Consider the following 55,736-nt stretch of genomic DNA (forward strand, 5'->3'; position numbering starts at 1 on the left):
GCTGTGGGAACGCGACGGCCGCACTCCGGGCGAGATCGCCGCCGCCCTGCACGTCACGACGCCCACCATCGTCAAGATGGCCACCCGCATGGCCGACGCCGGGCTGCTGACCCGCCGCCGCGACGAACACGACAACCGGCTCGTCCGGCTCTGGCTGACCGACGAGGGCCGCACCCTGCAGGAGCCCGTCGAGGCGGAACGCCGCGCGCTTGAGGAGAAGGTCCTCGCCGACCTCACCGCCCCCGAACGAAAGCACCTGATGGCCGCGCTCACCAAGATCCACCGCTCCGCGTCGGCCCTGCTCGCCAAGCCCGGCCCTCCCGATTGAGTCCGATCGCACCGAGCACGCCGGACGCCGTGCCGCCCCGGCGGAGGCGCCGACCCGGTTCTCGGCGAAGCGGCTGCGTATACGCGACGTAGGTACGTACACGAGTGTCGGCCCGGAACCGTGGGGACGGTTTCGGGCCGACGGCTTTTCACGGCTGGAAGGTCACAGGGGCAGCTTCCAGCCCGCCTCGTCGAGCAGCAGGTCCGGGGTGATCACGACCTCGAGCTCCTTGGCGGTCGGCGGCGCGTCGAAGACCAGCTCCGCGCTGTCCGACTCGCCGGGGGCGAGCCTCTCCTCCCAGTCGTGCTCAAGGATGCCGTGCGTGTCGTCCGCGACTTCTTCGGCCTTCCTGCCGTCGGCCTCCGCTTCGATGGTCATAAAGGGGTCCGTGAAGTCCTCGTCACCGGTGTTCTCGACCGTGACAGTGATCTTCCACGCCTTGTTGCCCTCGGAGTGGCCGCTGATGAGGGTGTTGGGGTCGACGGTGTACGGGGCCGGCTTGGAGACGGTCACCTTGACGCCGTTGTTGTACGTCGCCGACTCGCCTGCGCCGAGGTCCGTGACGCTGTTGCTGGCGCCCGTCTCCTCCTCGATCTCCGTCTCGACCTCGTTGAACACCCACAGGGTCACGATGAGGCCGATGACCGTCAGGATGAGCGACAGGGCGCCCAGAATCGTGCCGGCGATCGCCACGCCCTTGTTGGTGGCCCGCCCCTTCTTGGCACGGCTCGTGCCGAGGATGCCGAAGATCAGGGCGAGGATACCGAGGGGCCCGGCCAGCCAGAACAGGATCATCGGGATGCCGCTGAGGACTCCGATGATGCCCAGGACCAGGGCGGTGACGCCGAAGCCGTTACGGGCCTGGGCCGGTGCGCCGTGTGCGCCGTGTGCACCGTATGCACCGTGCGCGCCGTGGGGGCCGTGGGGGCCGTGGGGGCCCTGGGGTGGCTGGTACTGCATCTGGTGAGACATACGGGAGTGGCCCCTTCCGGGCGCTGATCGACGTTCCGCTGATGTGCGGAGCCCATCACAGCAGAAGAGTGTGAATCGAGTCAACACGCTTCTATCGTTAATGAAGATTCACGCTGTGAAGAGATGTTCCGTAGCATGATGGGTATGCTGCTGACACAGCACGCAGCGGGCACGCATCGGGACAGGAGCCAGCCAGGTGCCGGACAACGCAGCAACGGACAACGCGACGGACGACGGCGGCACCGACCGGTCCACCGAGGTCACCGCCGCCGGTATCGCACGGCTGGCCGGGGTCGGCCGGGCCGCCGTCAGCAACTGGCGCCGTCGGCATGCCGACTTCCCCAAGCCGGTCGGCGGCACCGAGACCAGCCCCTCCTTCGCCCTCAGTGACATCGAGCGCTGGCTGCTTGAGCAGGGCAAGCTCGCCGAGGTGCCACTGAGCGAGCGGGTCTGGCAGCAGATCGTCGGCCATCCCTCCGGCGCCGTGGGTGCGCTCCAGCAGGCCGGCGCCGTTCTGCTCCTGGTCCGCGACCGCCCCGCGGCCTGGCGCCAGCTCCGCGGCGCTTCCGACGACGCCCATCTGACCGGCGTCCTGCCCGCGATGCTGGACTCAGCGCTGACCGCCCGGCTCGGCGACGGCCACCCCGTGGGGGCCCTGACCCGCGAGGCGCTCGCCCCCTCCGCGGCGCTGGTGCGCGCCACCGCCGAGCTCGCGGCGCTGATGGGCGCCCCCGAGGCGTACGCCTTCCTGCTGGGCCGCCATCTGGACACCAACCCCCGCCAGTACACCCTCACCCCGCCGGGCCCGGCCGCGCTGATGGCCGAACTCGCCGTGACCGACGCCCCGTTGGGCTCCGTACTCGACCCAGCCTGCGGCGCCGGCGCCCTGCTGACCGCCGCGCAGGAACGGTCAGCCGAGTCCGCCGACTCCGCCGAGTCCGCCGAGTCCGCCGACACCACCGGCCCGGACGCGGCCCCCCTCGCCCTCTACGCCCAGGAGGCCGACCCCGACCTCGCCGCACTCACCGCGCTCCACCTCGCGCTGAGTCTCCCCGAAGCGCGCGTCCACGTACGGGCCGCCGACACCCTGCGCGCCGACGCCTTCCCGGAGTTGGCCGCCGACGCCGTCCTCGTCCACCCGCCGTTCAACGAACGCAACTGGGGCCATGACGAGATGGCCTACGACCCCCGCTGGGAGTACGGCTTCCCGGCCCGCACCGAATCCGAACTGGCCTGGGTCCAGCACGCGCTGGCCCGGCTGCGCGAGGGCGGCACCGCCGTGCTGCTGATGCCGCCGGCCGCCGCCTCCCGCCGCTCCGGCCGCAGGATCCGCGCCGATCTGCTGCGCCGCGGCGCCCTGCGCGCCGTCATCGCGCTGCCCGCCGGCGCGGCCCCGCCCAACGGCGTCCCCCTCCATCTGTGGGTGCTGCGCAAGCCCGACGGCAGCGCACAGCCCGCCCCCCAGCTCCTCGTCGTGGACACCGCGGCGCCGACCGCCGTCGGCTCCTCCGGACCCCCGGGCCGCGACAGACTCGACTGGCAGGCCGCGCACACCACCGCCGTCGAGGCATGGCGCGCCTTCGACAGGGACGGCGGCGTCGAGGAAATGCCCGGCGTACGACGCTCGTTGGCCGCCATCGACCTCCTCGACGACGATGTCGACCTCGCCCCCGCCCGCCATCTCCCCCCGCCCGCCGTGGCCGGCGGTCCCGCCGTACTGTCCCAGGTGCGCGACCGCCTGACCGACACCCTCGCCCGTACGGCCCGGATCACCCCCCGCCCGACCTTCCAGGACACCGTCGCCGCCGCGCCCCCGGCCCGCTGGCCGATGACCGCCGTCGGCGAACTCGCCCGCTCCGGCGCCCTGGTGCTGCGCGCCGGGGGGCCCGGCACCGCGCTCCCCGGCGTCCCGTTCGCCGTCCTGACCGACCACGACGTCATCGCCGCCACCGGCCCCACCGGCACCCTCCCGGAGACCGCGCCCGGCACTCCCGCCGAGGAGGCGGTCCTCGTCCAGGAAGGCGATGTGGTCGTCCCCATCCTCGGCGGCGGCGCCATCGCGCGCGTCATCGACGACACCACCGCCGGCGCCGCCATGGGCCGCAACCTCACCCTGCTGCGCCCCGACCCCGCGGCGCTCGACCCATGGTTCCTGGCCGGCTTCCTCCGCGGCACCGCCAACAACCGCCAGGCCAGCAGCTACGCCTCCACCGCCACCCGCCTGGACGTCCGCCGCCTCCAGCTCCCCCGTCTCCCCCTGTCCGAACAGCGCCGCTACGGCACCCGGTTCCGCGACCTGGCGGCCTTCGAGGAGGCCCTGCGCCTCGCCTCCCGCCTCGGTGAACAACTGGTGCAAGGGCTGTACGACGGGCTCACGGAAGGGTCGGTGACGCCGGACTGAGAGGCCGGACTGAGAGGCCCGGCCGAGCACCGGCCCACGTTCCGGCCGCCCACGTTCCGGCCCAAGTTCCGGAGGGACAGCACCGCTGACGCCTCCGGGGCCGCATGGCAAGAGCCGATCGCCCGATCCATTCCGTACCCCTCAGGACGCGCGACTCCGTCTGTATATACGATCGCAGATCCCTACGCGTCACCGCCTCGCATCCGCAACCGATGCCCCTCAGTGATCCAGCAGGAGCAGCAATGTACGCGCCCGCCCCGGCACCCTCGCAGGACCGCCCACCGGCGACGGGGGTGGCGGTCCTGCTGCGCGTGCTCTTCGTGGCCGTGACGGTGGGCAGCCTGGGCCTGCTGGCCTGGGCCACGATGCTGCGGGCCGCGCTGGTGCAGCGGCGCCCGCTGGGCTGGTGGCTGTTCGGAGCCGATGTGGCCCTGCTGGTCGCCGTCTGCGTACTGGTGCTGTCCTACCCCGAGACGGACTGGCGCACGAATCTCGCGGTGGGTGCGCTGCTGCTGCAGATGATGGCCGTCGTCGCGTACTACCTGGTCATCGACATCGCCGCGGTACGGCCGACCGCCGCCGGACAGCCGCACGCGCCCGCCCCTGCCGGCTACGGCCCGCCGCCCGCCTACCCGGCAGGACCGCCTCCCGGCACGCCGCCCCCGCCCGCGTACGCCACACCGCAGGACGCCAACTCCCCCCGCCCGTACGCGAACCCATACGCCCAGGCCCCTGCCCGGCCCCAGCGCATCCACCAGGTCCGGGCCGAACTCGACGAACTCAGCGACTACCTCCGCCGGGAGGAAGACCCGTGAACGGCCGCGTCATCGCCGGACGCTACGAACTCTCCGTCCTGCTCGGCCAGGGCGGCATGGGCAAGGTCTGGATCGGCTACGACCGCCGCCTGGGCCGCCGGGTCGCCGTCAAGCTGCTGCGCCCCGACCGGGTGGCGGGCACCCCCAACGGTGAGGAGATGCGCCGGCGCTTCGTCCGCGAATGCCGGGTCACGGCGCAGGTCGACCACCCGGGACTGGTCACCGTCCACGACGCCGGGAGCGACGGTGAGGACCTCTTCCTGGTGTTGCAGTACGTCGAGGGCGCCGACCTGTCCGATCACCTGGCCGAACACGATCCGTACCCCTGGCAGTGGGCGGTCAGCGCCACAGCGCAGCTCTGCGCCGTACTGGCCGCCGTGCACGCCGTACCGATCGTCCACCGCGATCTCAAGCCCCGCAATGTCATGGTCCGCCCCGACGGCAGCCTGGTGGTCCTCGATCTCGGCATCGCCTCGGCGCTCGACACCGACACCACCCGTCTGACCCACACCGGGTCCCCCATCGGCAGCCCCGCCTACATGGCCCCCGAACAGGCCATGGGCGGCGCCGTGGGCCCCCATACCGACCTCTACACCCTCGGGGTTCTGCTCCACGAACTCCTCGGCGGCCAGGTCCCGTTCGCCGCCTCCACGGCCCTCGGCGTCCTGCACCGCCATCTGTACGACGACCCGGTCCCGGTACGCAGCCTGCGCCCCGACGTCCCCGAACCCCTCGAAGCGCTCGTCCTCCGCCTCCTGCGCAAGGACCCGGCGGCCCGCCCCGCCAACGCCCAAGAGGTCTACGAGGCGCTGATCCCCCTCCTCCCCACCTCCGAATCCGGCCCCGCCCTGCTGGCCCCCATGGACCCCACCCGCCCCTTCCGCCACCCCCACGCCCCCTGGCCGGCACGCGTCCTGGCTCTGTCCCCGCCGCCACCCACCCAGCTGCCCGCTCCACCGACGCCACTGACGCCCGCACCGCACGACACGCCCGCGTCCACCTCCTCAGCCCATTCCTCCTCCGTCCCGGACGTCGCCGCGGCGGTCGACGAGGTCAAAAGCCTCCTGGACCGGGGCTGTATCACCCAAGCCGTCGACCTCCTCGGCGACATCCTCCCGACCGCCGCCGCCCGCCACGGCCACCACTCCCCGGTGGTCCGCATCCTCCGCAAGCAGTACGCCGCCACCCTCATGGACGACGGCCAATACCGCCGCGCCCTCCCCGAACTCCGCCAACTGGCCCAGGAATTCACCAACGAAGAGAGCCCGGCAGCCGCCCGTCAGGCCCTCCAGTTCCGCTACGAGGCCGCCCAATGCCTGGAGCAACTGGGCGAGCTGGCCCAAGCCCTGGAGGAGTACCGCGCCCTCCTCCCCCACCTTGAGCGCTACCCCGACAACCCGGCGCGCCCCCTGGAAATCCGCCGCTCCATAGGCCACTTGCTCCTCGCCCAGGGCGACCGCCCCGCCGCCCAGGACTGCCTCTCCCGCCTCCTGTACGACGCGGAACGACTCCATGGCCCGCACCACGCCTTCCCGGCGGAGGTACGGCGGATGCTGCACTGGCTGGGCCAGATGCAGGGGGTGAGTGCCGGCCAGCCATCCGCCCCCGGCCCTGGACCCGCGCCGCTCGCCCTGGAGTGACCCGGAAAACCTCAGTGGGGGAGAAGCTGTTCGGCCCAGATGGTCTTGCCTTCCGACGTGTAGCGGGTTCCCCAGTTCTGGGCGAACTGGGCCACCAGGAAAAGCCCCCGTCCGCCTTCGTCGTCGGTGTGGGCCAGGCGCATGCGGGGGGAGGTGTTGCTGCCGTCGGAGACTTCGAGGATCAGGTTCACGTCGCGGATGAGGCGCAGGTCGATGGGGCCGGAGGCGTGGCGGATGGCGTTGGTCACCAGCTCGCTGACGATCAGTTCGGCGGTGAAGGCGAGATCCTCCAGGTGCCAGGTGTCGAGTTGCTCGGCGGTGAGGGACCGGGCCTGGCCGACCGCGGTGAGTTCGCAGGGCAGGTGCCAGGTCGCGACGTTCTCCTCGTTGATGGAACGTGGGCGTGCGACGAGGAAGGCGACGTCGTCACGGGGACGGTCCGGGAGCAGCAGGCGCTCCATGACGTCGCAGACTTCTTCCAGCGGGCGGTCGGGATACGCCAGCGCGAAGGCCAGCCGGGTGAAGCCGAGATCGATGTCGATGTCGGAGGAGGCGGTGATGAGGCCGTCTGTGTAAAAGGCGAGGACGCTCCCGTCCGGGATCTCAAGGTGCGTGGATTCGAAGGGCAGGCCGCCGAGTCCCAGTGGTGGGCCTGCCGGGATGTCCAGGAATTCGACGGCTTTGTCGGGGTGGGCGATGGCGGGTGGGGGATGTCCCGCGCGGGTGATCTCTGCGGTACGGGAGATGGGGTCGTACACGCAGTACACGCAGGTGGCCCCGATCACGCCGGGGATGTGGCGGTCTGCGGTCTCCGCTTCGTCGAGGTGGGCGACCAGGTCGTCGAGGCGGGCGACGAGCTCGTCGGGCGGCATGTCGAGGGCGGCGAGGGTCTGGACGGCGGTACGCAGGCGGCCCATGGTGGCTGCCGCGGTCATTCCATGGCCGACGACATCGCCGACGACCAGTCCGACGCGTGCGCCGGAAAGGGGCAGCACGTCGAACCAGTCTCCGCCGACGCCCGCGTGGGTGTCGGCCGGCAGGTAGCGGTAGGCGACTTCCACGCCGGTGGGGGTCGGCAGGTCCTTGGGGAGGAGGTGGCGCTGCAGGGACAGGGCGGCGCGGTGTTCGCGGCCGAAGCGCCGGGCGTTGTCGACGCAGACGGCCGCGTGGGAGGCGAGTTCTTCGACGAGGAGCAGGTCGTCGGCGTCGAAGGCTTCGGGGTTCTTCCAGCGCACCAGGGTGACCACCCCCATGGTGATGCCGCGGGCGCGCAGGGGCACCACCAGGTGGGAGTGGATGCCGACTTCCCTCAGCTTGTCCGAACGCGCCACATCCTGGGTCAGCCAGGGGGTCGACAGATCCACCGTGGGGTCCAGCACGGGACGGCCCGTGGCGACGCAACGGTGCTGAGGTGACCTCTCGGAGTAGGTGACCGATGTCCCCAGCGGCGCCACGGATTCCGGGAGGTCCGCCCGGATGGACTGCTGAGCGCGTCGGATCAGTTCGGCGGAACCCGCGGTCAGGACCGGATCAGGCTCGTGGCCGTGGACGACGGCGGCAGAGAGGTCGACGGCGACGAAGTCGGCGACCTGCGGCACCAGCACCTCGGCGAGTTCCTGGACGGTACGTTCGAGATCCAGCGTGCTGCCGATGCGGATACCGGCCTCACTGATCAGGGTGAGGTGCCGTCGCACCTGGTAGTAGCTGGAGACATCGAGTACCGCCTGGCCCATCCCCAGGGTGTGGCCGGCGAGGTCCTGAAGCCGGAAGGACGAGCGGGAGCGGACGTGCGGCAGATGGGAAGAAGAAGTGGCCGGCGGATCGACATGGGATACGGCGACCTGTGGCTCACCCGTCTCCAGTACCTCCTGGGCGCGGGCTTCGGTTACCGGACCGTCCTCTGCGGGAACGGTGTCGCGCAGTGCGCGGCCCAGCTGCACCCGCGCAGGGACACCCTCCAGGCGTTCCAGGGCGGGGTTGATCATGGCGAGCCTCAGTTGCGGGTCCACGACAGCGAGCCCGAAAGGAGACTGGGTGAACAGTCCGCGCAGGATCGCGTGCTCGCGTTCCCGCGCCTGGGCGGTGGCGAGGTCTGTGGCCGCGATGAGCCAGCTTGCCCGGTGATCGAGCCCCAGCGGGCAGATCTGCGCTCTGATCTGAAGGCGGCTGCCGTCGCGGGGGTGCGCCGTGAAAGTGCCCGCCCATCCTTTTCCGGCCACGTTCCGTTCGGCCATGTCCCAGCGCTTCTCCCACGGGATCGCCAGGAATTCCGTGACAGGCTGTGCGACCGCGTCCGGCGCAGCGTAGCCGAACAGCGCCTCTGCGCCACCGCTCCAGTACTCGACCAGGCCCTGTGAGTCCACCACGATCGCGGCATCGGTGATGTCGAACCGATAGCCTTCCGTCTCCCCGACAGACGCCTGCGGCCTGTCGGCTTTCGGTGATCCCACACGTCAATGGTGCATCCGTTTGACTGAGTGCACCACCAACGGCGGCGCGGGCCGGGTTGCTGTCGCTCCCTGTGCCGGGCCGGATACCTCCGGTGCACCCAGGCGCCCGCTCTTACGTGGCGGTAGCTCTCCGGGGGCGCCCGTACACCGCCAGCGTGAACAGCATCAGCGTGGGAATGCCGACGAGCGGGCCCAGCCCAGTCGCTGCTGGCGCAGCCGATCGCAGTCGGCCACGACCCGGGCGTCCTCCGACACGTCTCCGTCTCCGTATTGCAGGTCGTTCTCGACGTGGACGTCGTCGGGCAGGTCTTCCGCTTCCCGCTGCTGACGCTGCTCGCTCAGTTCGTCCGGGTCGTTGAGCGGCCCGGACAGCACCGACGCGCAGCGGACCTCGCCGTCCTCGCGATACGCCCAGCCGTCTTCGCCCATGACGTAGGACTCGCCGTCGATGTCGACCGTGTCGCCCTCGGCGACGTCGGGACCGAACGGCTCGCCGTTGCCGTCGATGCCGCTCCCGGCGTAGACCGTCTGCGAAGGAGAGCTGTACAGCAGGATCACCACGGAGACGACGCCGAGAGCCACGAGTGCCGCCGCGAGCCCGAATATCAGATTCTTCGTCCGCATGGACATGCTGATCACTGTAGCGACCGCGGCGCGGGCCGCCGCCTTCCACCCGGTGCTTCAACGGGCGGTGCTCCAACGGCCGGTGCCGGAATCCCGTGTACCGGCAACCTTCGCGCGGGCGGCGGCGACTCACGACCGGACAGCGCGAGCGGGCCATGCCCGTCCTCTCGCAGAGAGCAAGCACATCTGCCGTGCAGGTGAGGAGCGCGTGCGGATGGCAGACGTACGCCGTCGTCCTCCCTTTCCCCACCACCGGTCCGGCGGGGACTGCGGCGGCGCTCCCCCCACCGTCTCGGCTTCCGGTCAGGAGAGATGAGTCCATGTCACGAACACGTGGGTCCCGAGGAGTACGCCGGCGCTCTGCCGTTCTGGCCGTGTCGCTGGCCGGCGCGACGGCCTTCTGGCTGCTGGGCGCGGGCGGTACGGCCGGCGCCGGTCACCCGGCGGCCGGACAGCCGCAGGCCGCATCGTGGTCGAGCACGCCGGCGACAACGGCATCCTCGTCGCCGGCAACGACAACATCGTCGAGCGCACGGTGACGCGCTTCAACCGCGACACAGGTCTGCAGCTCTCCCGGTGGGTCGCCGGTGCGCCCGAGGACCAGTGGCCGTCCGGCAACCTCATCGTGAGCGCGGAGTCGCACGACAACGCCGACTCCGACGGCGAGGACGCCGACGGCTTCGCCCCCAAGCTCACCGTCGGCCCCGGGAACGTCTTCCGCCACACCGTGTCCCACAACAGCATCGACGACGGCTACGACCTGTACACCAAGTCGGACACGGGCCCCATCGGCGCGGTGACCATCGAGAACTCCCTCGCCTACGACAACGGCAAGCACGGGTTCACCTACAACCGCAACACCGGCTCGATGACCGTGTCGGAGAACGTGAGCATCGGCAACGCCGAGGGCAACTTCAACTTCGACGGCGGCTCGTCGGCGTTCCGGGACAACGTCTCGTGCGACAGCGGGGACGACGACCGGATCACCGGCGACGCCGACGGCTCGAACCAGTTCTGGTCCGAGGAGACCGGGAACGGGTCCAGGTGCTCCTCGTACACCGGCGCGCTGGACTGGTCCTTCGCCGAGGACGGCAGCCTCGTCGTGACCTTCGGCGGCAACCGGGTCACGGAGTGACCCGCCCCTCCCCACATCCCCCACACCCTCCGTCCTCACAAGGAGCCGCGGAACAATGAAGCTGAGCGCATCAACGGCCTCCCTCGCGCTGGCGATCGGCGCGCTCGTCGCCGTCCCCGCCACGACGGCGCCGGCGGCAGCCCAGGAGACGAGCCTGTACGTGGCGCCCGACGGCGACGACGCCAACCCCGGCACCGTCGGCGAGCCGCTGCGCACGATCCAGGCCGCGGTGGACCTCGCCGAGCCCGGCACCACGATCCACCTCCGGGAAGGGACCTACGCGCCGGACACCAACATCCAGCTGCTCCAGAGCGGCACCGAGTCCCAGCCCATCACCCTGCGGAACTACGAGGGCGAGCACGCCGTCCTCGACGGCGAGAACATGCCGTACACCCCGGGCGCCGTGGACAGCTCCATTCCGCGCCCCGAGCGGGGCGCGATCCACCTCGAAGGCGACTACTGGCACATCACCGGCCTGGAGATCATCAACGGCCCGTACGGCATCTTCGGCATGGACACCAGTCACAACGTCTTCAAGAACCTCGTGACGCGGGACAACTACGAAACCGGCCTGCACCTCGTCGGCGGCGACACGGACGTCGTCAGCCACAACCAGGTCATCAACCTGGACAGCTACGGCAACCGCGACCCGCGCAAGAACGGCGAGAGCGCCGACGGCCTGGCCATCAAGGAGGCCGGCGGAGAGGGCAACATCGTGCGGGGCGCGCGGCTGTGGAACAACTCCGACGACGGCTACGACGCGTACGTGTTCACCGACCCGATCCTCGTCGAGGACAGCGTGGCCTGGGGCAATGGCTTCAACCGCTGGGACCTGCCCGACTACCAGGGGGACGGCAACGGCTTCAAGCTCGGCGGCGGTGACCCGGACCCGGCGGCGGACCACGTCACCCGCAACAGCATCGCGTTCGACAACGCGGTCGACGGCTTCGAGGACAACGGCAACCCCGGCGCGCTGACGCTCGACCACTGCACGGCCTGGGACAACCCCGGCAACGGCTTCCACTTCGCCGCCTCCACCAGCACCCTGACCAACAACCTCTCCGTCGGCAACGGCAACGCCGCGGACCTCGGCGCCGGCTCCGGCGGCAGCGGCAACTCCTGGGACCTCGGCGGCGAGTGGGACCTGGAGAGCACCGACCCCGCCACCATCACCGGCCCCCGGGCGCCGGACGGCTCGATCCCGTCCTCCGACTTCCTCCGCCCCGCAAACGGAGAGGACGTTGGAGCCCGCTTCTAGAGCACGGCAGGCCGGCACCGAAGAACCGTATGCCCACCCGAACCGGACCCGGACCCGGACCTGACCCGGGTCCGGGTCCGGGTCCGGGTCCACGTTTGTGCCGGCTCCCGCGGTCGCCGTCAGCGCCAGCGCTGCCGGCCGGGGCCCGTGGGGTGGGTGCCGGTGACGCCCATGACGAGGGAGAAGAGGGTGGTCTCGGCGGCGATGAACAGCCGGTTGCGCTTGGTGCCGCCCCAGGAGATGTTGGCGACCGCGCCGGGGACGTTGAGCCTGCCGATGAGGGTGCCGTCCGGGTCGTAGCAGTGCACGCCGTCGGTCATGGCGGCGGCCCACAGCCGGCCGGCGTCGTCGAAGCGGATGTTGTCGAAGCGGCCGGGGCCGCCGGGCGGGATCTCGGCGAAGACCGCGCTGTCGGAGAGGGTGCCGTCGGCGTGGACGGTGTAGACGCGGATACGGACCGCGCGGGTGTCGGAGACGAACAGCCGCCGCTCGTCCGGGGAGAAGACCAGGCCGTTGGGGGCCTGGAGGTCGTCGGCGACGAGGCGGACCTCGCCGCTGTCCGGGTCGATGCGGTAGACGTGGCAGGCGCCGATCTCGCTGTCCGCGCGGTGGCCCTCGTAGTCGGTGGTGATGCCGAAGTCGGGGTCGGAGAAGTAGATCGAGCCGTCGGACTTCACGGTGGCGTCGTTGGGGCTGTTGAGGCGCTTGCCCTGCCAGCTGTCGGCGAGGACGGTGAGGGTGCCGTCGGGTTCGGTACGGGTGACGCGGCGGTTGCCCTGCTCGCAGGTGATCAGCCGGCCGCGGCGGTCGAGCGTGTTGCCGTTCGGGTGGCCGGCGGGGGTGCGGAAGACGCCGACGGCGCCGGTGGTCTCGTCCCAGCGCAGCAGCCGGTCGTTCGGGATGTCGCTCCAGATCAGCTGCCGCCAGGCGGGCACGTAGATCGGGCCCTCCACCCAGCGGCACCCGGCGTGGATGACCTCCAGTGCGGCGTCGCCGACCATGCAGAGGCCGGTACGGAACCGGTCGTCGAGGGGCTCGTACAGGGGGCGCTCCGACGTCATCGCCAACCATCCTTCGAATCTGAATCTCATGCGTTGACTCGTGAGTATGGCGGTGCAACGCCCTCGGCCGTGACGAGGGCCACGGCGCGGGCGAAGGCGCCGACCGCGACCCACCGCGAACGAACCGGCCGTGACGGTCCGTACCCCGGTCAGTGGGGCAGCGGCAGCGCCTGCTCGGTCCAGATGGACTTGCCCGTACGGGTGTGGCGCGTCCCCCAGCGCTGGCTGAGCGCGGAGACGAGCCGCAGACCGCGGCCCCCTTCGTCGGTCTCGGAGGTGTGGCGGATGTGCGGTGTGGTCGGGCTGCCGTCGGAGACTTCGCAGATCAGCGCGCTGCTGCGGAGCATCCGGAGCCGGACCGGCGCGGTGGCGTGCCGGACGACGTTCCCGATCAGCTCGCTGACCAGCAGCTCGGTGGTCGCGATGAGGTCTTCGTTGGCCAGGTCCCAGGCGGTGAGCTGGGCGCGGACCAGGTTGCGGGCCTGGCCCGCCGCCTTCGGTTCCGCCGCGAGGGGCCACTCGGCGATGTTCCGCGGCTCCAGCGGCTGCGGGCGGGCGAGCAGCAGGGCCGCGTCGTCGGCGAGGGCACCGTGGGCGGGCAGGAGGGCCGAGGTGACGGTGGCGCAGAGGGCGTCCAGGTCGGCGGCGTCCGCCTGCGCGGTCGGGGTGTCGCTCGCGAACCGGGAGAGCTGTTCGGCGAGGCGGTCCGTGCCCGCGCTCAGATCCCGGTCCATGTTCTCGACCAGGCCGTCGGTGTAGAGAGCGAGCAGGCAGTCGACGGGGAGTTCGGTCTCGATGGTGTCGAAGGGCGGAGTGCCCACCCCCAGCGGCGGGTTGGTGGGCGGGGAGAGGAAGGTGACGGTGCCGTCGGCGCGGACCACGGCCGGCGGCGGGTGCCCGGCGCTGGCACAGGACAGGAGCCGGGTCACCGGGTCGTAGACGCCGTACAGGCAGGTGACGAAGGTGTCGATGTCCAGCTCGCCCACGATGTCGTTGAGGTGGCCGAGGATCTCGTCGGGCGGCAGCTCCAGGTCGGACAGGGTGCGCACGGCCGTACGGAGCCCGCCCATGGTGGCGGCCTCGGCCATGCCGTGGCCCATGACGTCGCCGATCACCAGCGCCACGCGGGCCGCGGAGAGCGGGATCACGTCGTACCAGTCGCCGCCGACGTCGGCGCCCTCCCTGGCCGCCTGGTAGCGGGCCGCGGTCTGCACCGCGGCCACCTCGGGGAGCACCCGCGGCAGCAGGCTGCGCTGCAGGGTACGGGCCCGGGTCGTCGCCGCGTCGTACAGTGCGGCCCGCTCCAGCGCCTGCGCGACCAGCCCGCTGAGCGCCGTGAGGAGGGTGCGTTCGTCCTCGTCCAGGACCCGCGGCCGGTCGAAGGAGATGACCGCCACGCCGATCCCGCGCCCGGACACCGTCAGCGGCAGAAAGACCCACGCCTGCTTGCCGCTCTCGCGGACCACCTCGCCGGAGTCCGGGTAGCGCGCCAGGAACTCCTCCGGGGAGGAGAGGAAGAGGGGCGTACGGGTACGCAGGGCGTCCTGCTTCGGCGTGCTGATGCCGCCCGCCGCCGACTTCCTCTCCAGCAGCCGGGCGAAGCTCTCCCGGTGTCCCTGTGAGCCGATGACGGTGAGCCGGCCGCCGAGCAGGCCGAGCACGGTCAGCCCGCTGGCCCCCAGGGGCGCCATCACGCCGTCGGCCACCGCCGCCATCACGTCCTGGGCCGTGACCGCCTCGGCCAGCCGGCGGGTGATGCGCTGCATCCGGGCCGCGCGCTCGGTGGTGGCCCGGTCCGCGGCGGCCCGGTCGGACTCGCGCAGGTGCCGCTCGGTGATGTCGGTGATGTAGAGGGCGAGACCTTCCGGTACGGGTACGAACCGCAGGTGGTACCAGCGCTGTCCCTCCGGCCACGGCACGTCGAATCCGGTCGCCCGGCCCTCGCCCGCCGCGGCCCGGCAGCGATCCGCCAGCCCGGGCACGGCCCGTACCGCGGGCAGGTCCAGGAACAGCGCTCCGGCCAGCTCCCCCAGGGAACCGAAGAGCCGCTCGGCGGCGCGGTTGAGGAAGACGATGCGCCAGTTGGTGTCCAGGGAGACGAAGCCGTCGCTCATGTGCCGCAGCGCCCATCCGGCCGACTCGGCGGCGGCGTGCGTGTCGGTGCTGTCCCAGATGGTGCCGGTCACCTTCACCGGCTCGCCGTCCTCGTCCGTGACGGTCCGGGCGCGGGCCTCGACCCAGCGGTACATGCCGTCCCGGCGCCGTACCCGGTATTCGTTCTGGAAGCCGCCGCGCAGCCGGATGCCCTGGTCGAAGCCGGTCACCGTCTGCGGCAGGTCGTCGGGGTGGATGAGCGCGGCCCACGCCTCGATGCCGCCGCGCAGCACGTCCGGGTCGACGCCGGCCAGCACCTCCTCGATGGGACGCTCGCTGGTCAGCTCGCCGGTGCGGAGGTCCCAGGTGTAGTCGGTGGACGGCACCTCGCGGCCGTCCTGCCCGGGCCCGGTCGGCCCGGTCCGCGATCCCGGCGATTCCGTCGATTCCGTCGATTCCGTCGATTCCGGCGGTCCCGGCACGTTCCCCAGCGCGCGCAGCATCGCGGGGGACGGGTTGAGGGGACCCAGCGGCCGGAGCCTCGCCGACATCCAGGCCGCCACTTCGGTCAGGAAGGGGTGCCCCGTGGCTTCCGGTACGGCACCGGGCGCGGTCGTCCCCGGTACGGCGCCCGGTGCGAAGAGGACGGACAGCGCACCGCGCCGGCCGCCGGGGCCCGGAACGGGGACGGCCAGGTGACCGATCCCGGCCGGCAGGCCGGCGGGCCACAGGGTCCCCGGGTCGCCCCGGCCGGGCACCGGGGCGGGCGGGCCGAGGGCGGGCGCCCAGGCGACGGTGTCCTCCCGGACGGCCCGGCTGGGCGGAGCCGTGTCGCCGGCCCGGATCACCAGCCAGGGCCGGGTCATCGACGCCGGCAGGCCGCTGTCGGCGACCAGGTACAGGATGCCGCTCATGCCGCCGCCGGGGAGGTGCACCATGCCGCCCAGACCGTGCACCCCGGCCACCGCCTGCTGGAGGGCGATCCGCAGCACCTCGACGTCGCGCCGGTCCTCGTCCACGGCGGCGAGCAGCTGCATCCGCAGGCGTTGCCGCTCCGCGGGCTGATCCACGTCTCTCCCATCCATCCGATTCGGATAATCAGGATAATATTCCCCATTCTCGGCAGACTCATCCGGTCTGGACCCTCCGGCGGGTTCTGGCTACGCTTTGGGAGCGCTCCCAGGCACCTCCCGTACAAGACCCCCCATACCGCCCCCCACGCCCCTGGAGGACCCATGGCGCTCTCCGCCGCCCGCTCGCCCCGCCGTCCGCGCGCCGCCCTCGGCGGGACTCTCGCCCTGTTCCTCACCGCCTTCACGGCCTTCACAGCCAGCGCCTCGACGCCGCCGGCCCCGACCGCGACCCCGGCCCAGGCCTGTACGGCCGACGGCTTCTGCGAGGACTTCGAGTCCCAGACCGGCACCCAGCCCTCCGGCCGCTGGAGCTTCCAGGCCGACGACTGCACCGGCACGGGCACCGTCACGGTCGACTCCGCCGTCGCCCACGGCGGTACGACGTCCCTCCGGGTGAACGGCGGCGAGGGGTACTGCAACCACGCCTTCGCCGGCACCGCACTCGACGACGTACCGGCGGGCTCCGCGCTGCACGTGCGCTTCTGGGTCCGCCACACCACCGCGCTGCCCGTCCAGCACGTCACCTTCCTCGCCATGCGGGACATGGGCACGCGCGACACCGACCTGCGCATGGGCGGACAGAACGCGGCCCTGCAGTGGAACCGCGAGTCCGACGACGCCACGCTGCCCGCCCAGAGCCCGGCGGGCGTCGCGCTGAGCAAGCCGCTGCCGGTGGACACCTGGTCCTGCCTGGAGTACCGGATCGAGCCGGCCGGCCGGCTGCAGACCTGGCTCGACGGCGAGAGCGTCGAAGGGCTGATCGTCGATGACACCCCCACCCAGGACGTGGACGCGCAGTGGATGAACAGCGGTACCTGGCAGCCTTCGCCGGTCGACCTGCGGCTGGGCTGGGAGAGCTACGGCCAGGGCACCGACACCCTCTGGTACGACGACGTCGCCGTGGGCACCGACCGCATCGGCTGCGAGTGACGCCGGACCGTCCGCGTCGTGCCGGGTATGGCCGAATTGCGTAGAACGGCCGGGGCGCTGACGATGAACTCGGCGAGGCGGCGCGTCTCCGCAGCCGCGCACGTGCTGCCGTTCCTCGCGGTCCTCGCCGGTCCTCGCCGGTCCTCGCCGGTCCTCGTCATCGGAAGGGAAGTCCCGACATGCCCATATGCACGACGCGCGACGGTACCGACATCTTCTACAAGGACTGGGGCCGGGGCCGTCCCGTGGTGTTCAGCCACGGCTGGCCGCTGAACGGCGACGCCTGGCAGGACCAGCTCAAGGCGGTGGCCGACGCCGGCTACCGCGGCATCGCGCACGACCGCCGCGGGCACGGCCGCTCCACGCCCGTCTTCGACGGATACGACTTCGACACCTTCGCCGACGACCTGAACGACCTGATCACCGATCTCGACCTGCGGGACGTCACCCTCGTGGCGCACTCGATGGGCGGCGGCGAACTGGCCCGCTACATCGGCCGCCACGGCACCGGGCGGGTGCGGTCCGCGGTGCTCCTCTCGGCGATCCCGCCGCTGATGCTGCAGGGCCCGGACAACCCCGCGGGGGTGCCGCAGAAGGTCTTCGACGACATCAAGGCCGGCATCCTCAGGGAGCGCTCGCAGTTCTGGAAGGAGACGGCGGTCGGTTTCTTCTCCGCCGACCGCGGCGGCAGCAAGGCGACCCAGGGCAACATGGACGCCTTCTGGTACATGGCGATGGCCGAGACCCTTGAGGGCGGGGTGGCCTGCGTCGACGCCTTCGCCGCCACCGACTTCCACGACGACCTGGCGAGCTTCGACATCCCCACCCTCGTCGTCCACGGCGACGACGACCAGATCGTGCCGATCGACGCCACCGGCCGCAGGTCCGCCGAGCTGATCCGGGACGCCGAGCTCAAGGTCTACGAGGGCGGCAGCCACGGCCTCGCCCTCGTGCCCGGCGACAAGGAGAAGTTCACCGCCGACCTGCTGGCGTTCCTCCAGAGGTGACGCAGGAACGCCACCGGCGCCGGCGCGGGCCGGCACGGGAGCGGGCGGTCGCCCGGGGGGACGGCGCCCCGGGCGCACGCTCCGTCGCCTGACTTCGTCTTTTCGTTTCGGCTGCCCTCGGCGGCCTTCGGCTACCTGCCGGCCGCGAAGCGCATGAGGGCGCGCTCGTCGCCCTGCTTGATCTTCCCGGTCTCGTTGATCACCTGCAGCGTCCAGGTCGCGCCGTTACGGCTCGCCTTGGCCACGGCGCAGCCGTTGTCCGCGGAGAGCAGGCTCGGCCAGATGTCGGCGACCTGCTGCGTGCTGCCGCCCGACGCGTCGTACACCTTGAAGCTGATGTTCCGCGCCTTCTGGAAGCTGCTGCCCTTCTTGTACGCGACGGCGACGAACACGATGGCGGTGACCCGGTCCGGCACCTTGGAGAACTCGACGGTCACCGTCTCGTCGTCCCCGTCGCCCTTCCCCGTCTGGTTGTCGCCGCTGTGCACCAGCGCGCCGTTGCCCATCGGGTCCAGCGAGTCGAGCCCGGCCAGCCGGACCGGGTCCTCGCCCGCCATCGCGATGGCGATCAGGTCGAGGTCCGTGCCCTTCGTCTGCCGCAGCTTGCCGATGAGCCCGCCACTGCTTCCGACCGTGGGGTCCCACGAGACCCCTATCGACAGGTGGGTGACACCGGCGAGGTCCGCCGGGTCGTCATCTTTTGAGAGCGTGATCATTCCCGATCCCTTGTTGGTAAGAGTTCCTTCTGCGGTGACCCGGTGACCTCGGTGCCCGTGAACACCCGGCGACAGCCACGTCGTACCTGGAAGATACCTTCCTTCACCGACCGCCGGGAAAGGCCGGCAACCCCCGGTCCACCCCTCGTCACCCCACGCAGCCCGCAACCTCCCGCGCCGCGCAGGTGCCCAGCGAGCACCAGCGCCGACGCCCCGGGGCGTCGAGGAACAGCCAGCCGCAGTCGGGCGACGGGCACGACGTCACCGTGAAGCGCTGCGGGTCGGCCAGCAGGTCGGCGGCGCTGCGGGCCACCGCCAGCACCGGCAGGCGCAGGCCCGTCGAGGCGGGCAGCCGCCAGCGGCCCAGGCCGTCCTCGTCCCGTACGAACTCGGCCGCCCGGGCGGCGGCCTCCGCGCTACGTGCCACGTGCGCGAAGGCGCGCCGGTCGGCGGGGTCGACGAGGCAGTCGTGCACCGCGGTACGCAGCTCGCGGGCCTCCGCCAGCGCGTCCAGGGCCGCGGCCGACCGCTGTTCGGCCTGGGTAAGGAGTTGGGTGACCAGCCAGTCCTCCAGCAGGCCGAGGTGCCCGGCCCACACCGCCAGCGCCCGGTAGCCGGTCAGCCACTCCGCGCCCGTGTCGCGGGCGCCGCCCCAGCCGGCCCAGGTGTTGCAGAACTCCAGCGCGGGCTGGCCGCTGGTGTGCAGCGGCAGCCGTACGTCCCGGACCCGTACCGCGTTCGCGGGCAGCGGCGGCTCGTCCAGCGACGGGTCGGCGCCCAGCACCTTCTCGTACACGTCCCGCAGCACCGGGCCGGGTCCGACGCCCAGCTCCGCGTCCAGCGCCAGGCGGGTGGTGCGGTACAGGTCGAGGGCCTCCGCCTGCCGGCCGGCCCGGTACAGCGCCATCATCAGCGCCGCCACCAGCCGCTCGCGTAGCGGGTACCGCTCGACCAGCGGCCGCAGCTCGGCGGCCAGCGGGCCGCCGTCGGCCCGTACCCGGTCGGGGGTGTGGGGGTGGCCGTCGAGGCCGATGTGCAGCCGGTCCTCGGCACGCTGCTCCAGCGCGCCGAGCCGCAGTTCGGCCAGCTCCCCGCCGAGCCGGGCGCGCAGTTCGCCGTCGGCGAGCCCGTCGAGGAGTTCGCCGCGCCACAGGGCCAGGGCCTCCTCGGTACGGCGCAGCCGCTCGGCGGCGTCACGCAGGGCGGCGGCTTCGCGGGCCCGCCCCGCGAACTCGGCGGCGTCGGTCCGCCACCCGCCCGGCTCGACGGCGTAGCCGTCGCCGCGGGTGGCGATGCGTACGCCGTACGGCCGGAGCACGGCCCGCAGCCGGCTGACGTAGGTGTGCAGGGTGCCACGGCCGCGGTCGCCCTCCCACAGGAGATCCGCCAGCCGGTCCGCGGCCACCACCCGCCCCGCGGCGAGCAGCAGCACCGCCAGCAGCAGCCGCTCCTGGCGCCGCCGGCCGAGCGGAACGGGGGCGCCGTCGCGTACCGCCTCGAAGGGGCCGAGCAGGCGGAACTCCAACACCCCCAGCAGCCTACGCCGGTTGTGGTCAGCGGATGGTGAGACGGCGGGACCAGGCTCGCGCCCAGGCACACCGCGAGAACCGAAGGAGCCCACAGCCATGCGCCGTTACGCAGCAACAGCCACCGCCGCAGCGCTCTGTCTGACCGCCGCCGCCCTCGCCGCCCCCGCGGCGTCGGCCTCGGGCGGCGACGGGGGTGACGCGGGCTGGCGCCCGGTGACGTACCCCCCGGTGAACTACCCGGCCGGCGAACGCTGCGACTTCGCCTTCCGCACGGAACCCGTCCTCGACGAGGTCATGGTCAAGACCGTCGCCACGTACCCCGACGGCTCCCCGAAGACGGAGCTGTACAAGGGCGCACTCGTCGTCCGCATCACCAACCTGGAGACCGGCGCGTCCTACGACGCCGACGCGGGCGGCCGGTCGCTGGCGGAGTACGCACCGGACGGCGGCCATGTCTACTACGCCACCGGGCCGTTCCTCCTCGGCTTCGAGGAGGGGCAGGGGAATCTGCCGCGCGGCGAGTACGTGGTGGACGGCGTGTACACGGTGGAGTTCACCGCGGCCGGCGAGCGGACGGTGGAGTGGGTGGGCGAGGAGAAGCTGACCGACGTCTGCGACAAGATCGACTGATGGTGAATGGGAATGGATCACGGTGTGGTCGATTGCCGCGACGGCCACGGACAGCCGCGAACCTGCTACCGCAGTCCGGCTCTGGGGTCGTCGACGTTCAGAGTGATCCTGACTCCGGAAGTCGAGCGGAACGTTGCATGTGGTCCCGATGTCCGGATCTCCGTAAAGGGGTTGGAGTCGGTGAAGAAGATCGCCCACACCGCTGTGCGGTCGCTTCTCAGGCGGGCGACGAAGCCTTCGGATCCGTAGGAGCCGTCGCCGGCCCAGAGCAGGTCCCCGTCTTCCCTCTCTACCGAGGCCATTCCGTCGACCTCTGAGGTCCATTCGGGATGCGATGCGACGTAGTCGGCGAGGTCGAAGCTGTCCAGCACCCGCAGCCCGCTCGGGCTGCCGGGGTCGATGGCCACGTCGTATGACTCTCCATCCCGGAAGTGCAGGGCGTTGCGGATCGGCAGTCTGAATTCGCTCCACAGATCCTCGATGGCGCTCACCTTCCGCACCCTCCCGGTGGTAGATGCCGGGGCCGTTCACTCAACCCAACGCGTTCCGGTTCCGTCCTGAATTCATTCGCCGCTGGAATTGCTGGCCCCCATGTTCTTCCGGTTGTCGGGGTTGTCGGTGATGCCGGGTGGTGGGAGGGCTCGTCGGGGTTGGTCGCGGACTGCGCGGGTGGTCTTGGCGATGGTGCCGGCCCGGAGAGCACGCGTGGCGGCGGTCGTGGTGGTGCCCGGCTACAGACCGCGATATACGTCGCGGCGGTCGCCTACGGCGACGACCCAGATGAGGAGTTCGCCGTCGTCGATCGTGTAAACGACCCGGTAACTGCCGACGCGCAGCCGGGACATGCCCTCGTGGCCGGTCAGGGGCTTGATGTCGAAGGCCGACGTGTCGCCCTTGTCCACGGCGCGCTGAAACTCACCGAGCCGGATGAGGATCTTGCGTGCTTCGGGGAGCGGCACGGCTCGCATCTGGCGCTGCGCGGCGGGGGTGAACCTTGTGAGGTAGACGCCGTCGTTCATGCCTGGTTGGCCTCGCCCAGGATCTCAGCGGCGAGGTCTTCCAGGGTGACGGCGGGCTCTCGGCCTTCGGCCAGGGAGTCTGCGGCCAGCCGGGAGAGCCAGGCGTCCTCGACACGCTCTTCGAGCTTCTTGAGGCGCTGGTACTCGTCCAGGTCGAGTATCACGGCCTCGGCCTTGCCACGCCGGGTGATGATGGTGGGGGTGGCTTCGCGGCGGGCACGGTCAATGCTGTCGGCGAGGTGGGCCCGCACGTCGGCCATGGCTTCGACAATCGGCTCACGCATGCAACCAATGTACTACATGTACATCTGGTACGCCACTGCTTTCCGTCACCGTTCCGTCCGGCTGAGGTTCTGGGCCAGTAGCAGCAGCTCGCGCAGGCGGTCGCTGCGGGAGCCCGCGGCCGTGAGGGCGGTCAGCTCCGCGAGGGCCTTGTCGTGGTGGCCCGTTTCGAGGTCGAGTTCGAGGCGCCGCTCCAGGAGGGTCTGCCGCCACCGCGAGAGCCGCTCGCGGTGCCGCGCGGCGTACGGGCCGGGCACGTCGGCGAGCGGTTCGCCGCGGAACTCCGCGAGCGCAGCCATATACAGCTCCCGGCCGCGCTCGGCGTCGCCCTCGGCGACGGCGGCCTCGGCGGCGGATGCCAGCCTCTCTGCGAGGGCGAGGTCGGTGTCCCGGACCCGGAGTGCGTATCCTCCGGCCTCGAGGACGAGCGTGTCGGCACCGAGGAGCTTGCGCAGCCGGTAGGCATACATCTTCACGACGGACCGTCCCGTCGCCGGTTGCTCGTCGCCCCAGGCGCCGTCGAGCAACTCCTGGACGGTGGCGGAGCGGTCGCTGCTCAGCAGCAGGACGGCGAGTATGGCCCGCTGCCGGGGCCAGCTGATCTCCAACGGCTCCTCCCCGCGCCAGGCGCGGACCGGCCCGAGCACCGTGAAGCGGAGGGAGTGCGCATCCTCCGGGGCGGCTACGCCGGCCGGTTCGGCGCCCGCCTGCCGGTTCCCGGAGCGTGCCGCCACCGACTCCACCATGGCGCGCGCGTCGGCGAGCCGCCGCTCCGGCCCGAGCAGCGCGGCGGCCTCGTACTCCGCGCCGGCGAAGGCCCGTAGCGTGGCGAGCGCCTGGGGATGGCTCGCGCCGAGGGTGGCAGAGGTCTTCTGTGCAGCCAGGGCGAGAACGTCGACCGCCCGCTCCATCCGGTCCCGGTCGCGTGCGGACGCCGCCGCGCCGAACTCGGCCGAGGCGAGCGCCACCAGCGCGGACCAGGACTTCGGGTGGTCCTCGCCGTGGAGTTCAACGATCCGCCGCGCGAGGAATTCGAGCTCGGCGAGCACGTGGTCCGCTTCCCGGTCCCGCTGGTCTCTGCGGAGCGCTTCGGCGAGGACCGATACCGCCGCCAGCTCCGCGTTCAGGAGGTCTTCCTCGGGCCCCTCCGCCAACCGGAGGTGCCTCCGAGCGATGCTCGCATGCATGGCGGCCCTCATGGCTTTGCCCTCCCGCAGCCTGAGGGCCGCGAGGCTCAGAAATGCCAGGGCACTCCCCGGGGAAGTGGACCTCTGCAAGGCAGAATTTTCGTTGAGAGCCAAGACAACCGCGGGCCTCGTCGCGTCTTCCCGGTGCGGACCCTGGAGTTCCATGGCCATCCTCAGCGCCAGCTCACCGGACAGGTCCTGTCGGCCGACCGAGCCGCAGAGGCGGGTCAGGTACGCGAAGTCCCTGTCCACGCTGTCGCCACGCAGCAGGTCCGGGTCCGTCGCCAGCCGGCGCATCGCGACCTGGAGCTCGGACTCCTCGGCGTCGCCCGCCGCCACGCTTTCGGCCAGCGAGATCGCGGACTGCCAGGCGTCGTTCACTCGTCCTCGCCCCCTCCGAAGTCTCGGCTGATCGCGCGCTGGGCGACCATGAACCTGAGTTCGGCGATCTGCACAGGGTTCATATACCCCTGGTCCGACCACTGCTGCAGGCGGTCGAACCACTCCTCGGCCTTCTTGTCCGGCCCCTTCTCCTCCCGGGCACGGTCACCGCCCGCCCGCGGGCGCAACACGTCGATGAGATGCGAGACCTGGAGGTGGTCGAAGCGGGCGATCGCCTCGGCGATGGTGGCCGCGTACAGCACGTTTCCCGCCCGCTTCTCATCGGCACGGTCCGGTGCCTGCTCCAGGAGGATGCCCACGACCGCCGGGGCGTGACCCTCCGCAGGATGGTTCCCCTCCACCGGGCCCCCGGAGTACCCGGAGTAGTCACCCAGGATCTGGTCCACGGACAGCTGCAACGCCTCGATCGACGCCCCGCCCTCGCACGTGAAGCCGTCTGCCCGATGGTGCACCGTCCCGCTCAGCCTGGCTTCGTCGGGAGACGGGCGGTACGGGCCGCGCCAGTGCCAGCCGGGCAGGGCGTGGCTGGCGTTGGGGATGCGCGGGGAGAGCTGGTGGTGGGCGGCGACCTCGATGAGGGCCAGGTCGGCGTCCTTGTCCTGTCTGCACAGGTCGCCGTCGAGGCGCTCGCCGTCTTCGAGGACGATCTCCAACCCGCCGTCGTCCGGCACGAGTTCCCGTAAGCAGTGCAACGCGGTCAGAACGTAGCGCCGGGTGAGCAGAAACCCCCCGCCCAGCCGCCGCTGCGCCTGGTACAGATCCACCCAGTACCCGGCGCCCGTCACGGTGTCTCCGTGACCCGTTCGATGGTCAGGGTCACCTGGAAGGAGGCTTCGGCCGACGCCTTGGAGACCACCACGCCGGCCTCCGCCGCCAGCGTCAGTCCGAAGCTGACCTCCATGGTCGACACCCGCCACCCGTCCCGGGCGGGCACCTCGGCGAGCGACCGCTGCGCGATCGCGGACGCCTCGACGATCGCCGCCTCGATCTCGGCGCCGCGGTCCGCCAGCGGTGCGGTGGTCCGGTCCCTCCTGCCGATCTGACGACCGCCGCCCCCGGCGTCGAGGTCCATCGTCTCCACTCTGACCAGGGAGGTAGAGGCCGCCACCGTTTCCCCTATCTGCACGCGCCGTTGAGAGCCGAACCCAAGCATGGCACCCCCACCCCCCGACGCGCCCCCTGCACGTGGCAGCAGCTGCCGTCCGTATCGTTCGGGCGACTCCACCGCCGCTACGAACACAAAGCAGACCACTTCCTCGCCTTGACCCGCATCGCCTGCGCCCTCATCTGCTACCGCATTGTGGTATCCACCTGCCCCGCAGGGGCGGGGGGCAAGCCTTGCTCTGCTGCCCAGGCGCGCAGTGCGGTTTCGGCTTGCTCGCGGGACTGAGGTCCGTGGTCGATGTGGAGTTGCTGGAGGTGGCGTATGGCCGCCCCTATCGTCCGACCTTGAGGTACGCCGAGCAGGGTGATGATTTCCTTGCCGTTGAGAGGCACCGGGATACCGGGCAGCCGCTCATAGATGGCTCGCTCGGCTGCGGCACGCTCCTCGAACTCTCGCTTGGCCTGCTCTCTCGCGTGCCAGTCGTCGTAGTCGGCCGCGTCGAGGGCTTTGAGAGCGGCCCAGCGCCAGTCCTCCTCGTCCCGTCCTTGGCCGAGGCCCACTTCCACGAACAGATCGCGGTAGTCCGTCGCGCCTTGGCCGGCCAACGCCACACCGAGCCGGGCGAGCGCCGCATTGATCGGCCATTCCTCCCGCGGGCCGCTGAATTCCGAGGTATGCACCGGCCCCCATTCCCGGACACCAGCCCGCCACACGGCGGCGGTCTGATCCCCGTCCCCGCCCCAGAAGTCCGCCTTCACATGGGCCACTGGTCCACTCTGTGAGAGGTCACCAAGTATTCGCGGCAGGTCACCGCGGAGCGCGGTGGAAAGTGGCAGCAGCCCCATGCGTTGCCTGAGCGGGGCGACCACCGCCCAGGGCACTCCTTCGGCCCAGCTTCGCAAGCGGTCGAAGTCACCTACGACAGCATCGAGTCGGTACGACATCAGCGCACAGTAGCCGCGTTCCCGCGACGTCGACCACTGGCCTCTATCGCTGCCATGCCGCGGGGGCCAACCTGGACCGAGTGGAGCGCGCTGAGCGTCCGGGCCCGGCCCTCAGCGCAATCGGAGGACCATGACGTCGTACCGCGGTGAGTCCGGGAACGGCTGCGACTGTCCGACCTTCTGGTATCCCCAGCGTTCGTAGAGCGAACGCACCTTCGGGTGGGCGGTCTCCACGAACAGCGAGGCGCGGTCTTCCGGGCGTTGGTGCATCAGCTCGTCGTGGATGCCGCGGGCAACCTGAGTTCCGCGCCAGGGGGCACGCACCATGATCTCGCAGAGGCCGAAGACAGCGCGGCGGCCGTAGTCGTGGACGTCGGGGCTGACCGGATCGATCACCGCGTCCCACTCCTCGGGGCTGTCCGGGCGGCCGTACGCGTAGCCGACGACGTCGCCGTCGACCTCGCCGATGACGCACGACCAGCCGGGCGTGGACGTGTGGCCGTCAAGGCGGCGTTCGAATCTGTCGACGGAGAAGAAGGGGTCCGCGGCGGCCTCGGCGGCGTAGACCTCCGCGTACACCTCGATCAGCGTGGCGCGGATCTTCCGCAGTTGGCCGCGGTCGTAGGTGCTGAGGGTCAGCACCTCGCCCGTCATGCCGTCACCTGCCGGTAGCGCTCCGTGAACTCGGCGGTCATGGAGGAGGACCATCCCTGGCCGAGGGATCGGCCGAACTGGTGCAGGTGGGCGGTCCAGCGAGGGCTGCGCACCTGGGGAAGCAGGTCGAGGGCCCGGTGCCCGGCAGCCAGCGCCTCCTCGGGTTCGCCGGCGGCCAGGGCATTGCGCGCCAGGATCACGTGCGTGGCGAACGCGTTGCGCCGGAACTCGCCGGCTCCAGAGAGCGTCTGGGCCTCGCGGCCGGCCTGGAGCGCGTCGGTGAAGTCGCCGAGGTTGTAGTGGCAGAGGGCGGCCTGACCGGTCAGCTCCGCCGGTCCGCAGAAGGCCAGCCACGGCGGAGGTTCCGGCGAGGCGCGGTCGAGTTCCTGCTCTGCGCGGTGGAGCGACTGCCCGCAACGTCCGCGCTGGCCGACGATGGAGTGCCCCAGGGCGACCCGGGTGTGGAGCAGCGCGGACAGCCGGGGCTCGCGGCGGCCTCTGGTGGCGTCCAGCGCCGCGCGGGCGATGGCCACGGCCTCGGCGCCGTGGCCGAGGTCGACGGCCTGCCGGGACATGCCGGCCCAGACCCGGGCCTCCAGGTCGGAGGACTTGGCCAGGCGCGCGTGCTGCAGGGCGCCGCGCCAGTGGCGGCGGGCCTGATCGTGCTGCTGGGAGTCATAGGCGAGCCAGCCGGCTTCTTCGCACATCTCCCCGAGCGCCTGATGCAGCGCCGTCTGCACACGGCTGCCGTACCTGCAGTGCCGCATGGCGTGCTCGATGTGCTCGACGTAGCGGCCCGCTACGCCGGCCAGCTCTGCGCTGCCGTGGCGGCCGTCGAGTTGCACCAGGCGGGCCTCGGCATCGCGGATGCGCGCGATGTCGCTCATGTCGATGCGGCCGGCCTCGGGCAGAACAGGGAGCGCCATGAGGGCCCCGGCGCTGAGGACGAATCTGCGGCGACGCACTGGCAGCTCCTCGATAACGGGTGCTGGTGGTCGCAGAGTACGCCCGCGTGGTGCCGAGTGGGGAGGCGGCCGGAAGCCGAGTTCCGTTGCGTGTCGGCCGAGGACCGCTTCCAGCGGCAGCCGGGTGGGTTCGCGGGGCCACGCGACCTCGCCGGTCAGCAGGCGGCGCACCTGGCGATCACTGCATCTGCCCGGTGAGCCGTATAACTTCTCGTGTGCCTCGTTAATGGCTTCTGCCAGGTCATCTTGGGTGTAGCCACTCTTTTCGATGGCCTGCTGAAGAGCCTGGTTCGGGTGCAATGGCATCAGCATCAACTCCTGCGACCCGCGCCACAGTAGCGGTCCGATTACTGAATGTGGAGAGAATCGTCCGCCCGGGGTGAAGCATCCGGCCCGGAATCGCCCTTCTCGCCGACGACCCTGCCGCAGGACCGTATTCGCATGACCTGCTGCAAGCCCGGCTTGACGGCCAATCAGAACAGAATCGCTAACACTTCAGTCATGCAGTGGCAGTGGCGGCGGCATCCCCGCTGTGTGGGGCTGGCACGGGCCCAGTTGCGTAAGGCGTTGACCACCTGGGGGCTGACCGCGATCGAGGAGCCGGCTTCGCTGGTGGTCTCGGAGCTGATGACGAACGCCGTCGTGCACGCCCGGGTGCCGCCGGGGCGGGAGATCCTGACGCGCTTCGTCCGGCAGGACGGCGGAGTCCTCATTGAGGTACACGACGCCTCCGCCGTGTGGCCGGAGCGGCGGGTGCCCGATGAGTGCGGCGGCTATGGACTGCTCTTGGTCGAGAAGCTGGCGGCCCGGTGGGGAGTCGCCGAGCGCAACGGGATCGGCAAGAGAGTCTGGGCGGTGGTGGTCGACACCAGCAGTCGGGTAGCCGGAGCCCATTGCTGGGCCCCGGCCCCCTCAGAACCGGAAGGAGGCGGCAGGCCATGACGACGCCCGCCGGCCTGGAGACAGACGCCGCCCGCCTGCGCGAGGCGATGGCGAAGGCCCTCGCCGAGGACGGCGTCCTCACCGATCCCGGCTGGCAGGAGGCGGTCGAGCGGGTTCCCCGGCACGTCTTCGTGCCGGGCTTCTACCTGCCCGCCGACGAACGCGACGGGAACGGCCTGACGGTGTGGGAGCCGGTCACCGCCGCACTCGATTACCGCCGCTGGCTGGCCGCCGCGTACTCCGACGCCACGCTCATCACGCAGTTCGACGGCGCTGAACCCGACTGGAAGCAGCCGGACGTACGGCACGGAGGGGCGCCGACCTCGTCGTCCACGCTGCCGTCGCTCGTGGTACGCATGTGGGCCGACGCGGACGTGCAGGAGGGCCACACGCTGCTGGAGATCGGCACCGGCACCGGCTACTCGACCGCGCTCGCCTGCGAACGGCTCGGCTCCGCCGACGTCACCTCGATCGAGATCGACACCCACCGACTCGCCCAGGCGGCGAACGCGCTGTACGGGAGCGGGTACACGCCGACCCTGGCGGTGGCGGACGGCCTGTACGGGTACTGGCCCGAGGCCGTGTTCGACCGGATCGTGGCCGCCTGCTCCTTCCGTGCCGTGCCCGTGGCTCTCCTCCCGCAGGTCCGGCCGGGCGGGAAGATCCTGCTCACGCTGTCGGGCTGGCTCTACGGGTACGCCAGGGTCCTGCTGACGGTCGCCGATGACGGCACCGCCGAGGGCCGACTGCTGCCCGGAACCGTCTCCTTCATGGCGGCCCGGACGCACGCGGCGCCGGCGTTCGGCAACCCCGCCCACTGGGTCGCGGGCCTTCCGGAGCAGGCCCGCTCGCCGCGGCATACCCCCGAGCGGATCACCGCGGCGACCGAGGAAGCGTTTCACCTGCGGTTCCTCGCCCAAAGCGCCATCCCGGACGCGCAGATGACCACGGTCGGCGAGGTCGTCCACCTGATCGACGTCGTCTCCGGCTCCGCCGCCACCCTCGCCCCGACCGGTAGCGGGTGGCAGGTGCGCGAGGGTGGACCTGTGCGGCTGTGGGAGCGCATTGAGGCCGTCCTGGACGCCTACGACGCGGCCGGTGCCCCGGGGCCGGAGACGTTCACCCTGCACGTACACGGCGGGGGGCAGCACCTGCGGCACCCGCGGATGCCCGGCCTTCCGCTGCCCGGGCCCGGGGCGGGACCGGGGGTTCCCGTTCACCTCACCTCTTGAGTTCGACCGCCCGCGAAGTGGCACGCCGCCGGGTGGCCGGCCCCGTCCCGTACGCGCAGCTCCGGTGGCTCCGTCGTGCAGACCTCCGCCGCCAGGGGGCAGCGGGTGCGGAAGCGGCAGCCTGAGGGTGGGGTTGCGGCGGAGGGGACTTCGCCGGTGAGGGGGACGTCCGTGGCGGTGTGCGGGCGGTCGTGGACGGAGGGGGCGGCGGAGAGCAGGGCACGGGTGTAGGGGTGCTGGGGGGAGTCGAAGACCTGGGCGGCGGTGCCGCGTTCCACGATCGTGCCCAGGTACATCACCGCCACCTCGTCCGCGATGTGGCGCACCACGTCGAGGTCGTGGGAGATGAAGAGGTACGCCACCCCCAGCTCGCGCTGCAGGTCCGCGAGCAGGTTGAGGATCTGGGCGCGTACGGACACGTCCAGGGCCGAGACCGCCTCGTCGCACACGATGAGCTTCGGCCGCAGCGCCAGCGCCCGCGCGATGCTCACCCGCTGGCACTGCCCGCCGGAGAGTTCGTGCAGGCGGCGGGTCGCGTACGACTCGTCCAGGCCCACCTGGTTCAGGAGGCGGGCCACCTCTGCCGGGTGATCCGACGGCGCTACCACGCCTTTGTGGATGTGCCAGCCCTCCGCGACTATGTCCGCCACCCGCATCCTCGGGTTCAGCGACGTGTACGGGTCCTGGAACACCATCTGCAGGTCATACGACACCCGCCGCCGCTGCCGGCGGCCCGCCTTCGACAGGTCCAGGCCCGCGAAGGACACCGAGCCGGCGAACGGTTCCAGCAGACCCACCACCGAGCGGGCCAGCGTCGACTTCCCGCAGCCGGACTCGCCCACGACGCAGACCGTCTGCCCGGCCCGTACCGTCAGGTCCACGCCCGCGACCGCGTCGACGCGGCGGCGGCCCAGGCCCGAGCGGGCGGCGGCCCGGTAGCCGGCGTGCAGGCCCCGGATGTCCAGCAGGGGCGCGTCCGTCTTCTGCGGGCTCGTCTGCGTCGTGCTCATTTCGCGGCCTCCCCACCGGTCGCTTGGGCTTGGACCTTCTCGCTGTGGTGGCAAGCCGCCTTGTGGCCCGGACCGACAGCGACCAGCGCGGGATCTTCCGTCCCGCACACCTTCGTCGCATACGGGCAGCGCGGGGCGAAGGCGCATCCGGGCGGCAGGGTCCCCGGCGCCGGCGGCTGGCCCTCGATCGGGACCAGCCGCCCCGGGCGGGCCGGGTCCGGGACCGCGTCGAGCAGGCCGCGGGTGTACGGGTGCGCCGGGGCGGTGTACACGTCGTCCAGGGCGCCGGTCTCGACGATCCGGCCCGCGTACATCACCGCCACGTCCTGCGCGACGCGGGCCACCACGCCCAGGTCGTGCGAGACGAGCAGCATCGCCATCCCCGCGTCCGTCTGCCGCCCGGCGAGCAGCCGCAGGATCTGGGCCTGCACGGTGACGTCGAGCGCGGTGGTGGGCTCGTCGGCCAGCAGGACCGCGGGGTCCAGGGTGAGCGCCATCGCGATGACCGCGCGCTGCCGCATCCCGCCGGAGCACTCGTGCGGGTACGCGCCGTACTTGTGCTCCGCGTCGGGGATGCCGACCGTCCGCATCAGCTCGATCGCCTGCTCCCGGGCGGCGCGGCGGCCGGCGCCGCGGCGGCGGCGCAGCGTCTCGGCGATCTGCCAGCCCACGGTGAACGACGGGTTGAGCGCGGCCATCGGGTCCTGGAAGACCATGGCCACCTGCGCGCCCCGCAGCTTCCGCCACTGCGCGTCCGTGAACCCGGCCGTGTCCCGGCCCTCGATCTCGACCGTCCCCGCGCTCACCCGCGCCCCCGGCGGCAGCAGGCCCATCAGGGCCAGCGACGTCAGCGACTTGCCGCTGCCCGACTCCCCGACCAGGGCGGTGACCCGCCCGGGTACGAGGTCGAGGTCGACTCCGCGGACGACCTGTCGTGAGCCGTCGCGGCCGAAGCCTATGTGCACGTCCCGCAGCCGCGCGGCGACCGTCGTGGGCATCGTGCTCTCCTTTCCGCTCACAGCTGCGACCGCGGGTCCGACACGTCCCGGAAGCCGTCCCCGATCACGCCCACCGCCGTGACGACCAGCGCCAGCGCCGCCGCCGGCATCGTCGAGATCCACCACGCCGACCCCAGGTAGTCCCGCCCCACCGAGACCGTGGCGCCCCACGACGACGTGTCGACCGGCACGCCGAGCCCGAGGAAGCTCAGCGACGCCTCCGCCACCATCACCAGGCCCACCTGCACCGTCGCCGCGACCAGCAGCGGCTGCCAGAGCGACGGCAGCACATGGCGGACCATGATGCGTACGTGTCCCGCCCCCAGCACCCGCGCCGAGTCGACGAAGCCGAGCCGGCGCGTCGCCATCGCCGACGCGCGGGCGACCCGGGCGAAGATGACCCACCGCGTGATCGCCAGCGTGATGACGATGTTGGTGACGGACGGGCCGAGCACCCCGGCCAGCAGGATCGCCAGGAGGATGGACGGGAACGCGAGCTGGATGTCGCCGATGCGCGAGGCGATCGTGTCCGGCCAGCCGCCGAAGTACCCCGACACCAGCCCGACGACGAGGCCGACCGCGCCGCCCACCAGGACCGTCGCGCACGCGACCAGCAGCGAGATCCGCGCCCCGGCCAGCAGGTTGGCGAGCAGGTCGCGCCCCATCTGGTCGGTGCCCAGCCAGGCGATGTCGCCGCCGTCGGTGCGCTCCCCCGGTGCCAGCAGCCGGTTCGGGAGGTCGGTGGCCACCGGGTCGTACGGGCGCAGCAGCGGCCCGACGAGGGCGGCGAGGACGAACAGCGCCAGTATCCCGGCGCCGATCCACACGCGCAGCGGGACCCGCCGGGCGGCGTCGCCGATGCCCTTGTCCGTACGAGGTCCGGCGGCGGCCGGCGCCGCCGCGGTCGTGCTGCTCATGCGTCCTCCGGGGTGAGGCGGGGGTCGATGATGAAGTAGACGACGTCCACGAGCAGGTTCAGGACGATGTAGGCCAGCGTGATCGTGAGGATCGCGGCTTCGACGACCGCGTAGTCGCGGTTGGTGATCGCGTCGACCATCAGCGAGCCGATCCCGGGCCACGAGAAGACGACCTCGATGATGACCGCGTTCGCGATGAAGTTGCCCATGAGCAGGCCGAGTACGGTCACGACCGGAATGGCGATGTTGCGGCCGACGTGCACGTACTGGATCGTCCCCTCGCCCACGCCCTTCGCGCGGGCCGTACGGGCGTAGTCCTTGCCGCCCTCCTCCAGCGCGCTGCCGCGCACCAGCCGCGCCAGCCAGCCGATGAACGGCAGGGAGAGCGTGAACGCGGGCAGCAGCACGGCGGCGGGTGAGCCGTCGACGGTCGCGGGCAGCCAGTCCAGTTGGCGGGCGAAGATGAGGATGAGGACGATGCCGAGCCAGAACGACGGGACGGCCTGGCCGGCCAGCGAGCCGGTGGAGACCACCAGGTCGAGCAGCTTCCCGGGGCGGCGGGCGCACAGCATCCCCAGCGGGATCCCGAGGGCGACGGTCAGCACGAGCGCCGCGAGCGACAGGGTCAGGGTGGCGGGGAAGCGGTCGAGGGTGTTGCCGAGGGCGGAGCCGCCGAGCCGCCAGGAGTCGCCGAGGTCGCCGCGTACGACGCCGGCCAGGTGGTCGACGTACTGCCGCCACAGCGGGTCGTCGAGGCCGAAGTCGGCGCGTACGCTCTCCAGTTGGCCGGCGGAGGCGTCCGGTCCCACGATCAGCTTGGCGGGGTCTCCCGGTACGACGCGCACGATGACGAACACCAGCGTCAGCGCCCCGAAGGCGACCACCACGGCCTGCGCCAGGCGTTTGGCGAGGAACGCGCCCATCATTGCTCACCTCTTCTTCGGAGTGGTCCGGCGGAGGCGCGTACGACGAGTTCGGGGGCGAGCAGCGTACGGATCGGGTCGGTGTCCTCCTCGGACTGCACCCGCTCCAGCAGCCGGTCGACCCCGGCCCGGCCGACGTCGGGCGCGGGCAGCCGGACCGTGGTCAGGGCCGGGTCGAGGTACGCGGAGAAGGGGTGGTCGCCGTGCCCGACGACGCCGATGTCCGTGCCGACCCGCAGCCCGCGCTCGGTGAACGCCCGGTACAGGCCCAGCGCGTGGTAGTCGTTGCCCGCCAGCATCACGGCGCCGGGCCCCGCCCGGCGGGCGAGGTCCGCGCCGATGGCGTACGCCGCCCCGGGGTCGAACGGCCCCGAGACCGGACCCGCCAAGGGGCCCGCCACCGGACCCCCCGCCGGCGCGGCCCCCGGATCCACGCGCACCACCGCGCCGTCGGGGGCGGCGACCCCGCGCGCGGCGAGCGTCTCGCGGAAGCCGCGGATACGCTCCGAGACCGGCGAGATGGCCAGGTCCTCCTCGACCAGGTACAGCTCGGTCGCCCCGCCGTCCAGCGCGTGCTCGGTCGCCGCGCGGGCACCGGCGTAGTAGTCGACGCCCACGACGTCGGCGTCCAGCTCCGGCAGGTGCCGGTTGAGCAGCACGACGGGCGTACCGGACTTGCGCAGCCGGTGCCAGTGCTCCGCGCCGTGCTGCACGGGTATGGCCAGCACCCCGTCGACGCCCCAGCGCATCAGCTCCTCGGCGGCGCGGCGCTCGTTCTCGGCGGAGTCCTCGGTGACCATCAGCATCAGCGAGTAGCCGCGTTCGCGCCCGCGCTCCTCGATCGCGGAGATGAGGCGGGCGTAGAAGGGGTTGGACGGGTTGGTGATGACGAGCCCGAGGGTCATGGCGTTCCGCAGCACGAGGGAGCGGGCCATGGTGTTGGGCACGTAACCGCGGCGCTCCGCCTCCTCCTTGACGCGTTCGCGGGTCTCGGGGCTCACCGCGTCCTTGTCGGCGAGCGCCCGGGAGACGGTGTTGACCGACAGGTCGAGCGACTGGGCGATGTCGCGGAGCGTGGGTCGGCGGCGTGCGGTCATGGGTTCCTCCGGCGCGGTGTCATCGGCGCCCCACCACGGCGAGGTCGGGCTGGTTGTTCGGGGCTGGCGTGAAGCCGGTCAGCTCCTTCGCGCGCCCGTATCCGGTGACGAGGGTGACGGGGAAGAGGCCGACGGCGTCCGCCCATATGGTCCCGCACGCCTCGCCGTAGAGCGCGTCGCGCCCCGGCCCCTCGGGTGCCGCCGCGGCCTCGGCGAGGACGGCGTCGAGGTCCTTGTTGGCGTAGCCGAGCCGGGCTGCCTCCGAGGTGTAGAGGCGGCCGATGGTGAAGGCGGCGTCGCCGGTGGTCACGGTGTTCGTCTGGAGGTTCATGTCCCAGTCGAGGCTGTTCACCCGCTCCAGCCACATCGCCTTCTCGATGCTCTGCGGCTCCACGGTGACGCCGATGCCGTCCCACGCCGAGATCAGCGCCTGGGCCAGCTCCCGGGCCAGCGGCCCGGTGGCGTCGAACCACATCATCGACGTGCTGAACCCGCGCCCGAGCCCGGCGCGCGCCAGCAGGCGCCGCGCTTCGTCCGGGTCGTACGGCCAGGGCTCCTGCGGGGCGAATCCGGCCACCGTCTCGGGGATCGGCGCGCGCATCTGCTTGCCGCCGCGGCCGAAGAGGGTCTCGACGATCTGCGGCACGTTCACGGCGTGGCACAGGGCGCGGCGCACGTCGGGGTCGGTGAACGGCTCCCGCGAGCAGTTGAACCAGTTGAAGTAGTACGTCCAGGAGGGCACGGTCTCGACGGTGACGCCGGAGACGCCGGTGACCTCGGGCAGCTGGTCCGGCGGGACGGGCCAGAGGAGGTCGACGTCGCCGTTGCGGAGGGCGGTGATCGCCGTGGAGGTCTCCGCGATGTACGGCATCGAGACGGCCGGCGGCTCCGCCCGGCCGCCCCAGTAGTCGTCGAAGCGCGCCAGTTCCACGGTGGTGGACGGGGTGAAGTCGGTGACCCGGAACGGGCCGGAGCCGACCGGACTGCGCTTCTGCTCCGGGTCGGCGACGAGGCGCGCCGGGACGATGAACAGGAGGGTGAGGTTGACCGGGAGCGAGCCGAGGGGGCCGTCGGTGGTGAAGACCACCGTGTGGTCGTCGGGCGCCTCGGCGCCGGTGACGGTCGCCCACAGCGGAGTCTGCGCCGAGATGACCTGCCGCGTGTGCTTCAGGCAGGCGACCACGTCGCGGGCGGTGACCGGGCTGCCGTCGTGGAAGACGACGCCGCGGCGGAGCGTGAAGACCCACCGGGTGTCGCCCTCGCGCCGCCAGTCAGCGGCCAGCCCCGGCACCAGTTCCTCGCCCTCGCGCCGTACGAGGGTGTCGAAGACGAGCCGCTTGACGATCAGCGACGCCTCGTCGACGGCGGTCGCGGCGTTGTACGGGTCCAGGTCGGTGACCGGCTGTCCGAACGCCGCGCGCAGCGCGCCGCGGGGCGCGGCGCTGCCGATGCCGCAGCCGGACAGCAGCGCCGCGCCGGCGCCGAGGCCGGCCAGGGCGAGGAAGTCCCGCCGCCGCGGCCGGCCGCCGCTCGTTCTTCGCGCCCCGGTCATCTCGCCACCTCCGGTCAGGACTTGAGTGCCAGGTAGATCAGTACTTTGACGGACGCGGGCGCGGACGCGGGGTCTGCTGCCGGAGAGTCGACGACGGTGCCGCGCAGCCGCAGCCAGCCGCCGAACTCCGCCGCGGACCAGCTGTGCAGCGGTCCCTCGCCGGGGTCGACGGTCTGCTCCGTACCGGCGTCGAGATCGCACCAGTGCAGGCCGTCCGGCGATATCTGGGTGCGTACGAGCATCCGCGGGGCACGCCCCGAGTGACCGAGGACGCGTACGAACCAGCGGGCCTCGCGGGCCCAGGCGGCCTCGTACGGCTCGGTGCTGAACTCGCCCGCCAGCGTGGCGTTGCGCTCGATGACGGCGGTGAAGGACTGTCGCATGGTCATCGGGCGCTCACCAGCCCACCGAGATCAGCACGGAGTCGAGATAGAGGAAGTTGCGCACGTCGGTGTGGGTGCGGACGGAGACGTAGAAGTTGAGGAGGTTCTGCAGCGACCCGTACTCCTCGTCGTAGGGCGGGACGGGCACGTCGGACATGTCGTGGACGACGTCGTTGACCTGGAGTTCGACGTTGCTGCGGGTGCTCGTGTCGATGACCCAGCGCAGGTAGTGCCAGTTGACCTTGGTGGGGACCTCGTTGAAGCAGAGGTCCTGCGGCTCGCCGAACTGCCGCCAGTCGGCGGGGTCGGGGGCGGTGAAGTCCGCCGTACGGGCCAGCTTGACCTTGCCCTCGAAGTGCTCGCGGGGCGTCGGCTCGGGGACCGTGGGGTACATCCAGCGGTGCCGTACGCGGTGGTCCAGATCGGTGTTCTGGTACCGCACGACGTTGTGGTAGCGCACGCCGTCGCAGATGTCGGTCGCGACGGTGAGCGCCCCGAACTGCTGCTCCGACGGGTGGTTGTTGGCGTCCCACCGCCCGCCGCCGGCGGCGGTCGCGGCGCCGTTGTCCGCCGAAGCGGCCTCCGCCTTGTACGCGAAGTACGTCTCGAACTGCACCTGTCCGCGGCCGGACATCGTCAGCCGCCGGATGGCCACCCCGGTGTGGCCGGCGAGCGGCCGGGTGGCGACCTTCAGGGCGTACGTGCCGGACATGGCCCCGTGCGTGCCCACGTCGAAGAAGTTGCACGAGCTGAGCTGCGGCGGCCGGAAGTCCGACATGTGCGCGTCGACGGTGTCGAGGTCACCGTGCTGGTCGTGGTTGCCTATCAGCTCGATCCACCCGTGCGTCCCGGTGTTGAAGTCGTCGTGGACGAGGATGCGGCGCAGCGGGTTGAACTTCGCCAGCTTCGGGTCGAGCAGGCGCGGATCGGGGTGCGGTGCGGTCGTCACCGGTGTCCTTTCGGGAGGCGGACGGTGGCGTAGGAGAGGTTGTGGTCGGAGCGGAGGAGGTCGGCCGGGGCTCCGGCCGTCTCGGTCGTCTGCGGGATCTGCACCCACTCGCGGACCCACGTCCCGTTCCGTACGAAGAGGTTGTCGATCTTCTCGCCGTGGGGGAGCGGGATCTTGCCGCCGTTGTACGACTTGTACTCCTCGCCGCTGCGGCGGTCGGCGACCGCGAAGGCGTCGGCGAAGCCGACGTCGGCGAAGGCGTCGATGGCGCTGGCGCCCTCGGCCGAGCCGCTGGAGTTCATGTCGCCGGCGAAGACGAGGGGCAGGTCGCGGGTGTGCTTGTTGCGGAGGGTCAGTTCCTCGGCGGTGCGCCGGGCGTCGGCGTAGCGGACCTCGTCCCAGTTCTTGGTCCAGCCGTTGGGGTCGGTGGCGCCGTTCTTGCGGTACTCCAGGTGCATGTTGACGACGACGAAGCGGGCGCCGGACCAGCGTTCGCGCAGGACGTTCCAGGTCATCGTCTTGCCGTAGATCTCGGTCGAGTCCGGCAGCCACACCAGGTCGTGCGGCAGCTCGCGCCCGCGCCGGTCGAGGTGGGAGTAGCGCCAGGCGTCGTAGTACGTGAACCGCCCGGCCCCGGACTTGAGCGGGTAGCCCTGCGTCGGGTGCCGGGTCCCGGCGTAGTCCGCGGGCGCCTCGGCGTACCCGCGCGCTTCGAGGGCGGCGGTCAGCGGTGCCCGGAAGGACTCGACGTCGACGGCGGGTTGCGTGGGCGTCGCGTTGTTGCCGATCTCCTGCGTGGCGACGACCCCGAGCCCGGCCTCGTCGATGTCCTCGGCGACCGCCGCGGCCCGCCCCTCGGCCCACGGCCGGAGCTTGGTGGCGCAGTCGCGCCCGATGACCCGCTCGCACTCCTCCTTGGTCGGCAGGCACCCGTGCCCGCACACGTTGTACGTCCCGACCCGCACCTCCACCCCCCGCCCGGCCGCCGCCTGTTGCCCTCCGCGGCCCTGCTCGGCGGCGACGGCGGCGGTGCCCGCGGCGGTGCCGGCGAGCAGCGTCAGCGCGAGGGCGACGCCGGGCACCAGCACGGGGGATATTGCACGCAATCTTGGACGCATCCCGGCTCCCGCCTCGACATGAACGTTAACGTGATCGTTGCGATACGCAACATACGCGTGCCGTGGAGGGATGTAAACGGTCCTGACAGGGTCAGTCGGTCGGCGTGGGCGACCGCACGAGTTCGGCGAGGAGTTCGGAGGAGAAGTTGCTGCCGGTCACGATCGTCGCCAGGGTCCGGTCCCCGGTCCGGCTCTCGAACCGGTGGTGGAGCGCCGCGGCGACACCGAGGGCGCCGGAGGGCTCCAGGATCAGGCCGACGGTGTCCCGGACGACCCGGAGCGCCGCCCGAATCTGCTCGTCGTGGACGAGCACGACGTCGTCCACCAGATCCCGCATCCGGTCCACGGCGGAGGGCACCGGCACGCGCACGGCCACCCCGTCGGCGATGGTCCGCGCCTCGGGGGTGGCGACCGGCGCACCCCGGCGCCAGCTCTCCGCCATCGAGGGCGCGCCCGCCGCGCAGACCCCGACGACGCGGGTGTGCGGGGCGCGGGCCCGGGTCCAGCAGCCCACGCCGCCGATGAGGGCGCCGTTGCCGAGCGGGACGAGGAGCGTGCCGGGCAGGTGCGGCGCCAGTTCGACCGCGATGGTGCCGGCGCCCTCGGAGATGCGGGGCTCGTGGCCGTCCTCGACGAAGAGGCGGTCGGGGCCGCCGGCCGCGTACGCCCGCGCGGCGTCCTTCGCGGCGTCGAAGTCGTCGCCGGCCAGGACGACTTCGGCGCCGAGTTCGCGCATCCGGGCCAGCTTCACCGGGTTGGCGCCCCGGGCGCAGTAGACGGTGACCGCGATGCCGCGCGCGCGGCCCGCGTAGGCGATGCCCTGGCCGAAGTTGCCGGCGGAGGCGCAGATCACCCGCTGGCCGCCGGTGACTTCGCGCATGAAGTAGTCCGCGCCGCGGCCCTTGAAGGAGCGGATCGGGTTGTACGTCTCCAGCTTGAGCCCCAGGTCCCGGCCCACCCGGCGGGCCAGGGCGGCGTCTTCGACGTACGGCGTGTTCCGGAAGACCGGGTCGATGAGCCGGGCCGCTTCCTCGATGTTCCGCACCTGCAAGGGCTTCACCATCTGCGTATCGTATACGATGCACAGATGGCCATCCGATCGACTCTCCAACTCGGCGACCCCGCCCTGCGCGTGCCCGCCGCGGCCGTCCCCGAGCCGGGATCGGCACAGACCGCGGAAACCGCCGCCGACCTCGCGGACACCCTCGCCGACTGGGTGGCGCGCACCGGGTACGGCCGCGGCATCGCCGCCCCGCAGATCGGCGTACCCAGCCGGGTGATCCACCTCCACCTGGACGGCCCGTGGACGCTGGTCAACCCCAAGATCGTGGGACGCTCCGAGACGACGTGGGAACCGTGGGACGCCTGCCTCAGCTTCTCCCTGCAGTTCTTCTGCAAGGTCAGCAGGGCGACGTGGGTCGACGTGGCCTACCAGTCCCCGGACGGCGAGCAGCACAGCCTCCGCGCGGACGGCGACCTCGGCGAGCTGCTCCAGCACGAGATCGACCACCTCGACGGCATCATGGCCGTCGACCGGATGACCTCGGCCGCCACCCTGTGCATGCGCTCGGAGTTCGAGCGCCGCCACCGCGACGAAAGCCCGTATCAACCATGACCCCGCACCCCGCCGGCACCCACGAGCCCATCGCCCGGGCCGAACCGCTCCGCGAAGCCGTCTACCTCCGCATCGTCGACCTCATCTCCTCGGGCGCGTACGCCCCCGGCGCCCCCCTCACCGAGGCCGGCCTCAGCCGCACCCTCCAGGTCTCCCGCACCCCCGTACGCGAAGCGCTCCTCCGCCTCCAGGCGGAAGGCGTCCTCCAGTCCGCCCTCGCCCGCGGCTTCACCGTCCGCCCCCTCATCCGCCGCGACGCCGCCGAGCTGTACCCCGTCCTGGCGGCCCTCGAAGGGCTCGCCACCCGCTCGATCACCTCGATCGACCGCGCCACGACGGACCGGCTGCACACCGTCCTCGCGGAACTCGCGCGGTGCACCGATCCGGTACGCCGCTGGCGGCTCGACACCGAGTGGCACACGACGATCGCCGCCGCCGCGGGCAACCGCCACCTGCTCGGGATGCTCACCCAGCTACGGACGAATCTGTCCCGCTACGAACTCACCTACATGCGCGAGGTCGAGCACCGCGCCGAGGTCGACCTCGCGCACGGGGAGGTCCTGGCGGCGCTCACCCGGGGCGAGTTCGCCCGGGCGGCGGACCTGCTGGAGCGCCACTGGCACGACGGCATGCAGACCGTCCTCGACTGGCTCGACGGCACCGGCCCGGATTAAATCCCCGGGCCGTCGACGGGGTCCGCTTCCGCCGCCCGCGTCACCCGCTCCACCGCCAGGCCCTTGAGGGGCGCCGTATGCAGTCGGCGGGCCAGCGCCTCGACGGGCGCGAAGATCCAACCCTGCGGGTAACAGTCGGCCTAGCGGACTGTCGGAGCTGGCAGTGTGACCGCCTCGCGCAGCTCGGCGGCGGCCTGGGCCATGAGCTGGGCGAGGGTGGTGTCCGGCTCGGCTAGCCAGCGGGGCATGGCGCGCCGGTGGATCGCCAGCACCACGTCGATGATGAAGCGTGCTTTGCCGGGCTCGACGCCGCGGCGCTCAAGCGCCGGCGCCAGCGCGTCGGCGATGTCGGCGAGCTTGATCAGATCGCGCTCGGCCAGTGCCGGGTTGGCGGCGATCACTCTTCCCCGGCGCAGCAGGAACTCGCGTGGGCGAAAGATCTCCTCGGCGGTTCCCAGCGCGGTTAGCAACGCCTCGATCGGGGTGAGGCCCGGGTCGGTCGCCTCGACCTGGGCGACGAGGTGGGCCTCAAGTTCGTTGCCGGCAAAGAGGACTTCCCGCTTGTCGGGGAAGTAGCGATAGAAGGAGCGCTCCTTCAGGCCGGCGGCGCCTGCGATCTGCGCGACCGAGGTGCGCTCGAACCCCTGCGTCTCGAACAGCTCCAGCGCTGCGCGCTCGAGCCGGCCCTGTGCGTCGGATTCCCATCTCGGCATACCCACCAGGGTACGACAACAGGAGCTGTTATCAGCTGGTACGGTCAATGACAACAGATGCTGTTATCAGCCAGGAGATCGCCATGAAGGCTCTGCAATTCGACCGGTTCGGTTCCCCGGACGTGATCGTGCTCCGCGACGTCCCACAGCCGGATCCGGGACTCGGCCAGATCCGGATCGCCGTGCGGGCGTGCGGCCTGACGCCGGCCGACTGGCACGTTGTCGATGGTCTCCTCGCCGACCATCTGCCGCCGCTGCCGCGCGGGCTCGGCCTCGAGGTCGCGGGCACCGTCGACGCGCTCGGCGAGGGCGTCGACGGTGTCCAGATCGGCGACCGCGTGTTCGGCCCGGCCACCTTCGACGGTCCGACGGCCGGTGCCGCCGAGTATGCGCTGATGCCGGCCTGGGCACGCATCCCCGACGGCGTCACCGCCGAGCAGGCCGCCGCGCTACCGATGGCGGCCGAGACGGCGTGGCGCGCACTCGACGACCTCGGCGTCCAGCCGGGTGAGCTGCTGCTCGTCCACGGCGCGGGCACCACCGTAGGTGAGGCGGCGGTGCGCTTCGCGCTGCACCGGGGTATTCGGGTGATCGCCACCGCCGGGCCGACTCGGGCCGCCGCCCTGGAAGAGATCGGCGCCCAGGTGACCGCCTACGGCGTGGGTATGACCGAACGCGTCAGCGCGCTGGCCAGAGGTCGCGTCGACCGCGCCCTGGACACGGCGCCGGCAGGGGGCCGGATCGACCGCGCCGACCAGCCCAGTCCAGCCGGCGGCTCACTACCGACCCTGATCGAGCTGACCGGGGATCCCAACCGTGTCCTCACCGTCTCGGACTTCGCCGCCGCGGCCGAGCTGGGCGTCCGGATCACCACCGAGATCCGTTACGACCAGATGGACGCGTTCGCCCGGCTCGCCGGCGAAGGCATCCTGGTCGTATCGGTCGCCCGCACCTACACACTCGACGAGATCCAGGAAGCGGCCGAACTCAGCCAATCCCGCCGACCCGGCGGCAAGCTCATCCTCGTCCTGTGATCGCCCTGCCAGCCTGGTAAAGCGAGACCACGTACCGCGTGTCGTCGACGAAGGACGCGGAGGCCGCCGCGCTGGCGGCGGCCGGGGAGATCCTCGAAGCCACCGACGTACCGCTGGACGACGACGAACTGCCGGAGGCACCGGAGCGCGCCGCGGGCGAAGTCGAACGGGCGGAACCGCTCTGCAAGGCGCTGCGTACCAAGGGAGCGCGGCTCCTGCCGGGCGTCAAGCCGTCCGAGGGGGCGTCGGCGGGTGGTGAGATGCGCAGGTGCTCCTGGCGCGAAGCGGTGTCGCCGAACAGGAGCCTCAACGTCCACGTCGAAGCGATGGCTCCCAGCGCGTTCAGCGGCCTCGACGGGACGAAGGGAGCGCGTCACTGGTTCGGGCAGGTGTCCGAGCGGAGCGGAGGCCGCGAGCTGACCGGCCTGGGCGACGAGGCCCTGATGGAGCCGCGGGCCCGGGGGCTGTATGTCCGCAAGGACAACCTCATGGTCGACGTGGCGTACGACCGCCTCGACATCCCGGAGTCCAGGCGGCTCGCCCACATGAAATCGGTGGCCCCCACCGTCCCGGCTGGTTATTGATCTGCACGCCCTAACTAGTCGGCGATCCCTTCGGGAACCGTCTTCTTGATGACTGTGGCCAGATCGATCAGAACAGCAGAGCTGTCCCGGTCTACAGGCACCTGGATCTCGACGTACCCTTCGCGGTTGGCAGTGGTGAAGCGGTGCGCGCCCTTGCCCTGCTTCTCCATCAGCCAGCCCACGCCGTTTACCTCGCCGGCTACCGCATCGGGGTCTTTGCCCTGGGAGACCTTGGGGTCGGTCATCTTCGGTGGCCGCGGGACGCCGCAGCGCAGGATGACCGTCGGGTCTCCCCAGCCCGCGGTCAGTGTGGAGGCAGGCGCGGGATCCCGGCGGTCCAGTCCGTCCACCGTCCTGGGCAGTGCCTTGTCCAGACTCCGGCACAGCTTCGTGACCGCTGCCTGCGGACTGGGGACTGTCACAGCAGCACTGCCATCGCTTGAGGAGCACCCGACAGCGATGAGCAGTACGCCGGCGACAGGTAAGCCGAAGAGCCGGTAGCACGACCTTTTCACAAGCCAAGTGTAGGTGGGGCTGCGTATGCATGATCTGCGGGTGACGCCCAGAAGCTGGGTTGATGGATCATGATGCGTGATAGGCCGCCATGAACTCCCCAATGCACAGGAGGAGGTCGTCTGGTACTCCAGTCGTAGACATGCCGCACTGTATCGCCAGGCTCGTCAAGCCTCTTGTGAGTCGCTTACTGCCCGCCCCGGGCCGCCATCGCGCCGCCCCCGACCGGCCGACCCTCATCCCTATCGCCCCGAACCCGGCGGAGTCCTTCGTGGTCCAGTTCGCCGCCCTCCGGGGCGAGCTGCGCACCGACATGGCCGACATCAAAGGGAGCCTGGCTGTGCTCGTTGAGCACTCCAACCGCCATGAAGAGGATGTCCGCCAGGAGCGGGCGACCCGCCCCCGCCGTACAACCTCAGGTCGTCGGCGGGGGCCTTTTCGCGTTCCGGGGCGCCTCCATGTTCTACGCGGGTCATCCCTTGACCATCGGTCCGCCATGCGGCCACGATGACTACTGGACCAGCTGACTAGTCAAGTGGGGACGCGAACGATGGCACTACCGAAGTACGACCAGATCGCGGGCGACCTCCGCGGGCGCATCGTCCGCGGCGAGCTGAGCCCCGGCGACGCGCTCCCCTCCGAGCACGACCTGACCGCACGCTGGAAGGTGGCCCGCGGCACCGTGACCAAGGCGCTCGACCTGCTCAGGCAGGAGGGCTTGATCGAGACCCGGCAGGGCGCGGGCTCGAAGGTCAAGGAACGCGCCCCGCTGGCGCGCACGGCCGCCGAGCGCTACCGGACCTCGGTCGAGACGGGGAACATCTACACGGCGGGCGAATACGCGGAGATCGTGGCCGCCGAGATGGTCCCGGCGCCCGAGGACGTCGCCACCGCTCTCGGGGTCGAGCCCGGCGACCAGGTCGCGCGCAGGCAGCGTGTGACCTTCGAGGGTGAGGCGCCCACCGCTACGTCAACGAGCTGGTTCACCGCCGAGGTCGCCGAGGCGGCGCCCCGCCTGCTCCTGCGTGAGCGGATCCGCGAAGGCACCACGCGCTACGTGGAGATGCAGACCGGCCGCCGGCCGCATACCGGTCGCGACATGTGGACTGCGCGCCTGGCGAGCGACGAGGAGTTGGAGCTGCTGCACCTGGAAGCTCCGACCGCTGTGGCGGAGTCCCGGCATCACGCCTACTGCTCCGAGGGCCGACCGCTGACGTACGAGGTCGGCATCAGCCCCGGCGGGCGCTGGGCCCGCACGGAGGAGTATTCGATGGAGACGTAGCCACCCGGACGATCCTCGTCAACCCCCGTCACACGACGGGGGTTTCTTCATGCGACACGGCTTGACCTGACTAGTCAACCAGTAGACCATGCAGGTATCTCGCAAGTGCCGCTCGGCACGGAGCGTTGCAAGGAGGTGCTGCGCCATGCCGACGACGATCCAGGTCTACACCCTGAACGTCGCGACAGGGGAGCGAACGGTCAAAGTACGCGAGCATAAGGTCCCCGAACCCAAGACGCCGATCTGGATTAGCGCGTGGCCACCTTGCGAGTGTCCCCGGTGCTGCCCGAAGAGGCGCCCATGACCGCCGCCCGGCCTCCAGTGCCGTACGTAACCGCCTGGACCGGCGAGGATCGCCCGGCCGAGCCCGTGGTGATCCGCGGCCCTCGTGGCATCGCCTACCCCGACGAGCACGTCCAGGACCGCGACACCATGGGCGTGCTCTGGGCGCGCCGGCCTCTGCGCCGCGGTGTCGGCCGTCCCCGCCTCGGCTACGTCCACCCCCAGCGGCAGCGCCGCGCGATGCAGCGGCTCCTGTGCCAGGTCTGCGGCGTGCCGGCCCCCGAGGACGAGCGGGGGGTGCTGTGGCTGCTGGAGGATCGCCGCGACCAGGTGCCAGGCTGGCCTGAGGGGGCGGTGACCGCCCACCCTCCGGTGTGCGCCGAGCACGCCGGGAAGTCACCAGCGTGGTGCCCGCATCTGCGCCGAGAGGGAGTCGTGACGGTCCGGGTGCGGCATGCGGACATCGACGGGGTGCACGGCATGCTCTACCGCCCGGACGGCGCCCTCGCGGTGCCCGTCAAGGCGGTCACCCTGCCGTATGACGACCCGAAGATGCCCTGGGTGCTCGCGGCCCACCTGACGCGCGAACTGAACGGCTGCACCGTCGAGCCCGAGCCAGAGGAAGACGTGCAAGACGTGTGCCTGCATCTCACGTGCAAAGGGTGCATGGCCCTGCTTCAGCCCTTGGGCCGCGCCCGCATGGATGGCGACCAGGCCCGCGTGAGGGAGATCAAGGAGCTGATCCGCCAGCATCCTGACCACTTATGATCTCCCGCCCCTGGCCCTCTTACCCGTCCGCGGGGCCAGGGGCGGGGCCCCGGAGCCGGGCTCGGAGCTGCACCCGGCCTGGACACGGAGCGCCCCGCCTGCCGCTCACCCCGGCACGCGGGGCGACATCACCGACAAGGAAGGAGTGCCCGATGGCGTTATCCGCCGTCCCGTGCTACCCGGTCACCGCGGCCGTGCTGCTGGCCGACCGCCACGGCCATGTGCTGCTCGTACGCCCGGTCGGATGGGCCCACACCTGGCAGTTACCCGGCGGCATCGTCGAGACCGGGGAATCGCCGCGCGAGGCCCCGCGCCGCGAGGTCCGCGAAGAACTCGGGCTCGACGTCCAGCCCGGCGGACTGCTGGCCGTCGACTGGATCCAGGCCCGCAGTCCCGGCCGCCGCGACCGCCTCGCGTTCGTCTTCAACGCAACCGCACTCACCCCCGATGACATCGCCGGGGTCACCTTGCAGCGCGCGGAACTGGCGGCCTGGCGCATGGAGCCCGTTCGCCGGCGTGCGCAGGCTGCTGCACCCGCAGATCGCCGCCCGGCTCCCCGACCCACACCAGGGCCAGGGCCACGGCCGCACCCTCTACCTTGAGACCAGGAAGCCCGAGAGGACCCCCACCGCATGAACACCGCCGCCGTCTTCCCCACCGACCGGACCCTGCGCATCGGCACCCGCAACTCGCCGCTCGCGCTGGTCCAGGTGGAGCAGGTGTCGGGCCTGCTCCGCAAGATCGTGCCCGACCTCTCCATCGAGGTCGTGCCGGTGACGACCGAGGCCGACAAGTGGCAGGGCGACCTCGCCCAACTCGGCGGGAAGGGCCTGTTCGTCCGCGAGATCGACCAGATGCTTCAGCGCGGGCAGGTGGACATGGCCGTGCACTGCATCAAGGACGTCCCCGGCGACGTGCCCATGCCCCGCGGCCTGGTCTTCGCCGCCTACCTCCCGCGCGACGACGTACGCGACGTCCTCGTCGTACCCGAGGGCTCCGACGTCCAGACGCTCGCCGATCTCCCGCCGGGCGCCGCAGTCGCCACCTCGGCCGTGCGCCGCAAGGCGCAGATCAGCCGGGTACGGCCGGACCTCAACGTCGTACGGGTCCGCGGCCTGGTCGGCACGCGCCTGGACAAGCTCGACGGCCGCAAGCCGATGGACCACAAACTCGACGCGATGATCCTCGCGCGCGCAGGTCTCGAACGCCTCGACCTGGCCGACCGGGCGCGGCAGGTGTTCGAGGCCGGCGAGATGCTGCCGGCGGTCGGGGCGGGGGCACTCGGCCTCGAATGCCGGCAGGACGACGACGAGGTCGCCCATCTGCTGCAGCAGCTCAACCACGAGCGCACCATGACCGAGATCACCGCCGAGCGCGTCATGCTCCACGGCCTGCGCGGACACTGCAACAGCCCGATCGCCGGCCACTGCATCACCGAACCCGACGGACAGCTCTCCCTGCGCGGGATGGTGTTCTCACGGGACGGCTCGAAGTTCGTCCACGCCCACTTCTGGGGCGAGTCCCTGAACGACCCGGCCGTCCTCGGCTCCCGGGTCTGCGCCGAACTCCTACGCCAGGGCGCCCGCGACATCATCGAAGGCATTCCCCACTAACCATCCTCCAGCTCCGCACAGCAGGCGAACACCCGGGGCGCGTACGTGCATCCGCGCCTGCGGGGGCCGTTCCGCATCCCCGTCAGGCGTGGAGAGGTGGACCGGATTAATTCTCCGGGTTGTTGACGAAAATCGGCGCACGTTCGCATGGTGCTCGTACGACCCCCCTCATCGGACGGTGAAGAGGAGTGCGACTGATGAGCACCGGTTCTGAGAACGGGCGGCGCGTCGGCCGGCGAGCCGTGCTCGCCGGAACGGCGGGCGCTGCCGGGGCGTTGGCGCTGCCCGCCGGCGCCGCGGCCACGTCCGGGCGGTATCTCGCGAACTGGCCCGCCGCCGAGCCGTACGGGCTCGCCGACACCCGCGCCGACCTGTGGCCGCGCGACGACAACTCCTTCGTGCTGCCGCTCCAGCTGCGCCCCCGCGACGAGGACCGCGGCGTGGTCTGGATTCGGGACACCTACGTCAACTGCTTCGACGTCGACGGCAGTCCGCTGTACGTCGCCACCGGCACCAGCCGCGTCCCCGGACTGGAGGCGGCCGAGCCGTGGAACGACGGGATCTTCGTGTGGACGGCCCGCTCCCTGCGCGGGCCGTGGCGGCTGGCCGACACCACCGGTGTCCGGCCCGGTGCCGAGCGCGGCAAGGTGTGGTCGCCGGAGTTCGCCGGTGAGAACCGGGCCGGGCGTACCGTCGTCGCGCCGTGGCAGGAGCACTGGCACGACGACGAGTTCGGCAAGCGCGGCAACGTCTGGGCGCCGGAGGTGCACTACTTCCGCGGCACCTGGTACATCGTCGCGTGCATGGGCGCCCACTCGCGCCTGGTCGGCTCGTTCATGCTGGTGAGCGAGGGCGGGGTGGAGGGTCCGTACCGGCTGGTCGAGGGCAACCTCGACAAGCCCTTCGGCGACCCGGTCCCCGGCGGGGCGCCGTATATCGAGCCGGGCGCGCGCCACCACATCGACGGCAGCCTGTACACCGAAGGCGACGACGCCTGGCTGGTCCTCCACAACGACCTGTACGCGAAGTTCCGCGACGACATGGAGGACATCGTCCCCACGACCGCCCTGCCACAATTCGCGCAGCAGCGCTACTCCCCCGAGCCGTACCTGGAAGGCGCCTACGTCTTCCGGCACCGCGGCAAGTACTTCCTGCTGCTCGCCGCCTGGAACCGGGCCAGCCTCGATCCGTACGGCAGCACCCGGCACGCCTACGAAACCGGCGGCACCGGCCGCGTGCAGTACCAGTACGACACCGTCGTCGCCGTCGCCGACCGCTTCGAGGGGCCGTACTCCCGGCGCTGGACCGCGGGCGTCGGCATCGGCCACAACAACTTCTTCGCCGACGCCGACGGACAGCTCTGGGCCACCTTCTTCCGCAACCCCCAGTTCGGCTACTGGGCCGACCCCGCCCGCCTCCCCGACGCCGCCGTCCCCGGCGTCGTACGCCTGGAGTGGACCGGCGGGCCCGACGGACGCATCTACGTACAGCGCCGCCCGAGCCACACCGCCGGGGACTGACCCCGCTCCCGCAAGACCGGCACCCCCGTCCCCAGTCGACGTACCGGAAAGGACGCCGTGACCTGTCCCACCGCGCCCAACATCGTGTTCGTGATGACCGACCAGTTCCGCGCCGACTTCACCGCGGGCGAGGGGTTCGGCCTGGACACCATGCCCTTCCTCGACTCCCTCGCCGCCGACGGCGTCCGCTTCCGCCGGGCCTACACCACCGCCCCCGCCTGTGTCCCCGCCCGCACCAGCCTGCTCACCGGGCGGTGGCCCAGCACCCACCGGGTGCGGCAGAACTCCACCCCCCAGTCGGTGGTCCGCGGGGACGACCTGCTCGACGTGCTCGGCGGCGCCGGCTACCAGCAGTTCTACGCCGGGAAGACCCACATGTACCGCGGGCGGAAGGAGTTCTTCGACGCCTTCTCCGGCCCGTACGGGCACGAGAGCGGGCCCGACGAGACCCCCGAGCAGCAGGAGTTCTCCGCCTGGCTGCGCGCCATCGACCACGGACCGACGACCGAGCCGACCCCGTTCCCGCTGGAGATGCAGTTCGCCCACCGGATCGTCTCCGACGCCATGGGGCAGATCAGCGCCCGCGACCCCGGCCGGCCCTTCTTCTCCTGGGTCTCGATGCCCGAGCCGCACAACCCGTACCAGGCGCCCGAGCCGTACTTCTCGCTCTTCGGCGAGGACGAGGTCCCCGCGCGCGCCTGCGGGCCCGAGGCCGCGGAGCGCAAGGGCGGGGCGTACAAGTGGCTGCGCGACCTGGTGGAGGAGAAGCGGCCCGGCTACGACCGGCTCTGGCGGCGCTACCGCGCCACGTACTGCGGCATGCTCCGCCTCATCGACGACCAGCTGCGCCGCCTCGTCGACCACCTCAAGGCGCAGGACGTCTGGCGGGACACCCTGCTGATCTTCCTCGCCGACCACGGCGACTACGTCGGCGACTACGGCCTGCAGCGCAAGGGCGCCGGCATGCCGGAGGTGCTGGCGCGGATCCCGATGGTCGTGCACGGCTGCGGTGTCGAACCCCGGGACAACCGCCGCGACTTCGTCTCGCTCGCCGACATCCTCCCCACCCTCTGCGAGGCGCTCGGCCGGCCCATCCCCCTCGGCGTCCAGGGCCGCAGCATGTGGCAGATGCTCTCCGGGGCCGACTACCCGGCCGCCGAGTTCGCCGACGTCGTCACCGAGCGCGGCTACGGCGGGCTGCCGTACCCGGACGACGCCCGGCCGGAGCTGCACTTCTCGTACGAAGGCACCAAGTACGACGAGCTGAACACCGTGACGCAGAGCGGGACTTCGCGGATGCTGCGGCACGACCGCTACAAGCTCTACCAGCACGTCGACGGCACGGGTGAGCTGTACGACGTCGCCGCCGACCCGATGGAGCTGACGGACCGGTGGGACGACCCGGGCCTGCGGCACGTACAGGCCGACCTCATGCGGCGGCTGCAGCGCTGGTCGCTCCGGCTCGCCGACGACCTGCCCGGCGGGGACTACGACCCGAACCTGCCCGCGCACAACTGGCACCAGTCGTGAAGGAGGCACGGAGCATGTACCCCGCACCGCACCCCCGCCCCCCGCATCCCCCCTCCCGCCGTACGGTCCTGCGCGGCACCGCCGCCGTCACGCTGGCCGCCGCGGCCACCCCCGCGACCGCGACCGCCGCCGCGGCCCTCGCCGGCCCGCCCGCCGCGGCGGTCGACCACCCGGGCGCGCGGTGGCTGCCCGCCGCACCCGCCAACTACCGCGCCGCCCGCCGCCCGCACAGCCACGCCGTGGACCGCGTCGTCATCCACGTCACGCAGGAGGACTTCGACGACACCGTGGCCGTCTTCCGGGACCCCGCGCGGCAGACCTCGGCGCACTACCTGGTCCGCTCGGCGGACGGCCGGATCGGCCAGTGCGTACGGGAGAAGGACATCGCCCGGCACACCGGAGACGCCGGCCACGACGAGCGCAGCATCGGCATCGAGCACGAGGGCCGGGCCCACGACCCCCGCTGGTTCACCGAGGAGATGTACGCCTCGTCCGCGGCGCTCACCGCGGGCGTGTGCGCCCGGTACGCGATTCCACCGGACCGTGCGCACATCCTGGGCCACGCCGAGGTGCCCGGCTCCGTCTGCACCGACCCGGGCGTCGACTGGGACTGGGAGCGCTATCTCGCGCTGGTACGCGGCGAGCTGGCGGCCCGGCGCGGGACGTGACGTGACGACCGGCCCGGACCGGACCGGACCGGACCGCCGACCGAGTCCGCACGCGGGCACGTCAGTTGCTCCGCGTCGCGCCCGGTGCGCGCTCGGGCGGGGCCGCCGTCAGGCGCTCCACCGCCGCCCACAGCGCGGCCTCGCGCTCCGGGTCGTACGACTCCGCCGACGAGCGCGCGACGCGGTCGCGGTCGACGTACGCGCCCGTGGGCGCCGCGAGGCGGCCCGTCGCTATGTCCGCGAGGCGGCGGCCCGCGGTGTGGCGGGAGGTCGCGAGGGGGGTGAGGGTCAGGGCGGGGAGCAGGCGGCGCACGGCGAAGCGGGCGGCGGGGCCCGCGTTGCGGGCGAGGCCGGTGGCGGGGACGAAGCCCGGGTTGTACGCGACGGCGTCGACGCCCGCGGGGAGGCGGCGGGCGTACTCGTGGACGAGGTAGAGGGTCGCCAGCTTGCTCGTCGAGTACGCGGTGCGCCCCGCCGCCGCCGTGCCGGGCTTCGCGAACGCGCCCGGGCGGGCGAGGACCTCCGGGTCCTGCCAGACCGGCCCGGGCACCATGCCCATGTTGTGCCTGAGGTCGCCGAAGTGCGTGTCACTGGTGGTGATCACGATCCGGGCCGGGGCGGTGAAGCGGTCCTGGAGGAGGCGTACGAAGAGGTGGTTGGCGAGGACGTTGACGGTGAACGTGGCCTCGTAGCCGTCGCCGCCCTCGGTGTGCGCGTCGGTGTACTGCATGCCCGCGTTGCCGGCGAAGCCGCGCAGCGGCGGCAGGTCGCCGCGGTCCAGCCGGTCGCGGAGGCCGGCGGCGGCGGACCGCACGGCGGCCAGGGAGCCGAGGTCGGCCTCGACGTGCGAGACGGTGTACGGGCCCGGGTCCGAACCCGGGCCCGGACCGGCGGCCAGTTCCGCGGCGAGCGCGGCGCCGGACGGGCCGCGGGTGACGACGATCAGGTGCACGTCCGGCGACGTACGCAGAAGGTGCTCCGCGGCGACGCGGCCGATGCCGCGGCTCGCGCCGGTCATGACGACGGTGGCGGAGGCGGCGGAGGCGGAGGCGGCGGGCTTCATGGCGTAACCCCTTCGGCTTCGGTGGGCAGCAGCGACGCGGGGAAGCTGGACCGCCTCCGCACCACAACTTAATCGAGGGCGCGTCTCGACACGTTTTGGCCGCCCGCTGCCCCGCCGGTAACGTGTGCGCCTTCTCCGGGCGGGTCGTCAGGTCAACTCGCCTCGGACACACCGCAGTCGAGAGTGAGCGAAGGTCGACATGAAGCACGTCATACGTGGGCACAGGGGTGCCGTCGCGGCGGCCGGGACGGCGGTGCTGCTCGCGCTGACCGGCTGCGGCAGCGACGACGACGGCGGCGGGAGCGGAGCGGGCGACGGGCCTGCGCAGGCAGACGCCGTCAAGGCGATGCGTACCGCCGAGTCCGTGCACGCCGTCGGCGAGATGCTGTGGACCGGCGCCACCGAACCCGGCCAGGTCGACGTGCGGGTGGACAGCAAGGGCAACTGCGTCGGCAGCGCCAGCAGCGACGAAGGGGGCACCGTCGAGTTCGTCAGCCAGGGCGGCACCGTGTGGCTGAAGCCGGACGCCGCCTACTTGGAGAACGCGTACTCCCACTACGACGACGTCTTCGCCGAGATCGAGGGCTCCTACCTGGAGGAGACCAAGGCCGACGCCCCGCTGGACGTCGCGGAGCTGTGCAAGCTGGACACGTACGTCGAACAGACGGACAGCGTCGTCTCGTTCAGCCCCGGCATGACCCAGAAGGAGAAGACCGAGCACGAGGGCGTCGCGGTCGTGCCGTACGTGAACGAGGACCCCACGACCAGCGACGGGGCCAGCATGAAGATCGCCGCCAAGGGCAAGCCGTACCCGGTGACCATCACGGACCCGCAGGGCGCCGAAGTCGACCTGGCCTTCTCCGCGTTCAACGAGCCGGTCAAGGCGAAGGCGCCGGCCGCGGACTCGGTGTTGACGCAGGACCAGATCGTGGACATGCAGGTGGAGCTGATGTAGGGGCGACGCCCCGTACCGGCCTCCCCCCTCACCCCGCCCCCGGGCCGCAGGCACCTGCGTGAGCTGCGGTCCGGTTGACGGCGGACGGCTCACGCCTCGGCGCACTCCAGGTGACCCCAGCCGGCCGCGTTCTTGGCGATCGTCGTGCCGGCGGCGTACGAACCGCCGCAGCGGCAGCGGCCCGGGTACCTGGCCTTGAGCGTCCCGCCCTTGCCCGCCTTGCTCCCCCTGCCCGGCTTGCTCGAACGCCGCTGCGGAGCCCCGCCCTTGCCGGCCCCGCCCCCCGGCGGGGCGTCCGCCGCCGTGGGGAGCGGCGAGCCGTAGGCGGTGCCCGCCGGGTTCTGGGTACGGGCCGCCTGGGCGGCTGCCGCGTCGGCGGCGGCGTTGTAGGGGTCGCCGTCGACCTGGTGCGCGCGGACGTGCACCAGCCGTACGTCGCGCCCCGCCAGCATGTCGTCGATGCCGCGCACCAGCTCCTGGTTGGCCACCGGCTTGCCCGCGGCGGTCTTCCAGCCGCGGCGCCGCCAGCCCGGCAGCCAGTCGGTGACCGCCCGCATCGCGTACGTCGAGTCCATCCGCACCTCCAGCGGCACGGCCGGGTGCGTGGCCTCCAGCAGCCGCAGCAGGGCGGTCAGCTCGGCGATGTTGTTGGTCGCCTCGCCGAGCGGGCCGGCCTCCCAGCGCACGACCGCGCCGTCCGGGCCCGCCACCACCCAGGCCCACGCGGCCGGCCCCGGGTTCGGACTCGCGGCGCCGTCGCACGCGGCGATGATCAGGTCAGCCATGCGGCCGATTCTGCCATCCGCGCGACGGCGGCGCCGTTCAGCCGACGATCGGCCTCGACGAGCACCGGCGGCCACGCGGCGACGGCGACGTGGCGGCGGCCACGCGAAGCCATCGCCGGGGATACGGAACGAGCGGACGCGGCCGTCGCTCTGCCCAGCCGACGAACGGCCGGGGTCAGAGTTGTTCGATCCGGCGGGCGAGGAAGCGTCGCTCGGGGGGCGTCGTGGCCAGGTCGAGGGCGCGCCGGTAGGCAGCCCGGGCCCGGGACGTGTGGCCGAGACGGGACAGCAGTTCACCCCGGGTGGAGTGGAGGTACGGGCAGCCGTCCTGGTCGAGCCGGTCGATGAGGCGCAGCGCCGTGTGCGGGGCGCCGGCCTGGGCGATGGCCACGGCGCGGTTCAGCTCGACCACGGGTGAGTCGGTGAGTCCGGCCAGCCGCCCGTACAGCCGGGCGACCTGCGGCCAGTCGACGGGCTCGCGCGTCTGCAGCGCGGCGATGGCGGCCTGGAGGACGTACGGGCCGCGACCGCCCAGCGCGATGGCCCCGTCCAGCGCCGCCCGGCCCGCGGCGATCTCCCGCCAGTCCCACAGCGAGCGGTCCTCGTCCTGCGGCAACACCAGGTCGGCGCAGTCGCCTTCGGCGGCGAAGCGGGCCCGGCGGCGGGCGGGGCGGCGGGCGCGGTGGAGGGTCATCAGCGCGAGCAGCCCGTGTGCCTCCGGCTCCTGCGGCAGCCGGTCGGTGAGCACCCGGCCCAGGCGCAGGGCTTCGGCGCCGAGGTCGACCCGGCCGCGGTAACCCTCATTGCAGATCAGGTAGATGACGGAGAGCACCACGTCGAGGCGCTCGGGCAGCAGGTGCGCCCCGGGCACGGCGAACGGGATCCCGGTCGCCTTGATCTCCGCCTTGGCGCGGGTCAGCCGGCGCGTCATGGTCTCCTCCGAGACCAGGAACGCGCGGGCGATGTCGGCGGTCGCCAGCCCGCCGAGGGCCCGCAGGGTGAGCGCCGCCCGCCCCTCCGGCGGGAGCGCCGGATGGCAGCAGGTGAAGATCAGCTCAAGCCGCTCGTCCCTGATCGCCGCGCCGTCGCCCGCGTCGCCCGCGTCGGACCCGGGGGATTCGGGGGACTCGGGGGACTCGGGGGACTCGGTGACGTCGTCTAACTCGTTCCCGGTCACGGCCGCCTCGGGGAGCGGAAGGTGGATCTTCCCGGCCGGGGCGCGTTCCCGGCGGATCCGGTCCAGCGCCCGCCGCCGGGCCGTCGTCACCAGCCACCCCCCCGGGTTCGCCGGCGGGTCGGCGGCGGACCAGCGCTCCGCCGCGATCGCGAACGCCTCCTGGGCCGCCTCCTCCGCCCGGTCGAGGTCGCCGAGGAACCCGACGAGGGAGGCCAGCACCCGGCCCCACTCGTTCCGTAAGACCTCCTCCAGCCCGCTCAGGACCGCACCACCGGTCTGCCCTCCACGGCTCCCGGCAGCAGCCGCGCGACGGGCATGCGCGCCGCCGGCTCCGCGTACTCGGACCGCTCGGACCGCTCGGCCGCAAGCTCCTCCTCGTCGCGCAGTGACTCCTCCTGGGCGTACCGCAAGGAAACCTCCTGGAACGACGGTCTCTCATCAGTACGACGAACCAGCCACCCCCGATGGGACACGTGTGCACGAGTCGCGAGAGGCGACAGCCGAACCGGAGAGTGCACGAAGGCGAGGCTGCGGCGGCTGCGCCGGCTGTCCCCGGGG

General features: G+C 71.9%; 55 protein-coding genes and 1 pseudogene (1 of these 56 only partly in view). 23 read left to right on the forward strand and 33 right to left on the reverse strand.

Translation table 11 applies throughout. The features are described 5' to 3' along the window. Nucleotides 1-328, forward strand: partial view of a MarR family winged helix-turn-helix transcriptional regulator gene (locus T328_RS19890; RefSeq protein WP_496497435.1) — the 3' portion only. The gene continues 113 nt to the left of window position 1, outside the view; the window shows 328 of its 441 coding nt (coding positions 114-441); the start codon falls outside the window, past its left edge; it ends in the stop codon at nt 326-328. 162 nt (nt 329-490) lie between these two features. Here T328_RS19890 and T328_RS19895 read toward each other — a convergent pair whose 3' ends face one another. Further along, a complete protein-coding gene (locus T328_RS19895) occupies nt 491-1,300 on the reverse strand; it encodes a DUF4190 domain-containing protein (protein ID WP_496497436.1) in 810 nt (269 codons plus the stop codon). A gap of 196 nt (nt 1,301-1,496) precedes the next feature. Between T328_RS19895 and T328_RS19900 the strand changes: the two genes are divergently transcribed. The 3 genes from T328_RS19900 (at nt 1,497) to T328_RS19910 (ending at nt 6,156) form a co-directional block, all read left to right on the forward strand. Then, a complete protein-coding gene (locus tag T328_RS19900) occupies nt 1,497-3,701 on the forward strand; it encodes an N-6 DNA methylase (RefSeq protein ID WP_496497437.1) in 2,205 nt (734 codons plus the stop codon). A gap of 242 nt (nt 3,702-3,943) precedes the next feature. Further along, nucleotides 3,944-4,516: a hypothetical protein gene (locus T328_RS19905; protein WP_496497438.1), complete on the forward strand. Its 573-nt coding sequence runs from the start codon at nt 3,944-3,946 to the stop codon at nt 4,514-4,516. Further along, on the forward strand, nt 4,513-6,156 hold the full coding sequence (locus T328_RS19910) for a protein kinase domain-containing protein (RefSeq protein WP_496497439.1): 1,644 nt from the start codon (nt 4,513-4,515) through the stop codon (nt 6,154-6,156). The genes T328_RS19905 and T328_RS19910 overlap by 4 nt, the downstream gene beginning before the upstream one ends. Before the next feature lie 11 nt (nt 6,157-6,167). Here T328_RS19910 and T328_RS19915 read toward each other — a convergent pair whose 3' ends face one another. Both T328_RS19915 and T328_RS19920 read right to left on the reverse strand, forming a co-directional pair. Continuing rightward, nucleotides 6,168-8,606 (reverse strand): SpoIIE family protein phosphatase, encoded by a 2,439-nt coding sequence (locus T328_RS19915; protein WP_496497440.1) that lies wholly within the window; start codon nt 8,604-8,606, stop codon nt 6,168-6,170. Nucleotides 8,607-8,771: 165 nt separating this feature from the next. Further along, nucleotides 8,772-9,236 carry a hypothetical protein gene (locus tag T328_RS19920; RefSeq protein WP_496497441.1) on the reverse strand — a complete coding sequence of 155 codons (465 nt, stop codon included), beginning with the start codon at nt 9,234-9,236 and terminating at the stop codon, nt 8,772-8,774. Nucleotides 9,237-9,696: 460 nt separating this feature from the next. Here T328_RS19920 and T328_RS19925 point away from each other — a divergent pair. Further along, nucleotides 9,697-10,365, forward strand: a pseudogene (locus T328_RS19925) (right-handed parallel beta-helix repeat-containing protein); the annotation flags it as partial. Nucleotides 10,366-10,420: 55 nt separating this feature from the next. Beyond that, a complete protein-coding gene (locus T328_RS19930; RefSeq protein WP_496497442.1) occupies nt 10,421-11,623 on the forward strand; it encodes a right-handed parallel beta-helix repeat-containing protein in 1,203 nt (400 codons plus the stop codon). Nucleotides 11,624-11,742: 119 nt separating this feature from the next. On the opposite strand, the gene T328_RS19935 is transcribed toward T328_RS19930, so the two are convergent. After that, nucleotides 11,743-12,684, reverse strand: coding sequence for an SMP-30/gluconolactonase/LRE family protein (locus tag T328_RS19935; RefSeq protein ID WP_496497443.1), 942 nt, complete (start codon nt 12,682-12,684; stop codon nt 11,743-11,745). Nucleotides 12,685-12,833: 149 nt separating this feature from the next. Then, complete coding sequence (locus T328_RS19940; RefSeq protein WP_496497444.1) at nt 12,834-15,848, reverse strand: SpoIIE family protein phosphatase; 3,015 nt, start codon at nt 15,846-15,848, stop codon at nt 12,834-12,836. Nucleotides 15,849-16,013: 165 nt separating this feature from the next. Between T328_RS19940 and T328_RS19945 the strand changes: the two genes are divergently transcribed. Together T328_RS19945 and T328_RS19950 are read left to right on the forward strand one after the other, a co-directional pair. Continuing rightward, nucleotides 16,014-16,841 carry a hydrolase gene (locus T328_RS19945; RefSeq protein WP_496497445.1) on the forward strand — a complete coding sequence of 276 codons (828 nt, stop codon included), beginning with the start codon at nt 16,014-16,016 and terminating at the stop codon, nt 16,839-16,841. A gap of 179 nt (nt 16,842-17,020) precedes the next feature. Next, the gene (locus T328_RS19950) at nt 17,021-17,848 is read left to right on the forward strand and encodes an alpha/beta fold hydrolase (RefSeq protein ID WP_496497446.1); all 828 of its coding nucleotides are present in this window, start codon (nt 17,021-17,023) and stop codon (nt 17,846-17,848) included. Nucleotides 17,849-17,979: 131 nt separating this feature from the next. Here the strand turns inward: T328_RS19950 and T328_RS19955 are convergent, their stop codons facing one another. Together T328_RS19955 and T328_RS19960 are read right to left on the reverse strand one after the other, a co-directional pair. After that, nucleotides 17,980-18,564 carry a TerD family protein gene (locus tag T328_RS19955; RefSeq protein ID WP_496497447.1) on the reverse strand — a complete coding sequence of 195 codons (585 nt, stop codon included), beginning with the start codon at nt 18,562-18,564 and terminating at the stop codon, nt 17,980-17,982. Between the two features lie 148 nt (nt 18,565-18,712). Further along, nucleotides 18,713-20,089 (reverse strand): BTAD domain-containing putative transcriptional regulator, encoded by a 1,377-nt coding sequence (locus tag T328_RS19960; RefSeq protein WP_496497510.1) that lies wholly within the window; start codon nt 20,087-20,089, stop codon nt 18,713-18,715. A gap of 100 nt (nt 20,090-20,189) precedes the next feature. On the opposite strand from T328_RS19960, the gene T328_RS19965 reads away from it, so the two are divergent. Then, complete coding sequence (locus tag T328_RS19965; protein ID WP_496497448.1) at nt 20,190-20,723, forward strand: hypothetical protein; 534 nt, start codon at nt 20,190-20,192, stop codon at nt 20,721-20,723. 65 nt (nt 20,724-20,788) lie between these two features. Here the strand turns inward: T328_RS19965 and T328_RS19970 are convergent, their stop codons facing one another. The 9 genes from T328_RS19970 to T328_RS20010 form a co-directional block, all read right to left on the reverse strand. Beyond that, a complete protein-coding gene (locus tag T328_RS19970) occupies nt 20,789-21,214 on the reverse strand; it encodes a hypothetical protein (protein WP_496497449.1) in 426 nt (141 codons plus the stop codon). A gap of 240 nt (nt 21,215-21,454) precedes the next feature. After that, nucleotides 21,455-21,742 carry a type II toxin-antitoxin system RelE family toxin gene (locus T328_RS19975; protein WP_496497450.1) on the reverse strand — a complete coding sequence of 96 codons (288 nt, stop codon included), beginning with the start codon at nt 21,740-21,742 and terminating at the stop codon, nt 21,455-21,457. Further along, nucleotides 21,739-22,026, reverse strand: a complete 288-nt coding sequence (locus tag T328_RS19980; protein ID WP_496497451.1) for a type II toxin-antitoxin system Phd/YefM family antitoxin — start codon at nt 22,024-22,026, stop codon at nt 21,739-21,741. The genes T328_RS19975 and T328_RS19980 overlap by 4 nt, the downstream gene beginning before the upstream one ends. A 45-nt stretch (nt 22,027-22,071) precedes the next feature. After that, nucleotides 22,072-23,592, reverse strand: a complete 1,521-nt coding sequence (locus tag T328_RS19985; RefSeq protein WP_496497452.1) for an ATP-binding protein — start codon at nt 23,590-23,592, stop codon at nt 22,072-22,074. Next, nucleotides 23,589-24,398: a trypsin-like serine protease gene (locus T328_RS19990; RefSeq protein ID WP_496497453.1), complete on the reverse strand. Its 810-nt coding sequence runs from the start codon at nt 24,396-24,398 to the stop codon at nt 23,589-23,591. The genes T328_RS19985 and T328_RS19990 overlap by 4 nt, the downstream gene beginning before the upstream one ends. Beyond that, nucleotides 24,395-24,685 (reverse strand): CU044_2847 family protein, encoded by a 291-nt coding sequence (locus T328_RS19995; protein WP_496497454.1) that lies wholly within the window; start codon nt 24,683-24,685, stop codon nt 24,395-24,397. The genes T328_RS19990 and T328_RS19995 overlap by 4 nt, the downstream gene beginning before the upstream one ends. Before the next feature lie 218 nt (nt 24,686-24,903). Next, a complete protein-coding gene (locus T328_RS20000) occupies nt 24,904-25,485 on the reverse strand; it encodes a hypothetical protein (RefSeq protein ID WP_496497455.1) in 582 nt (193 codons plus the stop codon). 288 nt (nt 25,486-25,773) lie between these two features. Further along, nucleotides 25,774-26,316, reverse strand: a complete 543-nt coding sequence (locus tag T328_RS20005; RefSeq protein ID WP_496497456.1) for a GNAT family N-acetyltransferase — start codon at nt 26,314-26,316, stop codon at nt 25,774-25,776. Continuing rightward, complete coding sequence (locus tag T328_RS20010) at nt 26,313-27,593, reverse strand: NsdA family TPR-like regulatory protein (protein WP_496497457.1); 1,281 nt, start codon at nt 27,591-27,593, stop codon at nt 26,313-26,315. Before T328_RS20010 ends, T328_RS20005 begins: the two co-directional genes overlap by 4 nt. A gap of 189 nt (nt 27,594-27,782) precedes the next feature. On the opposite strand from T328_RS20010, the gene T328_RS20015 reads away from it, so the two are divergent. Together T328_RS20015 and tgmC are read left to right on the forward strand one after the other, a co-directional pair. Beyond that, nucleotides 27,783-28,223, forward strand: coding sequence for an ATP-binding protein (locus T328_RS20015; RefSeq protein WP_496497458.1), 441 nt, complete (start codon nt 27,783-27,785; stop codon nt 28,221-28,223). Continuing rightward, complete coding sequence (gene tgmC / locus T328_RS20020) at nt 28,220-29,455, forward strand: ATP-grasp peptide maturase system methyltransferase (protein WP_496497459.1); 1,236 nt, start codon at nt 28,220-28,222, stop codon at nt 29,453-29,455. Before T328_RS20015 ends, tgmC begins: the two co-directional genes overlap by 4 nt. Here tgmC and T328_RS20025 read toward each other — a convergent pair. The 10 genes from T328_RS20025 to T328_RS20070 form a co-directional block, all read right to left on the reverse strand. Then, nucleotides 29,440-30,465, reverse strand: a complete 1,026-nt coding sequence (locus tag T328_RS20025; RefSeq protein WP_496497460.1) for an ABC transporter ATP-binding protein — start codon at nt 30,463-30,465, stop codon at nt 29,440-29,442. The genes tgmC and T328_RS20025 overlap by 16 nt on opposite strands. Continuing rightward, the gene (locus T328_RS20030) at nt 30,462-31,463 is read right to left on the reverse strand and encodes an ABC transporter ATP-binding protein (protein ID WP_496497461.1); all 1,002 of its coding nucleotides are present in this window, start codon (nt 31,461-31,463) and stop codon (nt 30,462-30,464) included. The genes T328_RS20025 and T328_RS20030 overlap by 4 nt, the downstream gene beginning before the upstream one ends. 17 nt (nt 31,464-31,480) lie before the next feature. Continuing rightward, entirely contained in the window at nt 31,481-32,380 is a 900-nt protein-coding gene (locus T328_RS20035) for an ABC transporter permease (protein ID WP_496497462.1), read from the reverse strand. Continuing rightward, nucleotides 32,377-33,306 carry an ABC transporter permease gene (locus tag T328_RS20040; RefSeq protein ID WP_496497463.1) on the reverse strand — a complete coding sequence of 310 codons (930 nt, stop codon included), beginning with the start codon at nt 33,304-33,306 and terminating at the stop codon, nt 32,377-32,379. The genes T328_RS20035 and T328_RS20040 overlap by 4 nt, the downstream gene beginning before the upstream one ends. Next, nucleotides 33,303-34,400, reverse strand: a complete 1,098-nt coding sequence (locus tag T328_RS20045; protein WP_496497464.1) for a LacI family DNA-binding transcriptional regulator — start codon at nt 34,398-34,400, stop codon at nt 33,303-33,305. The genes T328_RS20040 and T328_RS20045 overlap by 4 nt, the downstream gene beginning before the upstream one ends. Before the next feature lie 19 nt (nt 34,401-34,419). Beyond that, a complete protein-coding gene (locus tag T328_RS20050) occupies nt 34,420-35,952 on the reverse strand; it encodes an ABC transporter substrate-binding protein (protein ID WP_496497465.1) in 1,533 nt (510 codons plus the stop codon). Between the two features lie 14 nt (nt 35,953-35,966). Next, nucleotides 35,967-36,341 carry a hypothetical protein gene (locus T328_RS20055; protein ID WP_496497466.1) on the reverse strand — a complete coding sequence of 125 codons (375 nt, stop codon included), beginning with the start codon at nt 36,339-36,341 and terminating at the stop codon, nt 35,967-35,969. 7 nt (nt 36,342-36,348) lie between these two features. Further along, on the reverse strand, nt 36,349-37,284 hold the full coding sequence (locus T328_RS20060; RefSeq protein ID WP_496497467.1) for a DUF6772 family protein: 936 nt from the start codon (nt 37,282-37,284) through the stop codon (nt 36,349-36,351). Continuing rightward, entirely contained in the window at nt 37,281-38,372 is a 1,092-nt protein-coding gene (locus T328_RS20065) for an exonuclease/endonuclease/phosphatase family protein (RefSeq protein WP_496497468.1), read from the reverse strand. The genes T328_RS20060 and T328_RS20065 overlap by 4 nt, the downstream gene beginning before the upstream one ends. Before the next feature lie 121 nt (nt 38,373-38,493). Then, a complete protein-coding gene (locus tag T328_RS20070; RefSeq protein WP_496497469.1) occupies nt 38,494-39,465 on the reverse strand; it encodes a threonine ammonia-lyase in 972 nt (323 codons plus the stop codon). Nucleotides 39,466-39,489: 24 nt separating this feature from the next. Between T328_RS20070 and T328_RS20075 the strand changes: the two genes are divergently transcribed. After that, complete coding sequence (locus tag T328_RS20075; RefSeq protein ID WP_496497470.1) at nt 39,490-40,017, forward strand: peptide deformylase; 528 nt, start codon at nt 39,490-39,492, stop codon at nt 40,015-40,017. Then, nucleotides 40,014-40,691, forward strand: coding sequence for a GntR family transcriptional regulator (locus tag T328_RS20080; RefSeq protein ID WP_496497471.1), 678 nt, complete (start codon nt 40,014-40,016; stop codon nt 40,689-40,691). Before T328_RS20075 ends, T328_RS20080 begins: the two co-directional genes overlap by 4 nt. Before the next feature lie 140 nt (nt 40,692-40,831). Here the strand turns inward: T328_RS20080 and T328_RS20085 are convergent, their stop codons facing one another. Next, nucleotides 40,832-41,404 (reverse strand): TetR/AcrR family transcriptional regulator, encoded by a 573-nt coding sequence (locus tag T328_RS20085; protein WP_496497472.1) that lies wholly within the window; start codon nt 41,402-41,404, stop codon nt 40,832-40,834. An 83-nt stretch (nt 41,405-41,487) separates the two neighbouring features. On the opposite strand from T328_RS20085, the gene T328_RS20090 reads away from it, so the two are divergent. Further along, nucleotides 41,488-42,438, forward strand: coding sequence for an NADP-dependent oxidoreductase (locus T328_RS20090; RefSeq protein ID WP_496497473.1), 951 nt, complete (start codon nt 41,488-41,490; stop codon nt 42,436-42,438). 38 nt (nt 42,439-42,476) lie between these two features. Next, nucleotides 42,477-43,022, forward strand: coding sequence for a hypothetical protein (locus tag T328_RS20095; RefSeq protein ID WP_496497474.1), 546 nt, complete (start codon nt 42,477-42,479; stop codon nt 43,020-43,022). Between the two features lie 14 nt (nt 43,023-43,036). Here T328_RS20095 and T328_RS20100 read toward each other — a convergent pair whose 3' ends face one another. Beyond that, nucleotides 43,037-43,537, reverse strand: a complete 501-nt coding sequence (locus T328_RS20100; RefSeq protein WP_496497475.1) for a DUF3515 domain-containing protein — start codon at nt 43,535-43,537, stop codon at nt 43,037-43,039. A gap of 548 nt (nt 43,538-44,085) precedes the next feature. Here T328_RS20100 and T328_RS20105 point away from each other — a divergent pair. The 7 genes from T328_RS20105 to T328_RS20135 all read left to right on the forward strand — a co-directional run bounded on the left by T328_RS20105 (nt 44,086) and on the right by T328_RS20135 (nt 51,198). Further along, on the forward strand, nt 44,086-44,817 hold the full coding sequence (locus T328_RS20105; RefSeq protein WP_496497476.1) for a GntR family transcriptional regulator: 732 nt from the start codon (nt 44,086-44,088) through the stop codon (nt 44,815-44,817). A gap of 300 nt (nt 44,818-45,117) precedes the next feature. Beyond that, a complete protein-coding gene (locus T328_RS20110) occupies nt 45,118-45,867 on the forward strand; it encodes a hypothetical protein (RefSeq protein WP_496497477.1) in 750 nt (249 codons plus the stop codon). Nucleotides 45,868-46,019: 152 nt separating this feature from the next. Then, complete coding sequence (locus tag T328_RS20115; RefSeq protein WP_496497478.1) at nt 46,020-46,469, forward strand: NUDIX domain-containing protein; 450 nt, start codon at nt 46,020-46,022, stop codon at nt 46,467-46,469. Nucleotides 46,470-46,499: 30 nt separating this feature from the next. Next, nucleotides 46,500-47,480, forward strand: coding sequence for a hydroxymethylbilane synthase (hemC, locus tag T328_RS20120; RefSeq protein WP_496497479.1), 981 nt, complete (start codon nt 46,500-46,502; stop codon nt 47,478-47,480). 197 nt (nt 47,481-47,677) lie between these two features. Further along, a complete protein-coding gene (locus T328_RS20125) occupies nt 47,678-49,000 on the forward strand; it encodes a family 43 glycosylhydrolase (RefSeq protein WP_496497480.1) in 1,323 nt (440 codons plus the stop codon). A 57-nt stretch (nt 49,001-49,057) separates the two neighbouring features. Then, the gene (locus T328_RS20130; RefSeq protein WP_496497481.1) at nt 49,058-50,530 is read left to right on the forward strand and encodes a sulfatase family protein; all 1,473 of its coding nucleotides are present in this window, start codon (nt 49,058-49,060) and stop codon (nt 50,528-50,530) included. Between the two features lie 14 nt (nt 50,531-50,544). Beyond that, nucleotides 50,545-51,198: an N-acetylmuramoyl-L-alanine amidase gene (locus T328_RS20135; RefSeq protein ID WP_496497482.1), complete on the forward strand. Its 654-nt coding sequence runs from the start codon at nt 50,545-50,547 to the stop codon at nt 51,196-51,198. Between the two features lie 61 nt (nt 51,199-51,259). Here T328_RS20135 and T328_RS20140 read toward each other — a convergent pair whose 3' ends face one another. Continuing rightward, the gene (locus T328_RS20140) at nt 51,260-52,261 is read right to left on the reverse strand and encodes an SDR family NAD(P)-dependent oxidoreductase (RefSeq protein WP_496497483.1); all 1,002 of its coding nucleotides are present in this window, start codon (nt 52,259-52,261) and stop codon (nt 51,260-51,262) included. A 199-nt stretch (nt 52,262-52,460) separates the two neighbouring features. Here T328_RS20140 and T328_RS20145 point away from each other — a divergent pair, with 199 nt between their 5' ends. After that, nucleotides 52,461-53,216 (forward strand): hypothetical protein, encoded by a 756-nt coding sequence (locus tag T328_RS20145; protein ID WP_496497484.1) that lies wholly within the window; start codon nt 52,461-52,463, stop codon nt 53,214-53,216. A gap of 89 nt (nt 53,217-53,305) precedes the next feature. Here T328_RS20145 and T328_RS20150 read toward each other — a convergent pair whose 3' ends face one another. The 4 genes from T328_RS20150 to T328_RS20165 form a co-directional block, all read right to left on the reverse strand. Beyond that, entirely contained in the window at nt 53,306-54,001 is a 696-nt protein-coding gene (locus T328_RS20150; protein ID WP_496497485.1) for a ribonuclease H family protein, read from the reverse strand. Next, nucleotides 53,989-54,114: a hypothetical protein gene (locus tag T328_RS20155; RefSeq protein WP_496497486.1), complete on the reverse strand. Its 126-nt coding sequence runs from the start codon at nt 54,112-54,114 to the stop codon at nt 53,989-53,991. The genes T328_RS20150 and T328_RS20155 overlap by 13 nt, the downstream gene beginning before the upstream one ends. Nucleotides 54,115-54,176: 62 nt before the next feature. After that, nucleotides 54,177-55,397 carry an RNA polymerase sigma factor gene (locus T328_RS20160; protein ID WP_496497487.1) on the reverse strand — a complete coding sequence of 407 codons (1,221 nt, stop codon included), beginning with the start codon at nt 55,395-55,397 and terminating at the stop codon, nt 54,177-54,179. A 38-nt stretch (nt 55,398-55,435) separates the two neighbouring features. After that, the gene (locus tag T328_RS20165) at nt 55,436-55,588 is read right to left on the reverse strand and encodes a hypothetical protein (protein ID WP_496497488.1); all 153 of its coding nucleotides are present in this window, start codon (nt 55,586-55,588) and stop codon (nt 55,436-55,438) included. Nucleotides 55,589-55,736: the final 148 nt, after the last annotated feature.

This window comes from Streptomyces sp. CNX435 (assembly GCF_059570575.1).

Coding starts and splice junctions, on each gene's coding strand:
- T328_RS20145 (WP_496497484.1), top strand. CDS start 52,461: ATGAAGCACGTCATACGTGGGCACAGGGGTGCCGTCGCGGCGGCCGGG.
- T328_RS20115 (WP_496497478.1), top strand. CDS start 46,020: ATGGCGTTATCCGCCGTCCCGTGCTACCCGGTCACCGCGGCCGTGCTG.
- T328_RS20040 (WP_496497463.1), bottom strand. CDS start 33,306: ATGATGGGCGCGTTCCTCGCCAAACGCCTGGCGCAGGCCGTGGTGGTC.
- T328_RS20080 (WP_496497471.1), top strand. CDS start 40,014: ATGACCCCGCACCCCGCCGGCACCCACGAGCCCATCGCCCGGGCCGAA.
- T328_RS20105 (WP_496497476.1), top strand. CDS start 44,086: ATGGCACTACCGAAGTACGACCAGATCGCGGGCGACCTCCGCGGGCGC.
- T328_RS20140 (WP_496497483.1), bottom strand. CDS start 52,261: ATGAAGCCCGCCGCCTCCGCCTCCGCCGCCTCCGCCACCGTCGTCATG.
- T328_RS20050 (WP_496497465.1), bottom strand. CDS start 35,952: ATGACCGGGGCGCGAAGAACGAGCGGCGGCCGGCCGCGGCGGCGGGAC.
- T328_RS20005 (WP_496497456.1), bottom strand. CDS start 26,316: ATGACGGGCGAGGTGCTGACCCTCAGCACCTACGACCGCGGCCAACTG.
- T328_RS19945 (WP_496497445.1), top strand. CDS start 16,014: ATGGCGCTCTCCGCCGCCCGCTCGCCCCGCCGTCCGCGCGCCGCCCTC.
- T328_RS20135 (WP_496497482.1), top strand. CDS start 50,545: ATGTACCCCGCACCGCACCCCCGCCCCCCGCATCCCCCCTCCCGCCGT.
- T328_RS19965 (WP_496497448.1), top strand. CDS start 20,190: ATGCGCCGTTACGCAGCAACAGCCACCGCCGCAGCGCTCTGTCTGACC.
- T328_RS20035 (WP_496497462.1), bottom strand. CDS start 32,380: ATGAGCAGCACGACCGCGGCGGCGCCGGCCGCCGCCGGACCTCGTACG.
- T328_RS19905 (WP_496497438.1), top strand. CDS start 3,944: ATGTACGCGCCCGCCCCGGCACCCTCGCAGGACCGCCCACCGGCGACG.
- T328_RS20085 (WP_496497472.1), bottom strand. CDS start 41,404: ATGCCGAGATGGGAATCCGACGCACAGGGCCGGCTCGAGCGCGCAGCG.
- T328_RS19895 (WP_496497436.1), bottom strand. CDS start 1,300: ATGTCTCACCAGATGCAGTACCAGCCACCCCAGGGCCCCCACGGCCCC.
- T328_RS19950 (WP_496497446.1), top strand. CDS start 17,021: ATGCCCATATGCACGACGCGCGACGGTACCGACATCTTCTACAAGGAC.
- tgmC (WP_496497459.1), top strand. CDS start 28,220: ATGACGACGCCCGCCGGCCTGGAGACAGACGCCGCCCGCCTGCGCGAG.
- T328_RS20150 (WP_496497485.1), bottom strand. CDS start 54,001: ATGGCTGACCTGATCATCGCCGCGTGCGACGGCGCCGCGAGTCCGAAC.
- hemC (WP_496497479.1), top strand. CDS start 46,500: ATGAACACCGCCGCCGTCTTCCCCACCGACCGGACCCTGCGCATCGGC.
- T328_RS20090 (WP_496497473.1), top strand. CDS start 41,488: ATGAAGGCTCTGCAATTCGACCGGTTCGGTTCCCCGGACGTGATCGTG.
- T328_RS20045 (WP_496497464.1), bottom strand. CDS start 34,400: ATGACCGCACGCCGCCGACCCACGCTCCGCGACATCGCCCAGTCGCTC.
- T328_RS19980 (WP_496497451.1), bottom strand. CDS start 22,026: ATGCGTGAGCCGATTGTCGAAGCCATGGCCGACGTGCGGGCCCACCTC.
- T328_RS20010 (WP_496497457.1), bottom strand. CDS start 27,593: ATGCTGATGCCATTGCACCCGAACCAGGCTCTTCAGCAGGCCATCGAA.
- T328_RS19975 (WP_496497450.1), bottom strand. CDS start 21,742: ATGAACGACGGCGTCTACCTCACAAGGTTCACCCCCGCCGCGCAGCGC.
- T328_RS20155 (WP_496497486.1), bottom strand. CDS start 54,114: ATGGCTTCGCGTGGCCGCCGCCACGTCGCCGTCGCCGCGTGGCCGCCG.
- T328_RS20125 (WP_496497480.1), top strand. CDS start 47,678: ATGAGCACCGGTTCTGAGAACGGGCGGCGCGTCGGCCGGCGAGCCGTG.
- T328_RS19955 (WP_496497447.1), bottom strand. CDS start 18,564: ATGATCACGCTCTCAAAAGATGACGACCCGGCGGACCTCGCCGGTGTC.
- T328_RS19930 (WP_496497442.1), top strand. CDS start 10,421: ATGAAGCTGAGCGCATCAACGGCCTCCCTCGCGCTGGCGATCGGCGCG.
- T328_RS20070 (WP_496497469.1), bottom strand. CDS start 39,465: ATGGTGAAGCCCTTGCAGGTGCGGAACATCGAGGAAGCGGCCCGGCTC.
- T328_RS20055 (WP_496497466.1), bottom strand. CDS start 36,341: ATGACCATGCGACAGTCCTTCACCGCCGTCATCGAGCGCAACGCCACG.
- T328_RS20110 (WP_496497477.1), top strand. CDS start 45,118: ATGACCGCCGCCCGGCCTCCAGTGCCGTACGTAACCGCCTGGACCGGC.
- T328_RS19935 (WP_496497443.1), bottom strand. CDS start 12,684: ATGACGTCGGAGCGCCCCCTGTACGAGCCCCTCGACGACCGGTTCCGT.
- T328_RS19995 (WP_496497454.1), bottom strand. CDS start 24,685: ATGGACCTCGACGCCGGGGGCGGCGGTCGTCAGATCGGCAGGAGGGAC.
- T328_RS19920 (WP_496497441.1), bottom strand. CDS start 9,236: ATGTCCATGCGGACGAAGAATCTGATATTCGGGCTCGCGGCGGCACTC.
- T328_RS20030 (WP_496497461.1), bottom strand. CDS start 31,463: ATGCCCACGACGGTCGCCGCGCGGCTGCGGGACGTGCACATAGGCTTC.
- T328_RS20025 (WP_496497460.1), bottom strand. CDS start 30,465: ATGAGCACGACGCAGACGAGCCCGCAGAAGACGGACGCGCCCCTGCTG.
- T328_RS20015 (WP_496497458.1), top strand. CDS start 27,783: ATGCAGTGGCAGTGGCGGCGGCATCCCCGCTGTGTGGGGCTGGCACGG.
- T328_RS20075 (WP_496497470.1), top strand. CDS start 39,490: ATGGCCATCCGATCGACTCTCCAACTCGGCGACCCCGCCCTGCGCGTG.